At 69.4% G+C, this 57,671-nt stretch carries 47 protein-coding genes (2 of these 47 cut by a window edge); 24 read left to right on the top strand and 23 right to left on the bottom strand.

Annotation, left to right across the window (positions count from 1 at the left end; genetic code table 11):
• Both xdh and FN821_RS05210 read left to right on the top strand, forming a co-directional pair.
• Positions 1-2,270, top strand: the 3' portion of a protein-coding gene (gene xdh, locus FN821_RS05215) for a selenium-dependent xanthine dehydrogenase (protein ID WP_131171483.1). 385 nt of this gene lie to the left of the window's left edge; the window shows 2,270 of its 2,655 coding nt (coding positions 386-2,655); its start codon lies off the left edge, out of view; it ends in the stop codon at positions 2,268-2,270.
• Between the two features lie 31 nt (positions 2,271-2,301).
• On the top strand, positions 2,302-2,724 hold the full coding sequence (locus tag FN821_RS05210) for a winged helix-turn-helix domain-containing protein (RefSeq protein ID WP_131171482.1): 423 nt from the start codon (positions 2,302-2,304) through the stop codon (positions 2,722-2,724).
• Between the two features lie 308 nt (positions 2,725-3,032).
• Here the strand turns inward: FN821_RS05210 and FN821_RS05205 are convergent, their stop codons facing one another.
• Positions 3,033-4,160 (bottom strand): diaminopropionate ammonia-lyase, encoded by a 1,128-nt coding sequence (locus FN821_RS05205; protein WP_131171481.1) that lies wholly within the window; start codon positions 4,158-4,160, stop codon positions 3,033-3,035.
• Positions 4,161-4,596: 436 nt separating this feature from the next.
• Between FN821_RS05205 and FN821_RS05200 the strand changes: the two genes are divergently transcribed.
• The 3 genes from FN821_RS05200 (at position 4,597) to FN821_RS05190 (ending at position 9,288) form a co-directional block, all read left to right on the top strand.
• Complete coding sequence (locus tag FN821_RS05200) at positions 4,597-6,093, top strand: nucleobase:cation symporter-2 family protein (protein ID WP_131171480.1); 1,497 nt, start codon at positions 4,597-4,599, stop codon at positions 6,091-6,093.
• Positions 6,094-6,561: 468 nt separating this feature from the next.
• Complete coding sequence (locus tag FN821_RS05195; protein WP_206662003.1) at positions 6,562-8,046, top strand: nucleobase:cation symporter-2 family protein; 1,485 nt, start codon at positions 6,562-6,564, stop codon at positions 8,044-8,046.
• Positions 8,047-8,406: 360 nt separating this feature from the next.
• The gene (locus FN821_RS05190; protein WP_206662002.1) at positions 8,407-9,288 is read left to right on the top strand and encodes a mechanosensitive ion channel family protein; all 882 of its coding nucleotides are present in this window, start codon (positions 8,407-8,409) and stop codon (positions 9,286-9,288) included.
• Positions 9,289-9,411: 123 nt separating this feature from the next.
• Here FN821_RS05190 and FN821_RS05185 read toward each other — a convergent pair whose 3' ends face one another.
• Together FN821_RS05185 and FN821_RS05180 are read right to left on the bottom strand one after the other, a co-directional pair.
• Positions 9,412-10,242: an EamA family transporter gene (locus tag FN821_RS05185; protein WP_131171478.1), complete on the bottom strand. Its 831-nt coding sequence runs from the start codon at positions 10,240-10,242 to the stop codon at positions 9,412-9,414.
• Between the two features lie 75 nt (positions 10,243-10,317).
• Positions 10,318-11,760: a CCA tRNA nucleotidyltransferase gene (locus FN821_RS05180; protein ID WP_421958040.1), complete on the bottom strand. Its 1,443-nt coding sequence runs from the start codon at positions 11,758-11,760 to the stop codon at positions 10,318-10,320.
• Positions 11,761-11,878: 118 nt separating this feature from the next.
• Here FN821_RS05180 and murJ point away from each other — a divergent pair, with 118 nt between their 5' ends.
• The 3 genes from murJ to trxA all read left to right on the top strand — a co-directional run bounded on the left by murJ (position 11,879) and on the right by trxA (position 17,039).
• Positions 11,879-15,514 carry a murein biosynthesis integral membrane protein MurJ gene (gene murJ / locus FN821_RS05175; protein ID WP_131171476.1) on the top strand — a complete coding sequence of 1,212 codons (3,636 nt, stop codon included), beginning with the start codon at positions 11,879-11,881 and terminating at the stop codon, positions 15,512-15,514.
• 109 nt (positions 15,515-15,623) lie between these two features.
• Complete coding sequence (gene trxB, locus FN821_RS05170) at positions 15,624-16,556, top strand: thioredoxin-disulfide reductase (protein ID WP_131171475.1); 933 nt, start codon at positions 15,624-15,626, stop codon at positions 16,554-16,556.
• Positions 16,557-16,715: 159 nt separating this feature from the next.
• On the top strand, positions 16,716-17,039 hold the full coding sequence (gene trxA, locus FN821_RS05165; protein WP_131171474.1) for a thioredoxin: 324 nt from the start codon (positions 16,716-16,718) through the stop codon (positions 17,037-17,039).
• 321 nt (positions 17,040-17,360) lie between these two features.
• On the opposite strand, the gene FN821_RS05160 is transcribed toward trxA, so the two are convergent.
• The 4 genes from FN821_RS05160 to FN821_RS14620 all read right to left on the bottom strand — a co-directional run bounded on the left by FN821_RS05160 (position 17,361) and on the right by FN821_RS14620 (position 19,707).
• Positions 17,361-17,852 carry a phosphoribosyltransferase gene (locus FN821_RS05160; protein ID WP_131171473.1) on the bottom strand — a complete coding sequence of 164 codons (492 nt, stop codon included), beginning with the start codon at positions 17,850-17,852 and terminating at the stop codon, positions 17,361-17,363.
• Between the two features lie 8 nt (positions 17,853-17,860).
• Positions 17,861-18,292 (bottom strand): hypothetical protein, encoded by a 432-nt coding sequence (locus FN821_RS05155; RefSeq protein ID WP_131171472.1) that lies wholly within the window; start codon positions 18,290-18,292, stop codon positions 17,861-17,863.
• Between the two features lie 108 nt (positions 18,293-18,400).
• Positions 18,401-19,129, bottom strand: a complete 729-nt coding sequence (locus FN821_RS05150) for an FAD:protein FMN transferase (protein WP_206662001.1) — start codon at positions 19,127-19,129, stop codon at positions 18,401-18,403.
• Positions 19,130-19,131: 2 nt separating this feature from the next.
• Complete coding sequence (locus FN821_RS14620; RefSeq protein WP_131171471.1) at positions 19,132-19,707, bottom strand: FMN-binding protein; 576 nt, start codon at positions 19,705-19,707, stop codon at positions 19,132-19,134.
• 274 nt (positions 19,708-19,981) lie between these two features.
• On the opposite strand from FN821_RS14620, the gene FN821_RS05140 reads away from it, so the two are divergent.
• Entirely contained in the window at positions 19,982-20,605 is a 624-nt protein-coding gene (locus FN821_RS05140) for an MOSC domain-containing protein (protein WP_206662000.1), read from the top strand.
• A 182-nt stretch (positions 20,606-20,787) separates the two neighbouring features.
• Positions 20,788-23,352 (top strand): PEP/pyruvate-binding domain-containing protein, encoded by a 2,565-nt coding sequence (locus FN821_RS05135; protein WP_131171470.1) that lies wholly within the window; start codon positions 20,788-20,790, stop codon positions 23,350-23,352.
• A gap of 2 nt (positions 23,353-23,354) precedes the next feature.
• On the opposite strand, the gene FN821_RS05130 is transcribed toward FN821_RS05135, so the two are convergent.
• The 5 genes from FN821_RS05130 to FN821_RS05110 form a co-directional block, all read right to left on the bottom strand.
• Complete coding sequence (locus tag FN821_RS05130) at positions 23,355-23,861, bottom strand: hypothetical protein (RefSeq protein WP_131171469.1); 507 nt, start codon at positions 23,859-23,861, stop codon at positions 23,355-23,357.
• Positions 23,862-23,870: 9 nt separating this feature from the next.
• Positions 23,871-24,203 carry a hypothetical protein gene (locus FN821_RS05125; protein ID WP_131171468.1) on the bottom strand — a complete coding sequence of 111 codons (333 nt, stop codon included), beginning with the start codon at positions 24,201-24,203 and terminating at the stop codon, positions 23,871-23,873.
• A gap of 74 nt (positions 24,204-24,277) precedes the next feature.
• Positions 24,278-24,655, bottom strand: coding sequence for a YchJ family protein (locus FN821_RS05120; RefSeq protein ID WP_131171467.1), 378 nt, complete (start codon positions 24,653-24,655; stop codon positions 24,278-24,280).
• A gap of 2 nt (positions 24,656-24,657) precedes the next feature.
• A complete protein-coding gene (locus tag FN821_RS05115; protein WP_131171466.1) occupies positions 24,658-25,266 on the bottom strand; it encodes a hypothetical protein in 609 nt (202 codons plus the stop codon).
• Between the two features lie 156 nt (positions 25,267-25,422).
• Complete coding sequence (locus FN821_RS05110) at positions 25,423-28,806, bottom strand: pyruvate carboxylase (RefSeq protein ID WP_131171465.1); 3,384 nt, start codon at positions 28,804-28,806, stop codon at positions 25,423-25,425.
• 292 nt (positions 28,807-29,098) lie between these two features.
• On the opposite strand from FN821_RS05110, the gene FN821_RS05105 reads away from it, so the two are divergent.
• The 3 genes from FN821_RS05105 to FN821_RS05095 all read left to right on the top strand — a co-directional run bounded on the left by FN821_RS05105 (position 29,099) and on the right by FN821_RS05095 (position 32,254).
• A complete protein-coding gene (locus FN821_RS05105) occupies positions 29,099-29,971 on the top strand; it encodes a phosphatase PAP2 family protein (RefSeq protein ID WP_131171464.1) in 873 nt (290 codons plus the stop codon).
• A 9-nt stretch (positions 29,972-29,980) separates the two neighbouring features.
• The gene (locus tag FN821_RS05100; RefSeq protein WP_206661999.1) at positions 29,981-30,841 is read left to right on the top strand and encodes a DNA-methyltransferase; all 861 of its coding nucleotides are present in this window, start codon (positions 29,981-29,983) and stop codon (positions 30,839-30,841) included.
• 99 nt (positions 30,842-30,940) lie between these two features.
• The gene (locus FN821_RS05095) at positions 30,941-32,254 is read left to right on the top strand and encodes an MFS transporter (protein WP_131171463.1); all 1,314 of its coding nucleotides are present in this window, start codon (positions 30,941-30,943) and stop codon (positions 32,252-32,254) included.
• Positions 32,255-32,291: 37 nt separating this feature from the next.
• Here the strand turns inward: FN821_RS05095 and FN821_RS05090 are convergent, their stop codons facing one another.
• Together FN821_RS05090 and FN821_RS05085 are read right to left on the bottom strand one after the other, a co-directional pair.
• Positions 32,292-33,479, bottom strand: coding sequence for a TIGR04053 family radical SAM/SPASM domain-containing protein (locus FN821_RS05090; RefSeq protein WP_241660104.1), 1,188 nt, complete (start codon positions 33,477-33,479; stop codon positions 32,292-32,294).
• Positions 33,480-33,775: 296 nt separating this feature from the next.
• Entirely contained in the window at positions 33,776-34,105 is a 330-nt protein-coding gene (locus tag FN821_RS05085; protein WP_131171461.1) for a M15 family metallopeptidase, read from the bottom strand.
• A gap of 30 nt (positions 34,106-34,135) precedes the next feature.
• On the opposite strand from FN821_RS05085, the gene FN821_RS05080 reads away from it, so the two are divergent.
• The gene (locus FN821_RS05080; RefSeq protein WP_131171460.1) at positions 34,136-35,368 is read left to right on the top strand and encodes a multidrug effflux MFS transporter; all 1,233 of its coding nucleotides are present in this window, start codon (positions 34,136-34,138) and stop codon (positions 35,366-35,368) included.
• Positions 35,369-35,481: 113 nt separating this feature from the next.
• Here FN821_RS05080 and FN821_RS14195 read toward each other — a convergent pair whose 3' ends face one another.
• Positions 35,482-37,374: a PRC-barrel domain-containing protein gene (locus tag FN821_RS14195; RefSeq protein ID WP_165489249.1), complete on the bottom strand. Its 1,893-nt coding sequence runs from the start codon at positions 37,372-37,374 to the stop codon at positions 35,482-35,484.
• Between the two features lie 194 nt (positions 37,375-37,568).
• Positions 37,569-38,432: an ROK family protein gene (locus FN821_RS05060; RefSeq protein ID WP_131171459.1), complete on the bottom strand. Its 864-nt coding sequence runs from the start codon at positions 38,430-38,432 to the stop codon at positions 37,569-37,571.
• A gap of 222 nt (positions 38,433-38,654) precedes the next feature.
• On the opposite strand from FN821_RS05060, the gene FN821_RS05055 reads away from it, so the two are divergent.
• A complete protein-coding gene (locus FN821_RS05055) occupies positions 38,655-39,440 on the top strand; it encodes a DeoR/GlpR family DNA-binding transcription regulator (RefSeq protein ID WP_131171458.1) in 786 nt (261 codons plus the stop codon).
• Here the strand turns inward: FN821_RS05055 and FN821_RS05050 are convergent.
• From FN821_RS05050 to FN821_RS05040, 3 genes are all read right to left on the bottom strand, one after another.
• The gene (locus FN821_RS05050) at positions 39,437-40,654 is read right to left on the bottom strand and encodes a galactokinase family protein (RefSeq protein WP_131171457.1); all 1,218 of its coding nucleotides are present in this window, start codon (positions 40,652-40,654) and stop codon (positions 39,437-39,439) included. The genes FN821_RS05055 and FN821_RS05050 overlap by 4 nt on opposite strands.
• 168 nt (positions 40,655-40,822) lie before the next feature.
• Positions 40,823-41,632 carry a nucleotidyltransferase family protein gene (locus FN821_RS05045; protein ID WP_241660103.1) on the bottom strand — a complete coding sequence of 270 codons (810 nt, stop codon included), beginning with the start codon at positions 41,630-41,632 and terminating at the stop codon, positions 40,823-40,825.
• Positions 41,629-43,047 carry a phosphoglucomutase/phosphomannomutase family protein gene (locus tag FN821_RS05040; protein ID WP_131171456.1) on the bottom strand — a complete coding sequence of 473 codons (1,419 nt, stop codon included), beginning with the start codon at positions 43,045-43,047 and terminating at the stop codon, positions 41,629-41,631. Before FN821_RS05040 ends, FN821_RS05045 begins: the two co-directional genes overlap by 4 nt.
• Positions 43,048-43,162: 115 nt before the next feature.
• Here FN821_RS05040 and galE point away from each other — a divergent pair, with 115 nt between their 5' ends.
• Positions 43,163-44,182 (top strand): UDP-glucose 4-epimerase GalE, encoded by a 1,020-nt coding sequence (gene galE / locus FN821_RS05035; RefSeq protein ID WP_131171455.1) that lies wholly within the window; start codon positions 43,163-43,165, stop codon positions 44,180-44,182.
• An 83-nt stretch (positions 44,183-44,265) separates the two neighbouring features.
• On the opposite strand, the gene FN821_RS05030 is transcribed toward galE, so the two are convergent.
• Positions 44,266-45,459: an amino acid aminotransferase gene (locus FN821_RS05030; protein WP_131171454.1), complete on the bottom strand. Its 1,194-nt coding sequence runs from the start codon at positions 45,457-45,459 to the stop codon at positions 44,266-44,268.
• Positions 45,460-45,801: 342 nt separating this feature from the next.
• Here FN821_RS05030 and FN821_RS05025 point away from each other — a divergent pair, with 342 nt between their 5' ends.
• From FN821_RS05025 to FN821_RS05015, 3 genes are all read left to right on the top strand, one after another.
• Positions 45,802-47,085, top strand: a complete 1,284-nt coding sequence (locus FN821_RS05025; RefSeq protein ID WP_131171453.1) for an ABC transporter substrate-binding protein — start codon at positions 45,802-45,804, stop codon at positions 47,083-47,085.
• A 278-nt stretch (positions 47,086-47,363) separates the two neighbouring features.
• Positions 47,364-48,329, top strand: coding sequence for a carbohydrate ABC transporter permease (locus FN821_RS05020; RefSeq protein ID WP_131171452.1), 966 nt, complete (start codon positions 47,364-47,366; stop codon positions 48,327-48,329).
• Positions 48,326-49,207: a carbohydrate ABC transporter permease gene (locus FN821_RS05015; RefSeq protein ID WP_338324571.1), complete on the top strand. Its 882-nt coding sequence runs from the start codon at positions 48,326-48,328 to the stop codon at positions 49,205-49,207. The genes FN821_RS05020 and FN821_RS05015 overlap by 4 nt, the downstream gene beginning before the upstream one ends.
• Positions 49,208-49,357: 150 nt before the next feature.
• Here the strand turns inward: FN821_RS05015 and FN821_RS05010 are convergent, their stop codons facing one another.
• Positions 49,358-50,398, bottom strand: a complete 1,041-nt coding sequence (locus FN821_RS05010) for a zinc-binding dehydrogenase (protein WP_131171451.1) — start codon at positions 50,396-50,398, stop codon at positions 49,358-49,360.
• A 224-nt stretch (positions 50,399-50,622) separates the two neighbouring features.
• On the opposite strand from FN821_RS05010, the gene FN821_RS05005 reads away from it, so the two are divergent.
• From FN821_RS05005 to rocD, 3 genes are all read left to right on the top strand, one after another.
• Positions 50,623-51,537: an ABC transporter ATP-binding protein gene (locus tag FN821_RS05005; protein ID WP_206661998.1), complete on the top strand. Its 915-nt coding sequence runs from the start codon at positions 50,623-50,625 to the stop codon at positions 51,535-51,537.
• Position 51,538: 1 nt separating this feature from the next.
• A complete protein-coding gene (locus FN821_RS05000; protein WP_131171450.1) occupies positions 51,539-52,825 on the top strand; it encodes an ABC transporter permease in 1,287 nt (428 codons plus the stop codon).
• Positions 52,826-52,904: 79 nt separating this feature from the next.
• The gene (gene rocD / locus FN821_RS04995) at positions 52,905-54,152 is read left to right on the top strand and encodes an ornithine--oxo-acid transaminase (protein WP_131171449.1); all 1,248 of its coding nucleotides are present in this window, start codon (positions 52,905-52,907) and stop codon (positions 54,150-54,152) included.
• A 97-nt stretch (positions 54,153-54,249) separates the two neighbouring features.
• Here the strand turns inward: rocD and FN821_RS04990 are convergent, their stop codons facing one another.
• Entirely contained in the window at positions 54,250-54,798 is a 549-nt protein-coding gene (locus FN821_RS04990; RefSeq protein ID WP_131171448.1) for a YceI family protein, read from the bottom strand.
• Between the two features lie 284 nt (positions 54,799-55,082).
• On the opposite strand from FN821_RS04990, the gene FN821_RS04985 reads away from it, so the two are divergent.
• Positions 55,083-56,372 carry a citrate synthase gene (locus tag FN821_RS04985; protein ID WP_131171447.1) on the top strand — a complete coding sequence of 430 codons (1,290 nt, stop codon included), beginning with the start codon at positions 55,083-55,085 and terminating at the stop codon, positions 56,370-56,372.
• 51 nt (positions 56,373-56,423) lie between these two features.
• Here the strand turns inward: FN821_RS04985 and FN821_RS14190 are convergent, their stop codons facing one another.
• Complete coding sequence (locus tag FN821_RS14190) at positions 56,424-56,939, bottom strand: GNAT family N-acetyltransferase (protein ID WP_165489248.1); 516 nt, start codon at positions 56,937-56,939, stop codon at positions 56,424-56,426.
• Between the two features lie 40 nt (positions 56,940-56,979).
• On the opposite strand from FN821_RS14190, the gene FN821_RS04975 reads away from it, so the two are divergent.
• A protein-coding gene (locus FN821_RS04975; RefSeq protein WP_131171446.1) for an SURF1 family protein crosses the window boundary here: on the top strand, positions 56,980-57,671 show its 5' portion. Its footprint extends 130 nt past the window's final position; only the first 692 of its 822 coding nucleotides appear in the window; it begins with the start codon at positions 56,980-56,982; its stop codon lies off the right edge, out of view.

Raw genomic sequence — 57,671 nt, 5'->3', positions numbered from 1 at the left:
AGGTCAAGTTCGCGATCCGCACCAACATCTGCCGCTGCACCGGCTACCAGCAGATCGAGGACGCCATCCTCGACTACGCCGAGATGAAGCGCACGGGCGCCCCGATCCCCGCCCCGACCACCGCGGGCGGCATCGGCACGAACCTGCACCGCGTCGACTCCTACGCCAAGACCCTCGGCACCGCCGAGTACGTCGACGACATCGAGGTCGAGGGCCTGATCCATGGCCGCAACGTCTTCAGCCCCTGCGCCCGCGCGCTGATCAAGGGCATCGACACGTCCGAGGCCGAGAAGATGCCCGGCGTCGTACGCATCCTCACGGCGTCCGATATCCCCGGCTCCCGCTACATCGGCCACCTCGCGAAGGACTGGCCCGGCATGATCGCCGTCGGCGAGGAGACCAAGATGAAGGGCGACTCGGTCGCCCTCGTGATCGCCGAGACCCTCGACCAGGCCCTCGCGGCCGCGGACGCCGTCAAGATCGACTACGACGAGCTGCCCCCGCTGAACACGCCCGAAGAGGCGCTCGCGGAGGGCGCGCACCTGATCCACGGCGAGGGCTACAAGCAGTTCGGACGCTGGATCGAGCCGACGTCCAACGTCTTCGACCACGAGGTCGTCAAGCGTGGCGACGTCGAGGCCGGCTTCGCCAAGTGCGTCCACTTCGCGGAGGCGTCCTGGGATCTTCCGCCGCAGGAGCACGCGTTCATGGAGACCGAGGCCGCGATCGGCATTCCGCAGGGCGACGACGGGATCATGGTGATCTCCGGCGGCCAGGGCATCTACGACGAGTACCACGAGGTCAGCGACTACCTGGGCATCCCGATGGACAAGGTGCGCATCCGGTCCGCGTGGGTCGGCGGCGGCTTCGGCGGCAAGGAGGACATGTCGGTCCAGCACCAGGCTGCGCTCGCCGCTTTCCTGGTGAAGCGTCCGGTCAAGGTCAAGTTCGACCGCACCGACTCGCTGAACTACCACCCCAAGCGCCACGCGATGAAGATCGACATCAAGCTCGGCTGCGACGCGGACGGCATCCTGCACGCCATGCAGGCCAAGGTCGTCTCCGACACGGGCGCGTACGGCTCCCTCGGCGGACCCGTCCTGCAGCGCGCCTGCACCCACCTCGGTGGCCCCTACAACTACACGAACGTCGACATCGTCGGCGACGCGGTCTACACCAACAACCCGCCCGCCGGCGCGTTCCGCGGCTTCGGAGTCACCCAGTCGGCCGCCGCGATCGAGCCGCTGCTGAACGAGCTGGCCCGCAAGGTCGGGATCGACGCCTTCGAGATCCGCTACCGCAACGCGATCCGTCCGGGGCTCGAGCTGCCCAACGGCCAGATCGTCGGCGACGACGCCGCGCTCGTCGAGACCCTGGACGCCGTCAAGGACGCCTACTACGCGTACGCGGCCGACCCGTCCGTCCACGTGGGCATCGCCTGCGGGCTCAAGAACGCCGGCGTCGGCGTCGGCCTGAAGGATCCGGGCCGCTGTGACCTGGCCGTCGTGGACGGCAAGGTTGAGGTCCGGTCGTCCGCGGCCGGCATCGGCCAGGGCGTCGCGACGGTGGTCGTCCAGATGGCCGCTGAGTCCACCGGACTGTCCGTTGACAAGCTCGTTTACACCATGCCCGATACGACCTACTCGCCGAACGCGGGCACGACCACGGCGTCCAGGCAGACGGTGTTCACCGGCCAGGCGGCCCGCATCGCAGGCCTGCAGCTCAAGGCGGACTTGGACGCCGGGGCGTCCCTCGACGATCTGAACGGCAAGATCTACCACGGCGAGTTCGACGCCGAGACCGACCCGATCACGTCCGACAAGCCGAACCCGGTGAGCCACATCAGCTATGCCTACGGCACCCAGCTGGTCGTGATCAGCGCCGAGACGGGCGAGATGCTCAAGATCATTGCGGCCCACGACTCGGGCACGATCATCAACCCGCCCGCAGCCGAGGGCCAGGTCGTCGGCGGCATCGCGATGGGTATCGGCTACGCGCTCACCGAGAACTTCACCTACACCAACGGCGTCCCGGATCAGAAGCTCGCCCAGCTCGGACTGGTCAAGGCCAATCAGATGCCGCCGGTCGAGACGATCTTCGTCAACCGCGGCACGTACGACGACCCGGCCTACGGCGCCAAGGGCATCGGCGAGATCGTCTGCTGCCTGGTCGCGCCGGCCGCGCAGGAGGCCTACTACCTGTTCGACGGCGAGTGGCGCACGAAGCTGCCGCTGGAGGGCACCTTCTACCGTCCGAAGAAGAACCGCTAGTCCGGACGCCACGGGGCTTAGGCTCTGCGGTATGGCTGAGTTCGACGTCGAGGGCGAGGCTGTTGCCTCGCCCTTTGGCGTTTCGTCGGACGCCGGCGCGCGCGTGGTCCGGGCGCAGGCGAAGACCGTGCTGCTCGGGTCGGCGTCCCGCTTCTTGGGGCCCGGGGTCGTGCAACTGCTCCACGCCGTGGACGCGTCCGGCTCGGTCAAGAGCGCCTGCGCCACGATCGGGCTGTCGTACACGAAGGGCTGGCGGCTCATCCACACGCTCGAGAACGAGCTGGGCTTCGTCTGCGTCACCCGCCAGCAGGGCGGCGTGGGCGGCGGCCGCGCGTCCCTGACCCCCGAGTGCCGGACGCTCCTGCACCGCTTCGCCCGCTTCAGCCACGAGGTGGACGCCGCGGTCGACGTCCTGTTCGCCGAGCACTTCCCGGAGTTCGGGTCACCCAGTTAGTCGCCGGGATGGGCGGTCAAACCGCGTGACAGGTGACTCAAGCGACGACGCCGGTCGGACGCCTACGCGGAAGGTGCCGTAGCGGTCCAGGACCCAAGCCCGCAGGGTAGGGCGAGCGCGCCTCCGGAGAGTCCGAGCTTCAGCCCGAGGACGACGGTTGCCGGAACCATCGTGGACGCCGCCGCCGCGTACACGACCGAAGGGGCAAAGACCGTCCAGACGAGCGGCCGCAGCGGAGAACTTACGGCGACAGACGAGATCCGCACTATCTCGATATCACGTATCTTGATATCGAGTTCTCTTCCCTTTCAGTCAGCCGACTCCGGGCCGATGATGCGGGCGAAGTTGATCGGATCGGTGACGCCCTCGGTGACGAAGACCAGCACATCGTCGTCGGCGCGCAGCCCGAGGTCCTTGCCCCAGCGCAGCAGGGCGGCTAGGCCGGCGGCGCCGGACTCGCCGGACTCGATCCAGTCCTCGTGCAGGACGCGCGTCGCCTCTTCGGCGTCGGCGTCTTCGACGGTGGCGAAGGCGTTGAACGCGGACCGGTTGGTCATCCAGGCCAGGTCGGACGGCGTCCCGCAGTTGAGGCCGGCCATCGACGTGTACGGGGTCTCGTCGATGACGGTCAGCTGGCCGCCGTTCTCGATGCTGGTGGTGAGGCAGTCGGCGACGGTCGGCTCGGCGCCGACCAGCAGCCGCGCCGGGCGGTGGGCGAACGCCGCCGCGACCGCGGCACTGAAGGCGCCGACGCCCATCTGCGCCACCACGACGGACGGCTCGGGCGTGAGTTCCTCGTCGATGAGGTCGATGACCTCTTTCATCATCGTCTGGTAGCCGTCGATGATCCAGTCGGGGACCTCGGTGTAGCCCTCCCAGGACGTGTCCTGGATCACGACGGTCGTATCGTCCGCCAGGGCGGCGGCGCGCTCGATGGCCTCGTCGTAGTTGCCGTCAGCGACGATCACCTCGCAGCCGTTGCGCGCGATCGCCTTGATGCGGCTCTTCACCGTGCCTTGGGGCACGAAGATCGTGCACGGTAGCCCCATGTCGCGGGCCATGCGGGCGACGGCGCGTCCGTGGTTGCCGTCCGTGGCGGCGACCAGCGCGAGCTCGCGTCCGGACTCGGCGACCGCCTTCTTCAGCTTCGCCATCGTGGGCTTCTTGTGCTCGGGCAGCCCGAGGTGCTTCATCAGCGCGCGGTACGTCGCCCAGGACGCCCCGAGGATCTTGAAGGCCGGCATTCCGAGGCGCGTCGACTCGTCCTTCACCCACACCGACCGGACGCCGAGGATCTTCGCCGCCTCCTCCGCCTCGCGCAGGGGCGTGGGCACGAAGCCCGGGATCGACTTGTGGAAGCTGGCGCTGGTGAAGACCGGGGCCTTCACATGGTCGCGGTCGACGTAGGGGTTGAGGACGAGGCGTGCGGTTCCCATGATGACCCTTCATGCACTGGTTATCGGCGTCACTAGCCTATCGGCCTGGCGTCACCAGTTGGCAGAGTTGCCAATAAAGTTCCGATTGTTTCGGCCCAGGTGGCGAACGAGTTCGGACGCCGCCGGCCCGGCTCGCTGCCCCGAAGCCGGGCCCTCCGCGGGCATCCCCGTGCAACAAGTGGCACCAACCGGAAGCCGACTCCACCAGTGGGCACAGGCGTCCGGTTTCGGCTTTCTGCTGTTGACAAGGGCTTTCAAGATCGTTCCGGACGTCACGCGTCCGGGAAGCCCCTCAATCCGTTCTTTCCTCGACGTCGAGGCAATCTGGCGAAAGCCCAGCGAGCACGCGGCGTCCGACCTATCCTCAAACTGAGGTTATAGTTATCGATACTTTTGCCGAAGTTGGAACCAGCGGCTGGTGATCAAAGGAGACTCGATGTCCGCTCGTGGACGCAGCAAGCAAGAACCCACCCCGGTTGGCACGACACGACCCGAGGACGAGCGCCTGAGCGTGGGCGACAGCATCGTCTACGGCCTCCAGCACATCCTGTCGATGTTCGGCGGCGTCATCGCCGTGCCCCTGATCGTGGGCGGCGCGGCCGGCCTGAGCCCGGCCGAGAACGCGCTGCTCGTGTCGTCGGCGATCCTGTTCAGCGGGCTGGCGACGATCCTGCAGACGGTCGGCGTCTTCACGAAGACCCCCGTCGGCTTCGGCTCGCAGCTCCCGCTCGTCCAGGGCATCTCGTTCGCGTCCGTGTCGACGCTGACGGCGATCATCGCCAAGGGTGGCGGCGTCACTGGGCTGCGGATGGCGTTCGGCTCGGTGATCGTCGCCGGCCTGGTCGCCCTGGTCATCGTGCCGTTCTTCGCGCAGGTGATCCGGTTCTTCCCGCCTGTGGTCACCGGCTCGATCATCGCCGTCATCGGCCTGTCGCTCGTGCCCGCCGCCGGCAAGTGGATCGTCGGCTCCATGCCCGCGCAGGTCGTCGTGGACGGCAAGCTCGTCAGCAATCCCGCCTTCGGCAACCCCAACAACATCGTCCTCGCGCTGCTGACCCTCGCGATCACCCTCGGCCTGTCGATGATCAAGCGGCTGGCCCGGATGGCGATCCTGCTGGGCCTCGTCGCGGGCACCCTGCTCGCCGTCATCTGGAACTTCATATCACCGACGTCCGGGATGATCAAGGCGCCGTCCTTCGCGGGCAAGCTGCCGGTTGACGTGCCGCGTCCGTTCGCGTTCGGACTGCCGATCTTCGAGGTGGGCGCGATCGTCTCGATGGTCATCGTCCTGATCGTGATCATGGTCGAGACGACCGCCGACATCCTCGCCGTGGGCACCGTGGTGGGCACCGAGGTGGACTCCAAGCGCGTCGCCAACGGCCTGCGCGCCGACATGCTCTCCTGCGTCCTCGCGCCGGTCATGAATACCTTCCCCGCCACCGCGTTCGCCCAGAACGTCGGCCTGGTCGCCCTGTCCGGCATCAAGAGCCGCTGGGTCGTCGCGGTCGGCGGCGGCATCCTCGCCGTGCTCGGCCTGTCGCCCTGGCTCGCCGCCATCATCGGCGCGCTGCCCACCCCGGTCCTCGGCGGCGTCGGGATCGTCCTGTTCGGCACCGTCGCCGCGTCCGGCATCCGCAGCCTCGGCAAGGTCAATTACGACGGCAACAACAACCTGCTGATCGTGGCGGCGTCCCTCGGGTTCGGCCTGCTGCCGGTGGTCCTGCCCGGCTTCTGGCATCGGCTACCGGACGCCCTTTCGACCGTCCTCGACTCCGGCATCAGCTCGGCCGCCCTCGTGGCCTTCGTGCTGAACCTGGCGTTCAACGTGTGGGGCAAGTCGGACACGTCCGGCGTCCACGTCACGGACGCCCACGCGCCGGCCCGCGCCGTCACCGAGGACCAGCTCAAGACCCTGGTGGACGCCGACCACTAGGCCGAGACGGGGAGGCCCGACCCGCGCCGAGCACGGGACGGTCCAGAGCCCGAGGTCACGCCGGCCCGGATCAACAAGGCCCCAGGTTGCCGCGCGGACGCTCCTCGAACGGGGGGCGTCCGCGCAACCTTGGGCAAGGTAGACGCACTGTCGCCAAACCTTTTGCGGGAATTTGGACGCCGCGAGGCGTCCCGAGGCCGCCAACTGAGCCACCGACGACAAGTGCTGATCCGGGTCTGACTTGGGGTGATTCCTGGCTGTGTCACGTTGAATTGATGAGTTATTCGGTTCGCCTGACAGCGTGAATCCTCACTCCTAGGATGACGACTACCCGGGGTAGTCACCATGTCTCAAGGCAACGTTGTTGAGAAGGCCAACTCGGGAACTCGACAAAGCCTGTGGCGTCAGCTGCCCCAACGTGTTGGACGATCAGCTGCCTGCCCACACCAGCAAAGATGGAGAATGCAGGTGTCTACCGTTGAAGCACCGGTCTCGAAGCAGGTCGAACCTGTCGACGAGATCCTTCCAGTACCCCGACTCATCACCCTTGGCCTTCAGCACGTTCTCGTCATGTACGCCGGCGCCGTGGCCGTGCCGTTCATCGTCGGAAACGCGCTCAAGCTGAGCCCCCAGGACATCGCATTCCTGGTCTCCGCCGACCTGTTCGCCTGTGGCATCGTCACGATCATTCAGTCGCTCGGCGCCTCGCAGTGGTTCGGCATCAAGCTGCCCGTCATGATGGGCGTCACGTTCGCCTCCGTCAGCCCGATGCTGGCCATCACCGCCGCCAACCCGGGCGCCCAGGGCGCACGGCTCCTGTTCGGCACGATCATCGGCGCCGGCGTCATCGCGATGATCATCGCCCCGTTGGTCAGCCGCCTGATCCGGTTCTTCCCGCCGGTCGTGACCGGCACGATCATCCTCGTCATCGGCGTCTCGCTGATGAAGATCGGCATCGGCTGGATCTTCGCTCCGTCGTCCGCCGTCACGTCCAAGATGGTCAACCCCGACTGGGCCAAGTGGGTCGAGGCTGCCAAGGCCACCCCCGGCATCCCCGAGCTGCCCAAGGGCTTCGCCCCGGCAGCCACCATGATGAACCCGGCCTACGCCTCTGCCGCCGGCATCGGCATGTCAGCCCTCGTCCTGGCGATCATCCTGATCATCTCGCGCTTCGGTAAGGGCTTCCTGGCCAACGTCGCCGTCCTCATCGGCATCGTGATCGGCGCCATCGTGGCCGCTGCCACGGGCATGATGAAGTTCGACAACGTCATGAAGGCCGACTGGTTCGCCCTGATCATGCCGTTCCACTTCGGGGTGCCGGTCTTCGACATCGTCATGATCCTCACGATGACCATCGTCATGATCGTCGTCATGATCGAGTCCACGGGCATGTTCCTCGCCCTGGGCGAGATGACCGGACGCAAGGTCACCCAGCCGATGCTGTCCGCCGGTCTGCGCACCGACGGCCTCGGCACCCTCATCGGTGGCATCTTCAACACGTTCCCCTACACGTCGTTCTCCCAGAACGTCGGCCTGGTGGGCGTGACCGGCATCAAGTCCCGTTGGGTCACCATCACCGGCGGCATCATCCTGCTGATCCTCGGGCTCGTGCCGAAGATGGGCGCCATCGTCGCCGCGCTGCCCACCGCCGTCCTCGGTGGCGCCGGCCTGGTCATGTTCGGCATGGTCGCGGCGACCGGTATCCGCATCCTCGCGGGCGTCGACTTCAAGAACCGGTTCAACCCGTTCATCGTCGCCGTCTCCGTCGGCTTCGGCATGATTCCGCTCATCGCCCCCGACTTCAAGCAGTGGATGCCCGCCCAGATCCACCCGATGGTCGACTCCGGCATCCTGCTGGCTTCGATCGTGGCCGTCGGCCTGAACTTCTTCTTCAACGGCGCTCACAACACCGAGGCCGAGATGATCGAGGCTGCCAAGCAGTCCGAGGCCTGATAGGTCAGAAGAACCCAACACCCGAGGCCGGACGACGCGAGTCGTCCGGCCTCGTGCCATTAACGCGGTCTGTCAGCCTCGGGACCACCACCCGGATTCGGTCACACTCACGGTTGAACTGAGCACGTTTGTCACCGCACGAGACGGTGAGAGCCACGAGATTCGGGTCGTCCAGGGTCCATCCGTGACCACGGATGTCGTCGCACTCAACCTCGCACCTGGCGCCTCTCGGATCAGCAGCCGGGTTGAGCGTGCCGGATTCCGGGTTGCCGTGAAGTCGGACGGGCGCGTCGGCGTCCGGCCTCATCAGCGGACAGACCGGCGCTTCCCGCGGACGTGCCGACCGGGAAGAATGGACGGGTGCTGCCGCTACTGACCTGGACCTGGCCCGAGACCCCCATCGTCGTGGGGCTGGTGGTCGTGCTTGGCATCGCCGTCCGCTGGATCATCGTGCGCGCCGTCAAGGCCGGCGTGGACGCCTCGCTGAAGCGGGCCCGCGACCGCAACGCCGGGCACGGGTCGAGGGCCGACCGGATCCTGGCCGCGGCGACCGGCGTGAACGGCGCCCGCCACGAGGCCCGGACGCGCACGATCGGCTCGATCCTGCGCAGCATGACCACGGCCGTCATCGCCACGATCGCGGTGCTCACGATTCTGGACGCCCTCGGCGTCCCCCTCGGACCCATCGTCGCCTCCGCCGGCATCGGCGGCGTCGCCCTCGGCTTCGGCGCTCAGAGCCTGGTGAAGGACTTCCTGTCCGGGATGTTCATGATCATGGAGGACCAGTTCGGCGTCGGCGACCTCATCGACACCGGCGACGTCACCGGCACCGTCGAGGACGTGGGCCTGCGCACCACGCGCCTGCGGGACGCGTCCGGCCAGGTCTGGTACGTCCGCAACGGCGAGATCGCCCGCATCGGCAACCGGTCGCAGGGCTGGTCCACGGCGACCGTCGACATCCCCGTCGCCTACGACGAGGACGCCCCGCGCGTCGTCGGCATCTTGAACAAGACGATGGACGCCGTGTACGCCGATCCCAAGTGGGAGACGGTGTTGCTGCAGCGTCCGGAGGTGGCCGGCGTCGAGAAGGTCGTCGGGGCCGCGATGACGATCCGCATCTTCGCCAAGTGCGCGCCAAACCAGAACTGGGGCGTCCAGCGTGACATCCTCGAGCGGTCGCAGGAAGCGTTGCGCGCGGCCGGGGTGCGGGGTCCTTCGATCATCGGGCCGGCGCCGGAGTAGAGCTCGGACTGGCGCCAGCGGCGCGTCCGAACAGTCCTCAGGTGGGTTCCGGCCGGGCGCTCGCTCCGATGCTCGGACCAAGACGTTGGACGCCGACGCGACGGATCGGCGTCCGAGCAGCCCTCAGGGGTGGCGAGTGGAGCGGGTCGCCCCCACGCTCGCGACGATGACGCAGGCCATCGCGGCCAACTCGATCGGGCGCAGCTGCTCGTGCAGCAGCGCGAACGCGAACAGTGCGGCGGCGGCCGGTTCGAGGCTCATCAGGATGCCGAAGGCCCCGCGGTCGATGGTGCGCAAGGCGATCATCTCGAGGCCGTAGGGCACCACGGACGACAGCAGCCCGACGACGGCGCCGAGAAGCCACACCTTCGGGTTGGTCACCCACTGCGGCGCGGACGCCAGCGCGGGAGCGGCGAGCGCGAACGTCCCGACCCAGCAGGCGACTGTGACACCCGTCACGCCGGACCAGCTGCGTCCGGTCGGCCCCGCCAGCACGATGTAGCCCGCCCACAACGCGCCAGCGAGCAGGGCCAGGACGATGCCGAGCGGATCGAGGTCTCCCGGGGTGAAGCCCAGCATCGCCACCCCGACGAACGCCAGCCCGGCCCACAGGTAATCGCGGACGCGGCGGGAGCCGATGATGGCGACGACCAGGGGTCCGAGGAACTCGAGCGTGACCGCCATCCCGATCGGGATTCGCTGGATGGCTAGGTAGAACACCAGGTTCATCACCGCCATCGCGAGGCCGTAGGCGAAGACGATGCCCCAGTGGCCGCGGGTGCGTCCGGCCAGCCGCGGACGCGCGATCACCGTCAGGATCAGCGCCCCGAACGCGAGCCGGAGCCACGCCACGGTTTGGGGCGGGGCGGACGAGAACAGGTCCTTCGCGAACGACGACCCCAGCTGCACCGACGCGATCGACACCAGGACCAACAACACCGGTGGGACGCGCATCCCGTCAGCCTAAGCCAGGTCCGGACGCCGCCCTTCGACAGGCTCAGGGAACGGCCGTCGACGGGCTCAGGGAACCTAGCTTGGCCGGGACGCCCACCAGGCGAGCAACTCTTCGCGCGCTCGTTCTTCGCCCAGCGGACCCTCGTCCAGCCGACGCTCCAGCAAGAACCGGTAGGCCTCCCCGACCACCGGACCTGGCCCGATCCCGAGCAGGCCCATGATCGCCACCCCATCGAGATCCGGACGCATGGCGTCCAACTCCTCGGCCTCGGCCAGCGCGTCGATGCGGAACTCCAACTGCTCGTACGCCGTCCGCAGCCGGTGGGCCTTGCGGACGTTCCGCGTGGTGCAGTCGGCGCGGGTCAGGATGTGCAGCCGCTCGAGTTCGGGCCCCGCGTCGCGCACGTACCGCCGCACCGCCGAGTCGGACCAGTCCGCCTCCGCGTACCCGTGGAACCGCAGGTGCAGCTCGATGAGCAGGCAGATCGACTTGATCTCGTCGGACGAGAACCGCAGTTCCGTCAGCCGCTTCTTCGCCATCTTGGCGCCGACCACGTCGTGGTGGTGGAAGGTGACCCCGCCGGCTTCGAACCGCTTCGTCCGGGGCTTGCCGATGTCGTGCAGCAGGGCCGCCATCCGAACGATCAGATCGGGCCCGTGCCCCCGCTCCCGCTCCAACGTGATGACGTTGTCGAGCACGGTGAGAGTGTGCAGGTAGATGTTCTTGTGGCGCTTGTGCTCGTCCACCTCGGCGCGCAGCGCAGCGACCTCGGGCAGCACCAGCTCAGCGAGTCCGGTGTCGACCAAGAGGTCCAGTCCCGGCCAGGGGGACGCCGACAGCATCAACTTCGACAGTTCGTCGCGCACCCGCTCAGCCGAGATGATCGACAGCCGCCTGGCCATCTCGCGCATCGCCGTCACCACCGCCGGATCAGCCACGAAGCCCAACTGCGACACGAACCGGGCCGCCCGCATCATCCGCAGCGGGTCGTCTCCGAACGACAGCTCCGCGGACGCCGGCGTCCGGATCACCCGGTTCTCGAGGTCCGCGAGCCCGTCGAACGGATCGGTGAACGCCCCAGTCACGACCGACAACGCCATCGCATTGACCCGGAAGTCGCGCCGCTTCAGGTCGTCGACCAGCACGTCCCCGAAGGCCACCAGGGGCTTCCGTGAGGCGGGGTCGTAGGCGTCCGCACGATAGGTGGTGATCTCGACGATCCATTCGCGGCCGTCGGCCTCCCGGACGCGTCCGCCGATGGTGCCGAACTCCCGTCCCATGTCCCACGTCGCCCGGGTCACCGTCCGCAGCAGCCGCTCGATGGCGTCCGGACGCGCGTCCGTCGTGAAGTCCAAGTCGTTGCCGAGGCGACCGATCAGGGCATCGCGCACCGAGCCCCCCACGAGGTGCAACTCGTGCCCAGCCGCGGCGAAAGCGGACGCCAGAGAGCCGATCGCGGGGGCGTCCAGCACGACGCGCTCCAGCGACTGACGCTGCGACGGGCTCAGAGATGACACGGTCGGCCAGCTTACCGGGCCTACGATGGGCGGGTGAGCGAGCCGTCCCGCCGCCGCCCGCGCTGGGTCGGCACGACCGTGGCACGGCTGGCGACGGTCCACACCCCGGGCGGACGCCGTGACTGACGCCGCATCGGGTTCGAGCAAGCGGCTGCTCAGCGCGACCGCCGTGATGGCGTCCGGGACGATGGTCTCGCGCATCCTGGGCTTCGTCCGGACCATGCTCGTCGCGTTCGCCCTCGGCAACGTGACCACCCAAGGCGACACCTTCACCCTCGCGACGGTCGTCCCCAACAACCTCTACATGATCTTCGCCGGCGGGGCCCTCAACACCGTGCTGGTGCCGCAGATCGTCCGGCATATTCGTTCGGACGCCGACGGCGGGGTCGCCTTCATCAACCGCATCATGACCGCCTTCTTGGTGGCGCTGGCGGTGGTGACGGCGTTCGCCCTCGTCTTCACGCCGCAGCTGATGAGCCTGTGGATGGGCGACGCCTGGACTGCTGGACGCCTCGCCGGCCACCGCGACGCCCTGTTCTTCCTCGCCTACCTGACGATGCCGCAGCTGTTCTTCTACGGCGCGTTCTTCCTGATCGGGCAGGTGCTCAACGCGCGCGACAAGTTCGGCCCGATGATGTGGGCGCCGATCGTGAACAACCTCGTCCAGATCGTGGTGCTGGGCGGGTACGCGATCGCGTGGGCATCCCAGTCCGATCACTCGGTGCCCTTCACCCGCGAGCAGGTGCTGGTGCTCGGCGTCGGGTCAACGGTCGGCATCATCGCGCAGACGCTGGTCCTGATCCCGGCGATGCGGGCGCTAGGGCTCCGCTACCGTCCGCGCTTCGACCTGCGCGGCTCGGGACTCGGCGCGACGTTCCACCTGGCCAAGTGGGCGATCGGCTACGTCGTCTTGACCCAGCTGGCCGCCGTCGTCGTCACACGCCTGGCCAGCGCGGCGACCATCGTCGACCCCGCAAAACCCGGCCCCGGACTGCTGGCCTACAACGAGGCCTACCTGACCTGGATCCTCCCCCACTCGCTGCTCACCGTGAGCCTCGCGACGGCGCTGCTGCCGTCGGCGTCCAGGCTCGCCGCCGCCGGCGACCTGCCGGGGGTCGCCGGCGAGACCAGCCGGACGCTCCGCCTGGCGAACACCTTCATCGTCCCCGCGGCCGTCGGGCTCGGCGTGCTCGCGAACCCCTTCGCCAACCTGGTGTTCGGCAACGGCGCGGGGGCGTCCGACTGGCACGCCGTCGCGCTGACGCTGATGTGCTTCGCGGTCGGGCTGGTGCCGTACACGATCCAGTACGTCTACCTGCGCGGCTTCTACGCGCTCGAGAACATGCGGACCGTCTTCGGCCTCCAGATCTGGATCTCGGGCGCGAACGCGCTGCTGGCCTGGGGCTGGGTCCAGCTCGACCCGAACCCGCTCACGGTCGCCCCGCGCCTCGCGCTGGCGTACTCGATCTCGTACCTGCTCGGCGCCTTCATCACCTTCCGCTCGCTCGCCCGGCGACTGCCCGATCTGGGCGGCGGCACGATGCTCGGCCACGTGGTCCGCGTGCTCGCCGCCACCCTGCCCGGGGCGGCGCTCGCCTGGGGCATCACGGCGTTCGCGGCCGACCGCGGCAAGCCGATCGTGGCGGCCGGGTTCGTCGTCGCCGGACTGGTCTTCGGCGGCCTGTTCATCCCCTTGGCCCGTCTGCTCGGCCTCAGCGAAGTCGCCGTCATCCTGGACGCCGTGGCGCGCCGCCTCGGCCTGCGGCGAGGCCGCGGCGGCGTCCGAGCAGACGACTGGGCACCCGGCACCGACGAAGGCGACGTCGTGGCGTCCGAGCTGACCGAGGCGGACGCCATCCGGCTCACGCCGCTGCTCAACTACCCCGACCCGGACGCCCCCATCTCGGCGCCCGAGGTGGACGCCGACGCGTTCGTCCAGCCCGGCGACGTGCTCGACCGGCGCTACCGCCTCGACCGGCTGCTGGTGCGCCGCGGCCAGGCGCTGACCTGGCTGGCGCGCGACCAGACGCTGTCGCGTCCGGTGCTGCTGCACGTGCTGCCCGCCGGGGCGCCGCGGGCGCTCGACGTGCTGGACGCGGCACGCGAGTCCGGACGCGTCCTCGACTCGCGGTTCCTGCGCGTGTGGGACGCGGTGCTCGTCGAGGGCCAGACGTACGGGGCGATGGTGCCCTGCGAGTACGCGCCTGGGCAGTCGCTGGAGCTGGCCCTGCGCCGCGGGGCGATGAGCGAGATCGAGGCCTGCTGGATCGTCCGGCAGCTGGCCGAGGGCCTGATCGCGCTGCACGCCGACGGCCTCTACCACCGGCACCTCAACCCGGACACGGTCGTCATCACGGCGTCCGGCAACGTCAAGATCGTCGGCTTCCTGCTCGAAGAGGCGCTCGCCCCCAGCCCGGACGGCGGCGTCAGCGGCGAGCGCGCGGACGTCCGCGGGCTCGGGCTCGTGCTCTTCGCGTCGCTGCTGGGCTGCTGGCCTGACGGTCCGGCCTACGGCCTGCCCGAGTCGCCCCGGGACGCCCGCGGTCGCGTCCTCGCGCCCGGCGAGCTGCGTCCGGAACTGTCGGACGCCGTGGCCGACGTCATCGACCGCATCCTGACCCCCATCGCCAGCCCCCAGCCGCCGCTGCAGACGGCGTCCGCGGTGGCGTCCGCGCTGGCCGACATCCTGCAGGGCGCGGACGCCTCGCGCCTGCTGGAGCAACGGCTGCAGTACCCGATCCCGCTGGTGGCGACGACGCGTCCGGCGCTGCCGCACGGGGCGACGCCGATCCCGCCGCCCGTGCCGGTGGTGCGTCCGCAGCGGGCCGTGTTGGCGTCCACGTTGGACGAGACCGCCGCCTGGGCGCCCACGGACGAGGAGGAGGAGACCTGGACGCCGACCGCGGCGGCCCTACCCCAGGTGTCGACCCCCGCCCCGCCCGCCCCGGTGCTGCCGGCCGGGCAGCGGCGACCGCTGCGCGTGGACGCCGTCGTCGACGCCGACGCCTCGGACGACCCGGGGCTGCCGGCCCTGGACGCCACCGCCCCGATCCCCTTCCCGTTCGAGGGCGCCCCGTCGTCCTCGACGCCGAGCGAGCACGACGAGCTGTCGACGCCCATCCCGGCCCCGACGCCGGAGCGCGACCTCGTCGCCATCACCCAGCCGCGCAAGCACTTCTGGTTCCGACTGCTGATCGTCTGCTTCCTGGTGGCGCTGGTCGCCGGCATGGCGGGGGTCTTCGTGAACCAGTACCGGGCGTCCAGGCCGGTCGCGCCGGTCCACACGCCGATCGCGATCGTCGGCGTCCGCGATTTCGACCCGAAGGCGGACGGCGGCGACGACTCCGAGAACGGCACGCAGGCGGCGCTGGCGACCGACGGCCAGGCCGGCACGCTGTGGAAGACCGAGAAGTACGGCAAGTCGGCTGCGTTCAACGGACGCAAGCCCGGCGTCGGGCTGCTGCTCGACCTGGGGGCCGTGCAGACGGTGACGTCGGTCCGGGTGACGGTGGCGACTGGTCCGACCGACCTCGAGATCAGGGTGCCCGCCGGCGACCCAGGGGCGGCGTCCATGGCGACGCAGAAGGACTGGCGCGTGGTGGCGTCCGGGCCGGGCAGCCTCGGGGAGAGCACGCTCACGCCGACGAAGCCCGTCCAGACGCGGTACGTGCTGGTCTACATCACCAAGCTGCCGGACCTCGGCTCGGGGGCCGGCTTCCAGGCAGCGATCGCCGACATCTCAGTGTCGTCGTAGGCGCTCGGGCGCGGCGAAAGTGATCGGAATAGGCGCGTCCGGTTGGGGCGTTCCAGGCTCGTGGGACGCCGATAGGCTGTCCCGCAGTGCCACCGTCCAGCGAGGAATCATGAGCGACGTCCGCGAAGTCATCATCATCGGATCCGGCCCGACCGGCTACACCTCGGCGATCTACGCCGCCCGAGCGGCGCTGAAGCCGCTGGTGTTCGAGGGGGCCCTGGAGGCCGGCGGCGCGCTGATGAACACCACCGAGGTCGAGAACTTCCCGGGCTTCCCCGAGGGCGTCATGGGTCCGGACCTGATGATGAACATGAAGGCCCAGGCGGAGCGGTTCGGCGCCGAGCTGATCGCCGACGACGTGGTCGAGGTCGACCTGACGGGTCCGATCAAGCGGGTGCGCGACTCGGAGGGGACCTGGTACGAGGCCAAGACGGTGATCCTGGCGATGGGGTCCGGCTACCGGCGGCTCGGGCTCGCCGACGAGGATCGTCTGTCCGGCAAGGGCGTCTCGTGGTGCGCGACGTGCGACGGGTTCTTCTTCCGGAACAAGGCGATCGCCGTCATCGGCGGCGGCGACTCGGCGGTCGAGGAGGCGACGTTCCTGTCGCGCTTCGGCACCGTCGTGTACCTGGTGCACCGCCGCGACGAGCTGAGGGCGTCCAAGATCATGGTCGACCGGGTGGAGAACGACCCCAAGGTTCAGTTGGTGTTCAACTCAACCGTCGAGGCCATCAAGGGCGAGAACTCGGTTGAGGCGCTCGTCCTGCGCGACACGGTCACCGGCGAGACACGCGAACTGGCCGTCCAGGGCGTGTTCATCGCGATCGGTCACGACCCGCGCTCGGCGCTGGTCAAGGGCCAGGTCGAGTTGGACGACGCCGGCTACGTGAAGGTCGCGTCCGGGTCGACGGCGACGAACCTGCCGGGCGTCTTCGCCGCGGGCGACCTCGTCGACCACACCTACCGCCAGGCGATCACCGCCGCCGGCACCGGCTGCGCGGCCGCGCTGGACGCCGAGCGTTACCTGTTGGCCCAGTCGTAGTCGATCGGACGCCGCGGGCGCCGGTCCGGTGAACAGCGGGCGGAGTTGCTGTTGTCCAGCAACAACAACTCCGCCAACAAATCAGGCCCCCAAGAGTCGGCCGTCCGACATGTCGGAGCGGCCTATTACAGTGGCGTCGTCGCCGCAGAGGAGGAACCCATGTCAGACGTTGCAGAGGTCACGGACACCACGTTCGAGCAGCTGGTGCTCAAGTCGACCAAGCCCGTGATGGTGGACTACTGGGCCGACTGGTGCTCGCCCTGCAAGCAGCTGTCGCCGATCATCGACGAGCTCGCCCGCGAGCACGGCGACAAGGTGAGGTTCCTCAAGCTCGACACCAACGAGAACACCGACGTCCCGACCCGCTACGGCGTCATGGGCCTGCCGACGCTGCAGATCTGGAGCAACGGCGAGCTGGTGCACTCGATGACCGGCGGGAAGACCAAGGCCGCCCTGATCAAGGCGCTCGCCGACTTCATCTGACGTCGATGGCCGGGGGATTCGGTACCCGCCACCACGCCGACGGCGTGAGCCCTTAGTGCTGCGGAACTGGCTTGATGCCATGCCAGGTGGCACGACCACGGTCGCGTTCATCGTCGGCGACGCGGTGCTGCTGGTGGCGGGTGCTACCTCTGTGGTCCTGGTGGTCACGACACGCGTGCGATGGGGAGCGGCAGGCGTCTTGGGCTTCCTCCTGGTGTTCACATGGCTGCTGCTAGCGGCGGCGCGCGAGGATCAAGGTGGTGTTAGAGCCCTTCCGAGGGCCCAAATACCACCAAGAACACGTCTTGCGGGTTGGCTTGGTTAGTTGTCGACCCGGGTGGACGCCGTCATCGGGGGCAGCGCGGACCAGGGGAACGTGATCCACTGATCGGTGCGCTTCCAGACGTAGTCGCACTTGATCACCGAGCGCGACTTCTCGTACAGCACGGCCACGCGCGACTCCACGGCGTGCTTGTCGCAGAATTCCCGGACCAGCTTCAGCGTCTCGCCGGTGTCGGCGACGTCGTCAACGATGAGCACTGTGGCGCCGTCCAGGTACGTGGTCGCCGGCAGCGGCGGCAAGAAGACGGGCTCGGGCAGCCGTTGGTCGACGCCGGTGTAGAACTCGACGTTGATGATGTGGATGTTCTTGTTGTCGAGGGCATAGGCGATCGCACCCGCGGGCAGCAGGCCGCCGCGCGTGATGGACAACACGATCTCGGGCTCGAATCCCGAGTCCAGGACCATCTGCGTGAGCTCACGCGTTGCCGATCCGAACCGCTCCCACGTCAACACTTCCCGCTCATCCGCCATGGGCGACATCATTTCAGCCCGGCAGGCACCTCAGGTTCGCTTGCGGCGATTCGGACGCCGACGCGGGCCACCCGCCATGAAATCCCAACCTGGGCCGCGGTCGCGACGGCTAGCGAGCCGACGCTCACGGCGTCCAACCTCGAGGACGCCGTCAGCACGAACACGACGAGACCCACGAAGCTGACCGCGAGTAGGACGCGAGCCACGGCGTCCGGCTGGGCCACCGCAACCCGCCCGACGATCAGGCTCAGGTAGAGCCAGGCCGCGATGATCAAGGCGACCGCGAGGAGGTTGGCGGCGGTGGGGCCGGATCGGCCGGGGAGCCGCCACAGTGGAGCCGGACCCAGGACGGACGCCGGCACGACGGCCAACACCAGCAAGCCGAGCCCAGTCACGACGAAGTAGCGCACCGTCGCATCCAGCGTTCCCGGTAGCCGCATGGCCCCAGTTTAGAAATGGCTGCACAGGCAGGCATCAGCGTCAGCACGCAGCCCGGAGGCCGCTTTGCAGTGCCTTTGCGATCGCGTTCTCGGGAGCCCCCGGACGCCTCAGGCGCGAAAGACGGGGGACGCCCAGAGGCGTCCGTCGACGGCGCAGGCGAGGACCTCGATGGACCAGCGGTCCTGGCAGCGTTCGAGGGCATCCGGGCCGCCCGCGAGGATCGCAGTCGCCAGCACGTCCGCGGTCACGATGTCGTCGGCGGCCACCGTGACCTGGCCGAAGGTCGCGTCCGCGCCCGTGCGCCAGACGTGCTCGCCGCGCTCGGCGACGCCGGAGGTAGCGACCGCGTGGCGTCCGCCGCGGCTGGTGAACTGGCTCAGCAGGGCTGTCCGGTCGTCGGGGTCGACGATCCCAACGACCCACGGACGCCCGTCCACCTGGACGCCGCTCACCAGCACGTCTCCGCCGGCGTTGATGCACCAGTCGGGGCCGTCGGCGTCCAGGATGTCGGCCGCTTCTGCAATGGCTAGGGCTTTCACGATGCCGGACAGGTCGATGACCCCGTCCGGACGCATCGGCGTGAAGCTGCCCTCCGTGGCCTCACGCCAGTCGAACGCTTGGTCGAACACCGCCCGAAACTCCGGGCTGGCATGCGGCACCAGCACCTCGCGGCGCGCGACGCGCGCGCCCTCGGCGTCCGGACGCCAGAGGCTGAACCGGTCCTCGAGGGCCTCGAAGGCGTCCGTCAGGCGGGTCCGGGTTTCGGGTCGGACGCCGTCGGCGGCGGTGACGCTGACGACGGTCCCCATGGCCTCGAAGACGAACGGCTCGGTCATGGTCAGGCCTTGGCCTGGTCCAGCGCCGACTGCAGGGAGGTCTGGTAGCTGACCGAGGTGTACGTGGCGCCGCTCACCGTCGAGATGTTGCCGCTCTGCGCCGACAACGTCGCGGACTTCAGCGTCGGCAGCGCACGGCTGTTGATCTGGGCCGAGTGGCCGTCGTTCGCGTTCGCCGTGGCGTTGACCGCCGTGATCTTGCCGCCCGCGACCGTAATCGTCACCTGGACGCTGCCATATCGGTTCGACGAGGACGCCCCCGCGAAGGTGCCGTCTTTGAGGCTCGAGGTCGACGTGGCCGTGGTGGTCGTCGTGGTTTTGGCCGCCGTCGACGTGGTGCCGGACGCGGTGGAAGTCGTTGATGTGCCGGACGCGGTGGAAGTCGTTGATGTGCCGGACGCGGTGGAAGTCGTTGATGTGCCGGACGCGGTGGAAGTCGTTGATGTGCCGGACGTGCCGGAGGTCGTCGTGGTGGTGGTCGCCGCGACGGTCTGCCCATTCGCCGTCCCGACCTGCCAACCCAGCGTCAGGACGCCGATGGAGGCCAGGGCCGATGCGACCTGTGCGCGAGTGCTCATGGTGTGGATCCTTCTGGGGCTGCAATGGCTACGTGTCCACGGTGCGCCGCGGTCCTGTGGGTTTGATGTGAGGGCGCCGTGGGGGCCCTGCGACTGTGTGGGATGTGCCAACCGCAGACCGGGCCGCGCGTCGGCGTCCGGAAACGAGATCGTTACAGGACGCAATCTGCGCGTATCGGCGAAAACATCCGCGCAACACACTGGCGCCAAGGCGTCGCGGTGTTGGTCGTGGGGCTGTTCTCGCACGCCGGACGCATCGTGTTGAATCTCACCCATGACCGACCTGCCCCAGACCACCGAGCCCTGCCGGACCCCCGACGAGATGCTCGGGCACTTGCCGGTCATCGAGGCCAGCCCGAAGGACGTCGGCACGCTCACGATGGTCGTCCGGCGTCCGAAGACCGAGCGGCGCGAGGTGCTGGACGTCGGCGTCCTGTCTCTCGAAACGGGCCTGGTCGGCGACAACTGGATCGAGCGTGGCAGCAGCCGGACGCCGGACGGGTCCAGCCACCCGGACATGCAGCTCAACGTCATCAACCACCGGCTGATCGAGTTCCTGTCGTACTCGGACGCCGCCCGCCAGGCCCTCGCCGGCGACCAGGTGCACCTCGACCTGGACCTGTCGCACGAGAACCTGCCCGCCGGGACGCGCCTGACGTTCGGTGACCCGGCCCGCCCGGACGCCCCCGCCATCGAGGTCACCGCCCAGCCCCACACGGGCTGCAAGAAGTTCGTCGCCCGCTTCGGGCCCGAGGCCATGAAGTTCGTCAACGGCGAGCACGGACGCCCCCTGCGCCTGCGAGGTCTCAACGCGAAGGTCGTCGTGCCGGGCGAGATCCGTCCGGGTGATCAGGTGACGGTGACGCGTCCGCCGAGCCTGTTGGACGCCGACGCCTGACCTTGGCATCGGGACGTGGCCCTCACCCGGAGGAACGACCACGTCCGCTGACGTCCCAGCGCTCGTCCGACCCAGCCGACCTCCGGCCTTGTCCTCGACCACCTCAACGGCCGAGCCTCGCACCCAGGCCCCAACCACCCGACCCCTACCCCGCGCCCCCGATCAGGAGAAGAATCGCGAGGGTGAGCATCGAATCCCTGGGCGGCAAGGGCGCCAACCTGATCACCCTGCGCGACGCGGGCTTCCCGGTGCCGCCGTTCGTCATCCTGGGCACCGACGAGTACCGCGCGTTCGTCGCCCAGCACCACCTGGACGCCGTCATCGCCGAGGCCGTCCGGACCTGCGAACCGCGCGAGGCGTCCGAGCTGATCAGGGCGGCGTTCCGGCGTCCGATCGACGCCGACCAGCGCCGACGCATCGCCGCAACCGTCGCTGACCTCGCCGACCGCCCGGTCGCCGTCCGCTCCTCGGCCACCGCCGAGGACCTGCCCGAGGCGTCCTTCGCCGGCCAGCAGGACACGTTCCTCGACGTCCGCGGCCTCGACGCCATCTGCGACGCCACGGTTGAATGCTGGTCCAGCCTCTGGACTGAGCGCGCCATCACCTACCGCGCCCGCAACGACGTGCCCGCCGGCTCCGTTGCCCTCGCGGTCGTCGTTCAGGAACTGGTGGACGCCGACGCGTCCGGCGTCCTGTTCACCGCCGATCCCCTCACCGGACGCCGCGACCGCACCGTCGTGGACGCCGTCTTCGGGCTCGGCGAGAAGCTCGTCTCCGGCCAGGTCACCCCGGACCATTTCGAGGTGGACGCCGACGGCTCGACCATCGAGCGCACCGTCCAGGGCGATCACAGCACCTTGTCAGACGCGCAACTCGCCAGCCTGGTCGCCCTGGGCCGCCGGGTCGCCGACCACTACGGCAGTCCCCAGGACATCGAGTGGACCCGCGTCGGCGGCACCATCAACCTCGTCCAGAGCCGCGCGATCACCAGCCTCTACCCCCTGCCCGCCGGCCCGGACGAGGCCCTGTGGTTCAGCTTCGGCGCCTTCCAGGGCATGTTGGAGCCGATCACGCCCCTCGGCCAGGACGCCCTGCGCCTCATGCTGACCGGCGCCGCGAGCCTGTTCGGCGCGACCCTCGACTACCGGACGATCCCGTTCCTCGTGCCGGCCGGCGAGCGCCTCTGGATCCGCGTCGACCGCATGCTGCGCAACGGCATCGGCCACCGGGTCCTCCCCGCGATCGCGCACGGCCTCGACCCCAACGCCGCGGCGATCGTCAAGCGGTTCGCCGACGACCCCGCCTACGCGCCGATCAAGGGCACGAGCCCGCGCGCGGCGGCCACCCTCGCCCGCACCCTCGCTCCGGTCCTCCCGCGCCTGCGGCACACGCTGTTCGCCCCCACGAACGCCCGGCTGCGCCTCGAGCGCGACGTCGACGCCTACCTCGCCGACCTTCGCGTCCGACTGGACGCCGCCGCGAACGTCACCTTCCCGCACCTGCGCCTGGCCGCCCGGCTCCGGACGCTGGAGAGCGCCGCCCCGGGCGCCTTCCGGGTGTTGCTGCCGGACTTCTTCCCCATCATGGGCCCGTCGGTCGGCATGATGCAGCGGCTCCGCACGCTGGCGTCCGAGGCGGGACTTCCGGACGCCGACGCCGCGGCCTTCACCGTGCTGCGATCGCTGCCCGGCAACGTCACGGCCGAGATGGACCTCGAGCTCTGGGCCACCTCCCGGGCCATCGCTGCCGACCCGGCCGCGCGGGCGGCCGTCTCCACCTACGACGCGGCCGACCTGGCCGCCGACTACCTCGCCGGAACCCTGGCGCCCGCTGCCCAGCAGGCCGTGGCGTCCTTCCTGGATCGGTACGGAATGCGCGGTGTCGCCGAAATCGACCTCGGGACGCCCCGCTGGCGGGAGGGTCCCGAGGGGCTGTTCCGCACGCTGGCGTCCTACCTCACGATTGATCCGGACCGCGCCCCCGACGTCACCTACGCCGCCGGACGCCGCGAGGCCGAAGAGGCCATCGAGCGGATCGCGGCGGCGTCCACGCCCGCGAAGGCGCGGCAGGTGCGGTTCATCGGCAGCCGCATCCGGGCCATGTTCGGCGCCCGCGAGACGCCCAAGTTCACGCTGGTTCGGGCGCTGGGCATGATCCGGCTGGCGCTGCAGGCGTCCGGCCGCGACCTGGTGGCGGCGGGCGTGCTGGACGATCCCGACGACGTCTTCTTCCTGCGCGTCGAGGAGTTGCACGGCGCGTTCGGACGCCGCGACCTGCGTCCGCTGGTGGCCGAGCGCCGCGCGATTCGGGCGCGGGAGCAGCGCCGGACGCGCATCCCGATCGTGCTGGTCGGCGACGGACGCACGTTCTTCGACGCCGGCATCGCGACGGACGCCGACCTGGCCGGCCTGGGCGTGTCGCCCGGCGTGGTCGAGGGGCGCGCCCGCGTCGTCGACGACCCGCGCTCGTCCGAGCTGCAGCCGGGCGAGATCATGGTCTGCCGCGGCACCGACCCGGCCTGGACGCCGCTGTTCCTCACGGCGTCCGGCCTGGTCACGGAGGTGGGCGGGCTGATGACGCACGGCTCGGTCGTGGCCCGCGAGTACGGCCTGCCGGCCGTCGTCGGGGTCGGCGGCGCGACGGAGATCCTGCGCGACGGACGCCGCATCCGCCTGGACGGGACGTCCGGGACGATCACGTTCCTATCGCTCGACGACGCCGATGCGGCAGCTCCTTCTGACGGCTGACCTCAGAGCCCTTCGGCGGCCCCGGGCCTGAAAGCGGATCGCCGGGCTTGCAGGTCGCCGCCGGTCCGCTGGTTGCGAATGTGCAGCTCGTCGCCCCTCCGCTGCACCATGAAAACGCCGTAGAAGTGGACCGCTCGGGGGTCGCCGCCATCGCTTTCAACGGTGTAGCGCTGGAAAAGGGAGTAGAGGTCGGCGCCATCCCTCGAGATCACGAACCCATCGTGGGTCAGGGCGCCCTGCATGTAGGAGTAGGTGCCCCGGTAGTAGTCGCCCGCAGGCTCGTTGCGGTCACGCAGCCACGTGAACTCGGACTCGGTGAACACCAGCACGCCAGGGTCGTCGACCAGCAGCCACGTGCCTGCCACGGGGCTGCCCGTGGCGACGGGCTGGACGCGCCGGTCCATCAACCACAACGCCAGTCGCATGCCGTAGGCGTCGAAGGCCTCCTTGTTGGCCTGCTCCTCGTCCGAGAGCGGCGGTTCCGGCTGGATCGGCCTAACCTCACTCATGCGTTTCTCCTAGCCATGGACCTTGCCCGCAATCTCGTTGAGGCTGTGCAGGCAGGATCGAGCGTCGCTCGTCCACGTGTTCATCTCGGACGCGAACGTTCGGTCCGCCGCGCTGACGTCGGAGAAGATGCGCTCGATTTGAGCTCGCGACGTCCCGTTCATATCGATCATCTTGCGGTAGTACTCGCGCCGCTCGCCCTCATCGGCGGCGAAATCCACGCCGCCGAGGACGTACGCCTGCGCGAAGCCCAGGAAATCGTCCACGCCGCCCATCAACTCCGACGGGGAGCTCTTGGCGTCCGACATGTCCAGGAACAGGCCCGCGCCAGCGGCGGTGAACATCGTGCCCGGCGAGTGGTGGACACGCCCCGAATCTAGCCCACGACCCGCGGCACGCCCATGGGTTGGCCAACCCGTCAGGCCTGGGCGTCCAGGTAGAACCAGCGTCCGCCGCGACGCTCGAACCGCGACCGCTCCGTCTGGACGCCGCCGCGGCGGCCCCGCCGCCAGTGGGCTGTGAACTCGACCACACCGTCGCGATCGTGGACGCCGCCGTCGACCACGTCGAGGATGTCGAGCTGCGTCCAGACGGTGTCGTCGAGGTCGATCGTCTCGGGACGCGTCCGCGGATGCCAGGTCCTGATCAGGTGCTCGGCGTCCCCGAGGGCGAACGCGCTGTAGCGCGAGCGCATCAACCGCTCGGCCGTCTCAGGCCAGCTCTGCGAGGCCAGGTAGGGACCGCAGCAGGCGTCCAGAAGTCCGCCGCCGCAAGGGCAGACACCTGTTTCGGGCAACGTCAGAGCCCGCGCCGAGCGAGGCTGCCGGCCTCGGCGTCCGACTTGCCCAACGCCGCCTGGACGCCGGACCAGACGTCCGGCTCGATGTCGCCCGTGACCACCAGGAACGCCTCGCGCACCTCGCCGCCGACGGGGAAGCGGCTGACGGTCACGTCGAAGGGCAGCTCGTCGGCGTGGTCGGACGCGACGTTGGCGATGATGTCGCGGACCAGCGCGAGCAGGTCGGTGTCGAGCCGCAGCGGCTGCGCGGCGTGGACGCCGTACGCCGTCATGTCGAGCAGGAAGCAGCCCTGGGCGGCGTCCACGAGGATGGTCCGGCCGACGGGGGTGTCGTCGTGGCGCAGCACCAGCCGCAGGATGTCGTCGGCGGTCGAGACGATCGTCCCGATGGCGGTCGCGGCCCCCTCGGCGACGATCAGCCCCTCGTCGAGCCCGGCCAGGTCGCGCACCAGCAAGCTCGTGAGCCCGGCGCGCTGGGCCGTCGGGTCGTCGATCAACTCGGCGATGCCGACGGCCTCGGCGACGCGGCGTCCGGACGCGGTGTCGTTGCCGCAGATCAGCGCCGCCAGCTCGTAGTCGGTGACACCGATCGCTCCAGACTCACTCATCGCGTTCCCTTCTCTGATCCTGCGGCCCAGAACTCGACCACCCATGGTGGCTTGTCTGAGTGCTCAACCTGTCGGAATTCCGAAAGGTTCAGCACTCAGACCAGCGTCGTGGAGACCGGGCGGCCGGACGCGTCGGTGTTGGTCCCGGCCGGACGCCTACTCGACGACCAGCAGCAGGTCGCCGCCTTCGACGGCCTGCGCGTGGCCGATGGCCAGGCGCTTCACCTCGCCGCTGATCGGCGACGTGATGGACGCCTCCATCTTCATGGCCTCGATCGTCGCGACCGGCTGGCCCTCGCCGACCCGCTGGCCGACCTCGACCGTCAGGGTGACGACGCCAGCGAACGGCGCCGCGACCTGGCCGCGCTTGGTGGCGTCCGCCTTCTCGCGGGCGACGACGGTCGACTTGACCGAGTGGTCGCGGACCCAGACCTGGCGCATCTGGCCGTTGATCGTCGCCATGACCGGACGCATCCCGCGCTCGTCCGCCTCGCCGATCGCCTGCAGTGAGACCAGCAGCGTCTTGCCCTTCTCGATCGGCACCTGGTGCTCGACGCCGAGGCTCAGCCCGTGCAGGAACTGCCGCGTGGTCAGCACCGACAGGTCGGAGTAGTCCTCGCAGGCGTCCTCGTAGTCCTTGGTCGGGCCGGGGAACAGCAGCCGGTTGAGCGTCCGCTTGGGGTCGGACGCCAGCGCCGCGGCGTCGGCGTCCGACAGCTCGGTCTCGACGGGCTTGGTGCGGCGTCCGGCGAGGGCCTTGGTGCGGAAGGGCTCCGGCCAGCCGCCCGCGGGGTCGCCGAGGTCGCCGTTGAGGAAGCCGATCACGGAGTCGGGGATGTCGTACTTGCCCGGGTCCTTCTCGAAGGCATCCGGGTCGATGCCCTGGCCGACCAGGGCCAACGCCAGGTCGCCCACCACCTTGGACGACGGCGTCACCTTGATGATGTTGCCCAGGATCTTGTTCGCCGCGGCGTACATGTCCTCGATCTGCTCGAAGCGGTCGCCGAGGCCGAGCGCGATGGCCTGCTGGCGCAGGTTCGACAGCTGGCCGCCCGGGATCTCGTGGTGGTAGACGCGTCCGGTGGGGCCGGCCAGGCCGGACTCGAACGGCCCGTACAGCAGCCGGACGCCCTCGAAGTACGGCTCGAGCGCGGTCGCGGCGTCCAGGGACAGGCCGGTCTCGCGCTCGGTGCCGTCCGTGGCCGCGATGAGCGCCGACATCGAGACCTGCGAGGTCGTCCCGGCCCACGCCGCGGACGCGACGTCGACGGCGTCCACCCCGGCGTCGATGGCCGCGAGCAGGGTGGCCAGCTGGCCGCCCGCGGTGTCGTGCGTGTGCAGGTGAACCGGCAGGTCGAAGTTGCTGCGCAGCTCGCGGACGAGGCGCGCGGCGGCGGGGGCGCGGAGCAGCCCGGCCATGTCCTTGATCGCGAGGATGTGCGCGCCGGCGTCCACGAGTTGCTGGGCGAGGCGCAGATAGTAGTCCAGGGTGTACAGCTTCTCGCCGGGCGACAGCATGTTGCCCGTGTAGCACAGGGCCGCCTCGGCGACCGCGGTGTTGGTCTCCAACACCGCCTCGACCGCCGGACGGATCTGGTCGATGTTGTTGAGCGCGTCGAAGATCCGGAAGATGTCGAGGCCGGTGGACGCCGCCTCGTGCACGAACGTCTTCGTCACGGCTAGGGGATACGGCGTGTAGCCGACCGTGTTGCGGCCGCGCAGCAGCATCTGCAACGGGATGTTCGGCATGGCCTCGGACAGGGTCGCCAGGCGGTCCCAGGGGTCCTCCTTGAGGAACCGCAGCGCGACGTCGTAGGTGGCCCCGCCCCACGCCTCGGCGCTGAACAGCTGCGGCAGCATGGCCGACACGTGCGGCGCGACGTTCATCAGGTCGCGCGTCCGGACGCGGGTGGCCAGCAGGCTCTGGTGGGCGTCCCGGAAGGTGGTGTCGGTGACCGCGACGGCCGTCTGCTCGCGCAGAGCCTTCGCGAAGCCGGCCGGTCCCAGCTCGCGCAGCTTCTGACGCGAGCCGGACGCCGGGGCGTCCAGCTGCTTTCTGGTCAGCTTGGGCAGCTTCTCGCGCGCGACGATGGACGTGCGCGGCTCGCCGTGCGGCTTGTTGACCGTGACGCCGGCGAGGTAGGTGAGCAGCTTGGTCGCGCGGTCCGCGGACTCGTGCGGCGTCAGCAGCTGCGGACGCTCGTCGATGAACGACGTCGTCACGTTGCCGGCACGGAAGTCGGCGTCGGCCAGGACGCCGCGCAGGAACCCGATGTTGGTGTTCACGCCGCGGATGCGGAACTCGGCCAGGGCGCGCTGTGCCCGGCGGATCGCCGTCGGCAGGTCGCGTCCGCGGCAGGTCAGCTTGACCATCATCGAGTCGAAGTGGGCGCCGACCTGGGCGCCGGCGAACACCGTGCCGCCGTCGAGGCGGATGCCCGCGCCGCCCGGCGAGCGGTAGACCTGGACGGTGCCCGTGTCGGGACGGAAGCCGTTGGCCGGGTCCTCGGTGGTGATCCGGCACTGCAGCGCCGCGCCGCGGACATGGATGTCTTCTTGGCGCAGGCCGAGGTCGGCGAGGGTCTCGCCGGACGCGATGCGGAGTTGCGAGCTCACCAGGTCGACGTCGGTGACCTCCTCGGTCACCGTGTGCTCGACCTGGATGCGGGGGTTCATCTCCATGAACGTGAAGCGTCCGTCGGAGCCCACGAGGAACTCGACCGTGCCCGCGTTCTTGTAGTTGATGTGCCGCGCGAACTTCACCGCGGCCGCGCAGATCTCGTCGCGCAGGGCCGGGTCTAGGTTCGGCGCCGGGGCCAGCTCGACGACCTTCTGGTGACGCCGCTGCACGGAGCAGTCGCGCTCGAACAGGTGGATGACGTTGCCCTCGCCGTCCGCGAGGATCTGCACCTCGATGTGCCGCGGATTCACCACGGCCTGCTCGAGGTAGACGCGGGAGTCGCCGAACGCCGCGTCCGCCTCGCGCATCGCCTCGGCGACGGACGCCTCGAACTTGGCCGGGTCGTCCACCCGCCGCATGCCGCGTCCGCCGCCGCCGGAGACGGCCTTGACGAACACGGGGTAGCCGATCGCGTCGGCGTCCGACTTCAGTTGCTTGATGTCGGACGACGGCTCGGAGCCCTTGAGGACTGGCAGGCCCGCCTCGCGGGCGGCCGCGATCGCGCGGGCCTTGTTGCCGGTCAGCTCGAGCACCTCGTGGGACGGGCCGACGAAGGTGATGCCCTCCTCCTCGCAGCGGGTCGCCAGGTCGGGGTTCTCGCTGAGGAAGCCGTAGCCCGGGTAGATGGCGTCCGCGCCGGCGGCCTTCGCGGCGGCGACGATGCCCTCGACGTCGAGGTAGGCGCGGACCGCGTGGCCCTCGGTGCCGATCTGGTAGCTCTCGTCGGCCTTGAGGCGGTACTCGCTCAGGCGGTCCTCGTGCGGAAACACCGCGACCGTCGTGATGCCGAGCTCGGTGGCGGCGCGGAACGCGCGCACCGCGATCTCTCCGCGGTTGGCGACGAGCACCTTCTTGATCATTCCGACTCCCTGGGACGCCTCAGTTACGCAAGCTGACGTGGAAAGGCAAATCTACGGTGCCTCGCCGTCCTCCGCCCACCGGACCAGATCCCTGTCCCGTCGATCGGTCCGGGAGCTCATCGAAGGACGTGACGCTTTCCCGATCCCTGAGCTTGTCGAAGGGCCAGCTTCGACAAGCTCACCCAACTGGGCTTCCGCAGGCTCTTCCGCTACTCAGGGTGGGTGCTCGTCCGCGCCGAGATGGGGTCGTGCACCGGTTGGGACGCGCCAAAGCGGCTGCGAGACTTCCCCGGTGAGCTCAACCTCGACGCCGCACGGCGAGATCAGCCCCCGCGACATGGGGGGCCCGCCGGCGGCGTCCAACCCTGATCGTGCGGACGCCGCGATCGGCTCCGACGACCACGCCGTCTGGACCAGCCGCGCGGGCCGCGCGCTGGCGTCCGTCGTGCGTTCGACCCGGGGCTGGGTGGGCGCGAACGTGGCGCTGATCGCGATGCTGGTGGCGGCATCCGGACTGCTGGTCGGGGCTCAGTGGGCGGCCGAGGAGCTGTTCGAGTCCGTGCTCGACAACGTCGGGCTCGCGGCGCTGGACAGTCCCGTCCTGACCTGGGTCGAGGGCATTCGGACGCCGTCGCTCAACGCCGCCGTGGCGTTCTTCTCCAACACGGGCGGGCCGGTGCTGCAGCCGATCCTGACGGCGCTCGTCGTGCTGTTCCTCGGCTGGCGTTGGAAGTCGTGGACGCCGGTCGTCCTCGCCCTGGTGGCGGCCGGTGGTTCGCTCGCGATGACGACGCTGGGCAAGCAGTTCTACGGACGCGTCCGGCCGCCGCTGAGCGACGCGATCCCGCCGTACGAGTACTCGCCGAGCTTCCCCAGCGGGCACACCCTCAACGGCACAGTCATCGCCGGGATCCTCTGCTACCTCATGCTGCACTGGTTCCGGACGCGAGGCGTCCGGACGCTCTGGGTGATCGTCGCCGCGGTGTATGCCGTAGCCATGGGGCTGTCGCGGGTCTACCTCGGCCACCACTGGCTCACCGACGTCATCGCCGGCTGGGTGTTCGGGCTGGCGTGGCTCGGCGTCGTCATGACCCTGCACCGCCTCTGGCTCACCGCCCGCGCGCGGTTCGGTCCGCAGCGCTGGACCGCGATGCTCGCACGATAGATTCGCGCCGTGACCTGGACGCCAGACGGACCCAACCTGGTCATGGGTGGCGACAACTTGGACGTCTGTCGCGACCTGCCGGACGCCTCGTTCCAGGTCATCTACCTGGACCCCCCCTTCAACACCGGACGCCGCCAGACCCGTTCGACGTTGACGACGAGACGATCGGACGCCGGCGGTCGCGTCGGCTTCAAGGGGCAGACGTACGAGACCGTTCGCGGCCGGGTGACGTCGTATGACGACGAGTTCGCCGACTACTGGGGCTTTCTGGAGCCCCGACTCGAGGAAGCCTGGCGACTGCTCACGGCGTCCGGCACGTTGTATCTTCACCTGGACTACCGCGAGGTGCACTACGCGAAGGTGCTGCTGGACGCGCTGTTCGGCCGCGAGTGCTTCCTCAACGAGATCATCTGGGCCTACGACTACGGCGCCCGGACGACCAAGCGCTGGCCGGCGAAGCACGACACGATCCTGGTGTACGTGAAGTCCCCGGACGCCTACTACTTCGACTCGGCCGAGGTCGACCGCGAGCCGTACATGGCACCCGGCCTTGTCACGCCCGAGAAGGCCGCCCGCGGCAAGCTGCCGACCGACGTCTGGTGGCACACCATCGTGTCGCCGACGGGGCGCGAGAAGACGGGCTACCCGACGCAGAAGCCGCTCGGGGTCTTGCGCCGGATCATCGCCGCGTCGTCGCGTCCGGGCGACTGGGTGCTCGACTTCTTCGCCGGGTCCGGGACGACGGGCGCGGCGGCGTCCGAGCTGGGTCGTCGGTTCGTCCTCGTGGACGCCAACCCCGAGGCGATCGAGGTCATGCGGCGACGGTTCGAGGGAATCGACGTCGAGTACTCGTCACATTCCCGGCTTTGACATGGTGGACCAAGCAAAAGTTGGGATTCAAAGCGCCAGACGGCCCGTCAGCGGCTCGCCTACGCTGCACACGACCGCCACACCATCGCGAAGGCTCCCATGACTGGACCACTCACCCGCTCCGAGCGGCTGGACCGCCTGCCCTTCACCCGCGCCCACGCGAAGGTGCTGGTCGGGTCCGGGGTGGGCTGGGCGCTGGACGCCATGGACGTCGGCCTCATCTCGTTCGTCATGGCCGCCCTCGCGGTGCAGTGGAAGCTGGACGCCACGACCCTGTCCTGGATCGGCTCGATCGGGTTCGTGGGCATGGCGCTGGGGGCGTCCCTGGGCGGACTGCTCGCTGACAAGCTCGGACGCCGCAACGTCTTCGCCCTGACCCTCCTGGTGTACGGCCTGGCGACGGGGGCGTCCGCGCTGGTCGGGAGCGTCGCGGCCCTGATGATCCTGCGGTTCCTGGTCGGGCTGGGGCTCGGCGCCGAACTGCCCGTGGCGTCCACGCTGATCAGCGAGTTCGCGCCGCGGCACATCCGCGGCCGGATGGTCGTCGCGCTCGAAGCCTTCTGGGCGGTGGGCTGGATCCTGGCCGCGCTCATCGGCTACCTCATCATCCCGACGCAGCCCGACGGCTGGCGCTGGGCGCTCGCGGTCGGGCTGGTGCCGACGGTGTACGCGCTGGTGGTCCGGTTCGGCATCCCCGAGTCGGTGCGCTGGCTCGAAAACCACGATCGGGACGCCGAGGCCGAGCGGTCCGTCCGCGTCTTCGAGGACGCCGCCGGCGTCGCGCCGGTTGAGACCCGTGAGTGGACGCCGTCGCCTGCGGTCGCGGGCGAGGGCATCTGGTCGGCTGTCTACCGGCGGCGGACGGCGGCCCTGTGGGTGGTGTGGTTCTGCATCAACCTGTCGTACTACGGCGCGTTCATCTGGCTACCATCGTTGCTGGTCAAGTCGGGTTTCACGCTCGTGAAGAGCTTCGAGTACACCCTCATCATCACGCTGGCTCAGCTGCCCGGCTACGCCGCGGCCGCGTACCTGATCGAGCGCTGGGGGAGGCGTCCGACGTTGGCGACGTTCCTGGTCGGCTCGGCCGTGGCGGCGGCGCTGCTCGGGTTCGCGACAACACCCGAAACGATCATCGCCGCGGGCTGCGCGCTGTCGTTCTTCAACCTCGGCGCGTGGGGGGCGTTGTACGCCGTCGGACCCGAGCTCTACCCCACCGGACTGCGCGGCACCGGCACCGGCGCGGCGGCAGCCTTCGGTCGGATCGCCTCGATCCTGGCGCCCTTGGTGGTGCCGGTGCTGCTGGTCGCTGGCGGGCATCCCGCGGTGTTCGGCGTGTTCGCGGCGGCGTTTGTGGTGGCGGCGATCGGCGCCTTGGCGCTCCCCGAGCTACGCGGACGCGCCCTCGACAACTAACCCGGCGAGGCGTCCGACGGGTTCGACAGACCCGACCTCAGCCGTGCTCGTGGTAGACGCAGAACGGCTCGGCGGCGAGGTAGTCGCCGGTCATCGCGTAAGCCCGCGCGCGGGAGCCGCCGCACGAGCCGCGGTAGCCGCAGGTGCCGCACTTGCCCTTGAGGAGCGTCCGGTCGCGGAGTTGTTTGAAGACCGGCGAGTTGCGGTAGATGTCGATGATGTCGGCGTCGCGGATGTTGCCGCACTTGAGCGGCAGGAAGCCCGACGGCATCACGTCGCCGGTGTGGCTGATGAACACGAACCCGTCGCCGTCGTTGACGTTGCGGGCGCGTCCGATGCCGTCGAGCTGGCTGTAGTGCATGCCGCGGGTCATGACCTCGGTGACGTCCTCGTCGGACTCGGCCCGCTTGCGCTGCATCACGACGCGCGAGTACTGCGGCGCGGCCGTCGCCTTGATGTCGAACGGCGCCGTCTTGGACAGGTCGTAGAGCTGGTTGAAGACGGCTTCGAATTCCTCAGCGGACGCCACATCGTCGGCCTTGGCGCGTCCCATGGGGACGAGGAAGAAGACCTCCCAGAACACGACCCCGAGGGTCGTCATCAGTGTGGTCATGGCGTCCATGTCGTCGATGTTCGCCTTGCGGATCACCGTGTTGACCTGGGTCGTCAGGCCCACCTCCTGCGCCTCGCGGAGGATGCGGAGCCCGTGATCGAAGCTGCCCTGCACCTGGCGGAACTCGTCGTGAATCGCGGCGTTCGAGCCGTCCAGGGAAATCGCCAGCCGGGTCAGCCCGACGCGCTTCAGCTCGATCATCAGCTCCTTCGTGGCCAGCGACGTGGTCGCCGGGGTGATGCCCATGCGCAGGCCGAGGTTCGCGCCGTGCCCGACCAGCTCGACGATGTCGGGACGCTTGAAGCAGTCGCCACCCGAGAACACGAACACGATGGGTCCGAACTCGCGCAGCCGGTTCATGAGGGCCTTGGCCTCGGCGGTCGTCAGCTCGCCGGAGTCGCGCTCCGGCTGCGCGCAGGCGCGGCAGTGCTTGCAGGACAGATCACAGGCCTGCGTCGTCTCCCAGATCGCGATGAACGGCGCCGAGTCGAAGTCGAGTCCCGATCTGGACGCCCCGTGCGGGTGCCCGCCCGGGTGGCCTCCTGGGTGCCCGCCGGGGTGTCCGCCGGGATGGCCTGTCGGGTGTCCGGGACGCGTCTGAGGCTGAGTCACGGGCCGTAACCTACCCGGCGGATCGCGCGGAGGCGTCCGGTTCGCAGGATCACGCCGGTCGCACATCACGGAGTTCCGTCGTACGACCAGACCGCTCAGGTGTCGCTAACCCGGAGGCCGCACGTGCCATCCAGCTCCGTGACCGAGCGTGCCCAGCCCAGGCTCCGTGGCAGCCGCGCCTAACGATCGGAACAGGAAACGTCACGCGCGAGAGCAAGGACGTCGAAAGGCCACCCACGTGCGCCCATCATCGGCGTCCCGAACATGAAGGCTGGTCCAACCAGCACGATGGGGAATTAGGCGACGCCCAGATACTGCTCGAATGTCAACCCCGGACGCCTCTCGAACTCCGCCGCCACGGCCTTGCCGACGTAGCGCACGTGCCAGGGTTCCCTCTCGTAGCCGGTGATCGCCTTCGCACCCTTCGGGTACCGGACGATGAACCCGTACTCGGTCGCGTTGCGCCCCAGGAGGCCGCCTCGGGGGGTGTGGTTGAAGGCCGTGCCGTGCGCGCCGGACGCGTTGGTCAGGTCGGCCGCGAGTCCGGTCTGGTGCTCGGACGCTGCGGGTACCGACCCGGCAACCGCTTGATCCGGGTCATCCCAGCAACCGACCGCGAAGGGCATCGACAACAGAGCAGGGCCAGACTGACGACCATGCGCAGGCGTCCCCCGGATTCGATCATCGTGACGGTCCTGGCCGGGCTGGGCATGTTCGGACCCTTCTCGACCGACACGATCTTCCCGGCCTTCGCCCAGATGGGGACGGACCTCGCGGCGTCCCCGGTGGCGCTGCAACAGCTCGTCAGCGTCTACCTCATCGTCTACGCGGCCTTCAGTCTCTTCCACGGACCCCTCTCGGACGCGCGCGGACGGCGTCCGGTCATCCTCGTCGGACTGGTCGTCTACCTGCTCGCGTCCGTGGGCTGCGCCCTGGCGCCGAACCTGGGGTTCCTGCTTGTCATGCGGGGATTGCAGGGAGCCGGAGCCGGGGCGTCCCAGATCATCGGACGCGCCCTCGTCCGCGACTACTTCGAGGGTGAGAAGGCACAGAAGATGATGGCGAGCATCGCGATGATCTTCGGGCTGGCGCCGGCGGTGGCGCCGATCGTGGGCGGCTGGATCCTCGGCTGGACCAACTGGCGCGGCATCTTCTGGTTCCTCGTCATCTGGGCGGCGCTGATGATCGCCGCGACGTTCCTGCTGCCCGAGCCGATCGGGCCGGAGCGGCGGCGTCCATTCTCACCGGGACCGGTCCTGGCCGGCCTGGGCCGCGTCTGGCGGAACGCAGACGGACGCCGCCTCGCCCTGATCGGCGCCGTGCATTTCGCCGCGCTGTTCCTGTACATCAGCGGGGCGCCGCTGGTGATGGGCCTGCTGGGCGGCGGCGAGCAGGACTACTGGAAGCTGTTCGTGCCCATCGTCGTCGGCATGATCGCCGGCTCCTGGGTCTCCGGACGCCTCGCGCATCTGCCCGGACGCCGCCTCGCGTTCGTCGGCTACCTGGTCGGCACGATCGGCCTGCTCATCAACCTGGGTCTGGCGCTGATCCCCGCGACGCGCGGACTCCCCTACTCGGTGCTGGCCATTCCGCTGCTGGCGTTCGGCATGTCGGTGGTCTTCCCGATCCTGACGCTCGCCATGCTCGACCTCTTCCCGACCGACCGAGGCGCGGCGGCGTCCGTTCAGGGGTTCGCGAGCCTGCTGGTGAACGCCGTCATCGCGGGCGTCGTGGCGCCGCTGCTGGGCGGCTCCCTGGTCACGCTGGCCGTCGGCTCGCTGGTGCTGTTCACCACGGCCTGGCTGATCTGGACGCGTCACGTCCGCCGCACCCGCCTCGCTCCCACCACCCCGGACGCCCCCGGCTACGAGCCGCTCGACGAGATGTAGAGCGTTACAGGGGGCCACGCCGCGCAGCGGCGTCCATGATCACGCGCAGCTCGGGCCAGACGCAGGACGACCCCGGGAGTCAGCGCTCCCGGGGTCGTGCGTGTCGCTGTCGCTCAGTCCTTCTTGCCGAAGATGTCCTCGAACGTGTGGATGATCGAGTACAGGATGTTGCCTTCGGAGTCGCGGTAGATCGTCTCGCGGGTGTGCGACGGGTGCATGCGGAACGACCCGCTGTGGGCTTCCTGCGCCGCCGTGTCACCCTCGACCGGGGCGCTCAGCACGCCGGACGCCGGGAGGTGGTGATCCGCCTCGGCCTCGACGGGCTCCGCGCCCCACTCCCCTTCGACGGTCGCATCGGACGCCTCGGGTGCGGCGTCCTCGACGGCGACCTCGGACGCCGCGGCGTCCCAGCTGTCCTCGCCCTGCCAGCCCGGCTGGGCCAGGTCGGTGACCTCGTCCGCGGATGCCTCGACGTCCTCGGGAGCGATCGCGGTGGCGTCGACCACGAGGGGACCGTCGGTGGCGGACGGGATGATGCCGGCCTTGGCCTCCTCGTAGAGGACGCCTTCCTCGGTGAGCCCACCGTAGGGGGTAGCCACCGGGATGACGTCCTCCTCGGTGACGGCTGCCTCGGCATCGAACGCGTTCGCGAACACCGGCGCAGCGGACGCCTCGGCGACGGCGTCCGCACCCTCGACCGCCTCGGCGGCGGGGGCGTCCACGACCTCGGCGACGGGCTCGGCCACCGGCTCAGCGGCAGCCTCGTCATCGTGGCCGTGGAGGTGCGCCATGGCGCCTTCGAGACCGTCGCGGAGGGCGTCCGTGACGCCGGCCAGCTGCGAGGACGCCTTGTCGAGGCCCTCGCGCAGCAGCGCAGTGAGTCCGGCGGCGGCGACCGGGGCGGCCGCGCCGGCGGCGGCGACGGCAGCGGCGTTCGGGGCACCGGCCGCGGCTGCGGCGGCAGCACCGACGCCCGCCACGCCAGCGGCACCGGCGGCGACGGCGTCCGAGGCGCCATCGAGAGCGGAGCTACGGATCGGCGCGGGGGCGTCCCAGGAGGTGGCCTCGCGCAGCTCCCAGGACTCCTGCTTGGCAGGGGCGGCGTACGGGGCGTCGAACGGGCCGACCTCGACCGCCGGCTCGGCAGCGGCGGGCTCGTAGCTGGCCCGGTAGGTGTCGACGAGCGACTCGGGCAGCGCGATCGCGGGGGCATCCGGATCGGCGACCGGGACCTCGACCACGGCAGACGGGTCGATCGCGGGCGCGGCTTGGTACATGGGGGCGTGCGCGTCCACGCCGACCTCGGGGACGACGACCTCGGCCTCGGGAGCGATCATCGCGGCATCCGCGGCCTCGACGACGGGCGCCTCCACGGCGTCCACGACGTCGGCGACCGGGGACCGGTAGGTGTCCACCAGGTTCTCGGGGACCTCCACCACGGAGGCGTGCGCGTGGTCGCTGACCGGAACCTCGACCACGGCGGACGGGTCGACGGCCGGCGGGGCCTGGTACATCGGGGCGTGGGCGTCCACGCCGACCTCGGGCACGACGACCTCGGCCTCGGGGGCGATCATGGCCGCGTCAGCAGCGGCGACCAGCGGCGCCTCGCCCTCGTAGGCGGGAGCGGTGGCGTCCATCACCACGGTGTCAGCCGCCTCGGCGACCACGGGAGCCGCGGCGGCCGCGACGACCGGGGCGTGCCGGGTGAAGTACTCGATGAGGGCCTGCTGCTCGGCCTCGCTGATGTGGCCGCTGTCAGCGATCGCGGGGGCGCCGTTGATGACGTCCTTGCCGTAGGCCAGGACGAGGCGGTCACCGTCCAGCCGGGAGCCGGCCAGCGGCGCGAACAGAGTCTTGGTGCCGAAGAGTCCGGCGGTGAGGGTCACCCACGCCGGCTCGTTGGATAGGTCGTCAACGTAGACGTCGCCGACGCGTCCAACCTTGTTTCCGTCCTTGCAGTACGCAGTAGCCGCACGCACAACGGCGATGTCATTGATGGAGACCACAGCCCCGTCCCTTCTTAGGTTCGACGTCATCCGACGCCCGTCTTCGCGCCGCCGCAGCCGTTCGCAGGCCGACAAGGGCAGGCGCTGCGAGCGACGGGACGGTTCGCTACACCAGTATGGCGGTGTCGCCCATGATCGGGCAGCCCCATCGGTCAAGCTCTCGGCACATCGAGCGCCCGGGTCGGCGCGGCCCCTCAGTCGGCGCTCAGCGCCAACGCGGCCGCCCCCATCGCCTCGGCGTCCGGGCCAAGACGGCTGACCACCAGCCTGGGCCGCGGCAGGATGCCCAGCAGGGACTCGAGGCGTCCAGACAACGGCTCGACGAGCGCCGAGCCGGCCTGCGCCATGCCTCCGGCTAGCACGATCACCTCCGGCGCGGTGGCGGCGACGGTGAACGCCAGGCACTGGGCCAGCGCGGAGACGGCCTCGTTTACGACGGCCGCCGCGACCGGGTCGCCCTGCGCGAGGCGTCCGAAGACGACGTCGGCTCCGGCCGACGGGAGGCCTCCGCTGCGGTCGGCGTACCGGCGGGTCACCGCCTCGGCCGAGGCGAGGCGCTCGATGCTTACCAGCGATGTCGGATCGGCCGGGTCCGGCACCAACGGCTGGCCGATCTCGCCGTGCCAGGGTCCGGACGCGGGCTCGCCGTCGGTCACCGTGACGGCCGACACGCCCGTGCCCAGGTTCACGTACAAGAATCGGACGCCGCCGTGCCCGCCCCAGCGCGCCTCGGCACGCGCACCGCAGCGGACGTCGTGACCGAGGGCGACGGGGGCTCCGATGGCGTCCGACAGCCTTTCCCGCAGCGGGGAGTCCCGCCAGGGCAGGTTGCTGCCGCTCAGCGCGACGCCCCTGGTCTCGTCCACGATGCCGGCGACGCAGACGCCCACCCGCGGCTCGCCGAGCTCGCGCGCCAAGGCCGCGACGGCGTCCACGAGCGCGGCCTCGTCGGTCGGGGTCGGCACCGGCACCGGGCCTGGGAAGCGGCGGCCGGAGGCGTCCAGGCGCAGGCCTTTGATCGTGGTGCCGCCCACGTCGATGCCCGCTGCCCGTCTCATCGCGTCCAGCGTTGGCCCGGACGCCTCACGCGTCAAGCCGGACGCCGCCGCGCAACCCGATTTTGGTCACTCTCACCGGGCTCTGGTGGTCGAAAGCGCCGCCGAACCGTCACTGAGAGTGCGCAAAACCGGGTTGCGCATCGGTGCGGCGTGCCGGAGGCGTCCGTTTGGGCAAGAATCGACAGCGACGCCGGTGAACCCGGCAGCGACCAGGAGGCAGCCATGGCCCGGCAGGACCGGCTTTCCACGCTCGTCGACTACGTGGTCGAGCGCGGCTCGGTGCACGTTGACGACATCGTGGCCGACCTGGGGGTGTCGCCGGCGACGGTCCGCCGCGACCTGGACGCCTTGGCCGCGCAGCAGTTGATCATCCGGACGCGCGGCGGTGCGACCGCCAACCACACGTCCGGGGAGGTGCCGCTGCGCTACCGGACCGCTCGTCAGCCCCGCGAGAAGGAGGCCATCGCGCGAGCGGCGGCGGCCATGGTGCGTCCGGGCGAGATCGTCGGCTTCAACGGGGGCACGACGACGACGGCGGCGGCGCATGAGTTGGGCGTCCGGATCGCCGGCGAGCCCGAGTTCGCGGGTCACTACATCACCGTCGTCACGAACGCGGTGAACATCGCCAACGACCTGACGATCCGCGAGCAGGCGCGCGTCGTTGTCACGGGCGGCGTCGCCCGGACGCGCTCGTACGAGCTGGTCGGCCCCCTGGCCGAGCTGATTTTGCCGTCGATCACGATCGAGACGCTGTTCCTCGGCGTCAACGCGGTCGACTTCGACGGCGGCTTCTACACCCACACCGAGGACGAGGCGTCCATCAACGCGGCTCTGGTCCGGGCGGCGCGGCGCACAGTCGTCCTCGCCGACTCGTCCAAGCTGGGTGGGACCGCCTTCGCCCGGATCTGCGGGCTCGCTGACGTCCAGACCCTGATCACGGACGCCGGCGCGTCCGATTCGGCGTTGGCCCAGTTGGACGCCGCCGGCGTCCAGGTGATCGTGGTCTAGATCCGCTCGGCCGCCGATCCCGGACGCGTCACGAGCACGGACGCCCCGGTCTCGTCCGGGAATTCTGAGCGGTAGCGCGCCAGCCAGTCGTGGGCGAAGGCGTCCGCGTCTTGCGCGTCGACGAGCGCCCAGACCGAGCCGCCGAAGCCGGCCCCGAACGCCGAGGACGCGTGCGCGCCCAGCTCGCGCGCGGACGCCGCCAGCGCGATCGTCTGCGGCACCTGGTTGCCCAGCAGGGTCTCGGCCAGCCGCTGCGATTCGGCGCTGACACGGCCGAACGTCGCCCAGTCGCCGGACGCCAGCGCACGGGTCGCGCCGGGCACCAGCCCGTAGGACTCCTGCAGGAAGTGCTCGAGCCGCGCCGACAGCCAGGCGTCGCCCCCGGTCACCCGGCGCAGCACCCCGAGCGTCGGGTCGGCGGGGTCGGGCGCATCACCGGCGAGCGTGCGCACGACGGCGGCGAGTGTCGCGGCACGGCGTCCGGACCGCTCGTTCCACAGGTCCAAGATGGACGCCGTCGCTAGCGATGCCCGGTTGTAGGCGTCGCGCGCCGGCCCCGTCTTCTCGGCGAGGACGCCGCTCACGGCGACCACGAACGCGACGTCTTCACTCAGCGGCACCGACTCGATCACCCGCAGCGGATCGAACTCGACCTGCAACAGCTCGCCGACCGAGCCGCAGAGCATCGCCGTGTGGTCCTCGGAGCCGCCGAACGTGCCCACCCCGCGCGAGCCGGCGAGGCCGCGCCAGGTGCGTCCGTTCTCGATGCAGGCCAGGTAGCCGGCCAGGGACAGCCGATCGGGGCAGGCGTCCTGCCAGGCCGGCGTCGACGAGAAGCCGTTCAGGTCGGCCAGCGCCAGCGCCACCCCACACAGCAGCGCCGACGACGAGCTCATCCCGGACGCCGGCGGCAGGTCTGACGTGATCGTGAGTTCACAAGGGGCGATGGTGCCGAAGTTGGCGGTCAGCCGGTCGATCGCCGTCTGGACGTAGCGCGCCCAGTGCCCGTCCGGCAGCCCCGGATCAACCCCAGCGGCCAGCCGCACCCGGTCGCCGAAGGCGTCCGTGGACGCCACCACGCCCTCTCCCCCGAGCGTCGCACGCACCGTGATGCCGTGGTCGATCGCCCCGACCAGGACGCGTCCGCCCGCGTAGTCGGTGTGCTTGCCCAGCACCTCAATGCGTCCGGGGACCCGCCACGTCAGGCTGCTCATGCCCCCACTCCCTCCCGCACACCCCACGAACGTGTTTGCTCGGTTTCGGGAAGAAATCCCGCCTTTGCCGCACGGCAAACCCGGGAAACTGGCCGAAACCGAGCAAACTCGATGGAGGTCTGCCGAGCCCGCGGACGCCGACCTCGGTCCCGCTGTCAGGCGACGCGCTCACAGCCGGACCTCCCGTCCGGCGACCCGGGCGGCCACCCCGGCGATGTCTGCGCGACTGGACAGGTCCAGCACGCCGGACGCCACCGGCACGACCCGCACCTGGTGCCCCGCTCTACCCAGCGCCGACACGGCGTCCGCGATCTCGTACTCCCCCCGCGCGGACGGCCCGATCGCTCGGCAGGCGTCAAACACAGCCGGCGTAAACGCCCAACAGTTCATGCTGATCAACGCGCGCGGCCCGGCCGCCTCAACCTCGGACGCCGACGGCTTCTCGGTGATTCCAGTGAGCACCCGGCCCGCCGACCGCAGGATCGCGTACGCCGCCACCCGCTCAGCCGGGATGTTCCCCAGCGCCACCAACGCTTCCCGCTCGTACCCGAGCGTCGCGTTCCCCGCCACCGAGCCAAGCCGCGCGACGGCGTCCGGGGCGTAGTAGTTGTCGCCGTTGACGACGACGAACCGCCGCGACCCGACCCACGATTCGGCCGCCGCGACGGCGTCCGCCGTGCCCAACGGACGCTCCTGGATCGCGTACCCGATCGACAACCGCCCCGCCGGACGCGCGTCGTAGTACTCGCGCACCGCGCCATGCTCGGGCCCGATGACGAGGCACACGTCCCGGACGCCGGCGTCCGCGAGCGCCGAGAGGACGTAGTCCAGGAACGGACGCCCGCCCAGCGGCATCATCGCCTTCGCTCCGCCGTCGGCGGCGCGCTCCTGGTCGGCGTCCAAGACCACATCGGACGCCGCCCGCATGCGGCTGCCCAGCCCGCGGGCCAGCACCACCGCCGTGGTCAACGAACTCACTCCCCCACCCCCAAATGCCGTGCGACAAGGTCTGACACCTCGGACGCCGCGGCGAGCGTCTCCTGCTCGCAGAAGACCCGCAGCACCGGCTCGGTGCCCGAGAACCGGATGGTGACCCAGCCGCCGTCGGCGAAGTAGACCTTGCAGCCATCCTCCCAGGCGACGCGCTCCACCGCCTGCTCGAACGCGGGCAGGTCGTGGTCGACGAACAGACGGCGCTGCAGTTCCGCTCGCCGCTCGGGCGTGAAGGTGAACGACCGCTCGACCATCTCGAGGCTTCCGTAGGTGGCGACGAGATCGGCGTAGATCTCGGACAGCTTCTTGCCCGACTTCGCCACCATCTCGACGAGTAGCGAGCCGGCGTAGATGCCGTCCTTGCCAGCAATGTGCCCGCGGACCGTCAAGCCGCCTGACGACTCGCCGCCGATCACGGCGTCCGTCTCGGTCATCTTCGCCGAGATCCACTTGAAGCCGACGGGCACCTCGTGGCACTCCTGGCCGTGCGCGGCGGCGACCCGGTCGAGCAGGTGCGTGGTCGACATGTTGCGCACAGCCGGACCCGTCCAGCCCTTGCCGGTCAGTAGGTAGTGGTACAGCAGCACCAGCACCTGGTTCGGGCTCAGGTACTCGCCGCGGTCGTCGACGATGCCGAGCCGGTCGGCGTCCCCGTCGGTGGCGATGCCGAGGTCGGCGTGCTTGTCGAGGACCGCGCGACGCAGCGTCTCCATGGACGCCTCGGTCGGCGACGGCATCCGTCCGCCGAAGAGCGCGTCGTGACGCTCGTTGATGACCTCGACCTGGCAGCGGGCGGTCAGTAGCACCGTCTGCAGGCAGGTCTGCGCAACGCCGAACATGGGGTCGAGGACGACGCTCAGGTGCCCGTGCCGGATGGCGTCAACGTCGAGCTGGTCCAGGATCGCGTCGATGTACCAGTTCAGGCTCGTTTGCACGGTGACAAGGCCGGACGCCCTCGTCGCCTCCGGGGACGCCCACCTCACGTCGGCGTCCGACAGACTGTTGACATGCGCTGCGAGTTCGTCGGTGATCTCGAGTTCGGCGTCCCGGCCGCCCTCGGTGAAGAGCTTGATGCCGTTGTAGAGGGCGGGGTTGTGGGACGCCGTGACGGCGATCCCGTACGCGCAGCCGAGGTTGCGGACCGTCCACATGAACATCGGCGTCGGCGCCGGGCGACCGATCAGCGTCACCGGGACGCCGTTGCCCACGAACACCTCGGTCGCCCACCAGGCGGCGACGTCGGAGAGGAAGCGCCGGTCGTAGCCGATGACGACGCCGCGCTCGGCGACGCCCTCTGCGGCCATCCGGTCACAGAGGCCCTGGACCAGCAGGCGCACGTTCGCGCGCGTGAAGCCGTCGCCGATGATGTCGCGCCAGCCGCCGGTTCCGAACGAGATCATGGTGGCCCCCCTGTCGTTGACTGATCGTATCTGATTCTAAATGGCACCGAACATGCAGTTTTGATCAGTCTGCGAGCGGTGTAGCGTTGGCTGGGGTCCACAAGGAAGGCGTCCCATGAAGCTTCTGGTCACCGGCGGAGCGGGCTACATCGGCTCCCACACCACGTTGGCGCTCCTGCGGTCCGGGCACGACGTCGTCATCGTGGACGACCTGTCGAACTCGTCGCGCGAGGCCGTCGTCCGCGTCGGCGAGTTGGCCGGACGCGAGCCCGTCTTCATCGAGGCCAACATCGGGGACGCCGCGCGGCTGGCGTCCGTTTTCGCCGAGCACCGTCCGGACGCCGTCATCCACTTCGCCGGACGCAAGGCCGTCGGCGAGTCGACCCAGCTGCCGCTGCTCTACTACCGCGAGAACGTCGCGGCGACGGTGACGCTGCTCGAGACGATGGCCGAGTTCGGCTGCAAGCGGATCGTGTTCAGCTCGTCGGCGACCGTCTACGGCGCGTCCGAGCCGCCGTTCACCGAGGACTCGCCCACCGGCGCCACCAACCCGTACGGGCGCACCAAGCACATGATCGAGCAGATCTTGTCGGACGCCGCGGCCGCCGACGATGAGTTGGCGGTCGGCGTCCTGCGGTACTTCAACCCCATCGGGGCGGACGCGTCCGGTCGGATCGGCGAGGACCCCCAGGGCATCCCCAACAACCTGGTGCCGTTCATCGCGCAGGTGGCCGCGGGGCGGCGTCCGGAGTTGGTCGTCTTCGGCAACGACTACGACACGGTGGACGGCACCGGAGTGCGCGATTACGTGCACGTCGTCGACCTAGCCGCCGGGCACCTGGCGGCGCTCGAGTACCTCAGCGGACGCCCCGGCTTCCACGTCTGGAACCTCGGCACCGGACGCGGCACGTCCGTCCTGGAGCTGGTCGCGGCGTACGAGGCGGCGTCCGGGATCGCGATTCCCTATCGCATCGCGCCGAGGCGTCCGGGTGACGTGGCGGTGAACTACGCCGACCCGGCGAAGGCCCAGCGCGAGCTGGGCTGGACAGCCGTCAAGGGCATCGACGAGATGTGCGCCGACACGCACCGCTGGCAGTCCGCGAACCCGAACGGCTACGCGCGCAGCGCTGGCTGAGCCGCCGGTGTGCTTCCACAGGTGACTTTGTTGGCGTCTACCCCGACAACGTCACCCGTGGGAGCGATGGACTTGCCCCGCGACTACAGAACCGCCGCGATCGCCTTGGAGACGTACTCGACGTTGCCCGCGTTGAGGGCGGCGACGCAGATGCGGCCGGCGTCCGTGCCGTAGACGTGATGCTCCTCGCGGAGCTTGATCATCTGGTCCTTGGTGAGGCCCGAGTAGCTGAACATGCCGACCTGCTCGGCGATGAAGCCGAAGTCCGTGACCCCCTCGGCCTCGAGCCCAGCGACCAGCGCCTGGCGCATCTCCTTGATCCGGTCGCGCATGGCGGCCAGCTCGTCGACCCACAGGGCCCGCAGGTCGGCGTCCTTCAGGACGGTCTCGACGAGCGCGGCGCCGTGGGTGGGCGGGTTGGAGTAATTCGTCCGGACCACGATCTTCACCTGCGACAGGACGCGCTTGGCCTCGTCGGCGTCCGCGCAGACGATCGACAGCGCGCCGACGCGCTCGCCGTACAGCGAGAACGACTTCGAAAACGACGTCGAGCAGAAGAACGACAGTCCGGCGTCCACGAACTTGCGGACGACCGCGCCGTCCTCCTCGAGGCTCTTGGCGAAGCCCTGGTAGGCCATGTCGAGGAACGGCACGAGCCCGCCGGCCTTCACGACGGCGATGACCTCGTCCCACTGCGCGGGGGTCAGGTCGTAACCGGTCGGGTTATGGCAGCAGGCGTGCAACAGGACGATCGTGCCGGACGCCGCCGCGCGCAGGTCCGCGAGCATGCCGTCGACGTCGATGCCGCGGCGCGCCGGGTCGTAGTAGCGGTACTCCCCCACCTCGATGCCGGCGCGGGTGAACAGCGCGCGGTGGTTCTCCCACGACGGCGTCGAGATCAGGACGCGGGCGTCCGGGTTGAGGAACTTGAGGAAGTCGGCGCCGATCTTCAGCGCGCCCGTGCCACCGAGGGCTTGGATCGTGATGGTGCGTCCGGAGGTGACGGCGTCCGAGCCCTCGCCGAACACCAGCGCCTTGACGTCGTCGTCGTAGAGCTTCATGCCGTCGATCGGCAGGTAACCGCGTGGCTTGGGCTCGGCGGCGAGGCGCTCTTCGGCGGCCCGAACGGCCGCCAGCAGCGGCAGCTTGCCCGTCTCGTCCTGGTAGACGCCGACGCCGAGGTTCACCTTGCGCGGATCCGTGTCGGCGTTGAACTTCTCGGTCAGCCCCAGAATCGGGTCGGCCGGGGCAGCGGTGACGTCAGTGAACAGCGACATGGAAACACCTTTGATCTAGCGCGGCGCGCGGTGGAGTGGCGTCGCCATCCTAAAGGTTCGTCCGTTTTCACAGTCCGGACGCCCACGCGCCGGTCCGCCGCGAGCCCCACGTACCGGCAACCCATCGGCGCAAAGCTCTCCGTTGGCTGAGCTTGTCGAAGCCGGCTGACCCGGGCGCTCCAGGGACCCACCAACCGGCCTAGCCCTTCGTCAGGTGTAACGCTCCGTCGGCTGCGGCGTCCGTTGGCTGAGCTTCTGTCGAAGCCCGCTGATCCGGTCGACCCACCGACTCCGCGGAAACCCGGTGTCGATATCAAAGAAATTTCAACTACGCTTCGGCGCATGAGCCTCTCTCGTCGTCACCTCTTCACCCTGTCGGGCGGCATCGCCGCCACCGCCGGACTCGCCGCGTGCGGGTCCAACACCGGACGCACCGACACCGCCGCCCCGGCTGCGAGTTCGGCCGCTGCCGCGCTGCCGAGCGTCTCCGTCTGGTACCACAAGTACGGCGAAGACGGCGTCGAGCAGGCCCTCAAGAAGTGGGCCGCCGAGTACACCAAGGCCAAGGTCAGCGTGAACTGGGTCGCCGCCGACTACGAGAAGACGGCAGCCGCGGCGCTCCTCACCTCCAGCGGACCCGACGTCTTCGAGTGGGGCACCGGACCGTCACTGGACATGATCCAGGCCAAGCAGGTCGTCGACGTCACCGACATCGTCGGCGCCGCAAAGGCCGACTTCACGCCCACGGTCATGAAGCGCCTCACCTTCCAGGACAAGATCTGGGCCGTCCCGCAGACCGTCGACATGCACCTGCTCTACTACCGCAAGTCGCTGCTGACCAAGGCCGGCCTGCAACCCCCGAAGACGATCGACGAGCTCATCGCGGCCGCGAACGCCCTCAAGACCAAGGACATGGGCGGCTTCTTCGCCGGCAACGACGGCGGCCTCGGCGTCCTCGGCTCCTTCATCATCTGGGCGGCCGGCCTCGAGCAGATCTCGGCCGACGGCAAGTCCGCCGGCTTCAACACGGGCGCCCTCTACGACGCCGTCGCCAAGTTCAAGACGCTCTTCGACGCCCCCGGCATGCTCAAGTCCGCCTCGACCGACTGGTACGACGCCACCCCGTTCATCAACGGCGAGACCGCGATGCAGTGGGCCGGCCTCTGGGACATGACGAAGGTCCAGGCCGCCCATCAGGACGATTTCGGGGTCATCCCGTTCCCGGCGATCGGCTCCGGCGGACGCCAGGTCGTCCCGTTCGGCGCCTACAGCGCCTGCGTCTCGGCCAAGGCCAAGGACGTGGACGCCGCCAAGGCCTACGTCAAGGCCATCTGGGTGGACGACGACGCCAAGCAGATCGAGTTCAGCAATGCGTTCGGGACGCACATCCCGGCGAAGCCGAAGCTGTTCGCGCAGGCGTCCAAGGTCGCGTCCGGCGCCGGCGCGGACGCCGCCAAGTTCGTCACGGACTTCGGCCACATCGACGACATCCTGTGGACGCCGGCGTCCGGCACCGCCTACTCGACGGCCTTGTCGAACGTGGTCAAGAGCGGCAAGGACGCGCAGACCGAGTTCACCGCCGCCGCCGACAAGGTCGCCGCCGAGCTCAAGCGCGTCACCGGCTGATCGGACGAAACAGTGGGCGGGTTTGGTACTCGTACTCCGGTACCAAACCCGCCACCAAGTCCAGGGTTCTTGGCTAAGTCCGGGCGCTGGTTCAGTCCGACTCGTCAGCGCATTGTCTCGACCGCTGTTGTGACCGTCAGCGCAATGTCAAGAACACCCTGGCGACCAGTTCGTTGCGCTGACCCCCACCATTCGCCCAGCGCACAACTCATTGCGCTGACCGATTCCGGGCAACGATCCTTTGCCCACCACTTCCCGTTCGCTCGACAGGACCGCCCATGACCACAGCGCAGGCCGCGCCAACGGCGTCCGGACGCCTCAGGCGGACCCCGACGCGTCCCGGGAACGCCCTCGCGCGCAGCCGAAACCGCTGGTTCTGGGCCTTCGTGACGCCGTTCCTGGCGGGCCTGATGGTGTTCGTCTACATCCCGATCGCGTGGAGCCTGTACCTGTCGTTCTTCGACGCCCGCAACACGGTCACCCCGACGAAGTTCGTCGGCTTGGGCAACTACGCCTACCTGCTGAGTGATCAGCTGTTCTTGAACTCGATGGGCACGTTCATCGTGTTCGCCCTTGTCATCGTGCCGTTGACGTTCGCATGTTCGCTGGGGCTGGCGTTGCTGCTGCACAAGATCCCGGTCATGCAGGCGTTCTTCCGGTCGGCGTTCTTCCTGCCGACGGCGTGCTCGTACGTGGTGGCGTCCATGGTGTGGCGGATGTCGTTCTTCAACGGCGCGCGCTTCGGCATGTTCAACACGGGCCTGCGCGGGCTCGGCCTCGACCCAGTCAACTGGCTCGAGGGCGGCTCCAACTACTGGTACTGGGTCGTGCTGGTCAGCCTGCGGCTGTGGCTGCAGGTCGGGTTCTACATGGTGCTGTTCATCGCCGGGCTGAACGCGATCGACCCGCAGGTCTACGAGGCCGCCGCGATCGACGGTGCGCGCGGCTTCAACGTGTTCCGCTCCATCACGCTGCCGCTGCTGCGGGCCACCTCGATCGCGGTGGCGATGCTGCTGCTGATCAACGCGTTCCAGGCGTTCGACGAGTTCTACAACACGCTCAACACGGTCCGCGGCTACCCGCCGTACGCGCGTCCGCCGCTGGTTTACGTCTACCTCATCTCGTTCGGCGAAGGCTCCCAGGACCTCGGCATCGGCAGCGCCGGCACCATGATCCTGACGATGGTGATCTTGGTGTTCAGCCTGGTCCAGAGCCGGATCCTCTCGATCGGGGCCGACAAGTGACCGCCCAGCAGGCCGGCGCCCGCGGCGTCCGGCTGTCGGGTTCGTCCGGACGCCGCACCCGCGGCCTGGGTCTGTGGTTGCGCTATCTGACGTTGACGGTGCTGGCCGTGGCGTTCTTGATGCCCTTCTACGTGATCGCGCGCAATGCGTTCTCGACGCAGTCCTGGATCACGGCGGCGTCCTGGAACTGGCTGCCGAACGCGTTCGGGGTCGACAACGTGGCGCGCGTCCTGGCGGACCCGGGCATCGGCGTCCTGGCGGCGCTTGGCACGTCCGCAGTCGTGGCGGTGCTGCAGACCGTCGGCACCGTCGTGATCGCGATGATGGCCGGCTACGGGCTGGCGCGCTGGACGACCCGGGCCGCGCGGTGGGCGACAGGGCTGACGGTGTTCACGCTCATGGTGCCCACGACCGTGACGTTCGTGCCCATGTTCGTGATGGTCAGCACGCTCGGGTGGATCTCGACGTTCCGGGGCCTGATCATCCCGGGGCTGTTCTCGGCGTTCGCGGCCTACCTGTTTAGGTCGTCGTTCGTCGACTTCCCGCGCGAACTGGAAGAGGCGGCGGCGATCGACGGGGCTGGTCCGTGGCGGGCGTTTTGGCGGATCGTCGTCCCGAACAGCATGGGCATGGTGGCGGCCGTTGGCACGATCACGTTCATCGGGACGTGGAACGCCTTCCTCTGGCCGTTGCTCATCGCGCAGGACCCCGGCATGCGGACGGTTCAGGTGGCGTTGAGCCAATACATGACCTCGCAGGGGATTCGGTATCCCGAGATGTTCATGGGGGCCCTGATCGCCATCGCGCCGGCCCTGGTGGTGTTCGTGTTCCTGCAACGCTGGCTCGTCCAGGGCGTTACGCAGTCAGGCCTTAAGTAGGCGCACGCCCTGAGCCGTTAGCCGGCCTTGATGACCTCATCCGCCAGCGGCGCGGTGAAGGGCTGTACCGCGTTCCACTCGCTGAACGTCACGGCGGGCGCACCCCCCGCCTGAGACTCAGCGCCGCCCTTCCGCCCGAGCTTCCGCGATCTAGCCTGCCAGAGACGTCCCAGCTCTAGCCGCAGCGAACCCCGCGACGGCGTCCATCTCGGACGCGAGCGGCAGGCGCACCACGATCTTGCCCAGGTGCTCACCGGACGCGAGCGCTTCGAAACCGTCGCGAATTTCCTCCAGCGGCACGACGCGATCAATGAGCTCCTCCGGCAGGGGACCCTTCTCGTCGATCAACGCCAGCAACCCCTTGAGCTCGTCGAGGGTGCACATGGTCGACCCGACGATCTTGAGCTGCAGGTAGAAGACCCGCTGCAACTCGGGGTCCGGCGAGCCGCCGGTGGTCGCGCCGCACAGCACGACCGTCCCACCCGGACGCAGCGCCCGCAGCGAGTGCGACCACGTCGCCTCGCCCACCGTGTCGACCACGACGTCGACTCGTTCGGGCAGCCGGGCCCCCGTCTCGAACGCCGCATCGGCGCCCATCGCCAGCGCGTAGGCGCGCTTCTCGGGCGTCCGCGCCGTGGCGTACACCCGAGCCCCGAGCGCCTTCGCGATCCAGATGGACGCCGCCGACACTCCCCCGGACGCCCCCTGCACCAGCACCGCCTGGCCCGCGCTCACTCCGGCCCGCGTCGTCAGCATCCGGTAGGCCGTGCCCCACGCCACGGGCAGGCAGGCGGCCTCGTCGAACGACAGCCCGTCGGGCAGGTCAACGACATTGCGCCGAGGCACGGCGATGTACTCCGCGAACGTCCCGGGGTGGATCTCCGACAGGATCTCGCGCCGCGGGTCCAGGGTCTCGTCGCCGCCGCCGGCGTCCGGATCACCGATCACGCCGTGCAGCAGCACCCGTCGCCCGTCCAGTTCACCGACCCCATCGCAGCCCAGGATCATCGGGATGCGCTCAGCCGGATGCCCGACCCCGCGCAGCGTCCACAGGTCGTGCGGGTTGAGTGACGCCGCCCGGACCCGCACCTTCACCCAGCCCTCGGGCACCTCGGGCTCGGGCACGTCCTGGACCACCAGCCCCGCGATCGGATCCGTCGCCGACTGGGCTACCGCCACCGCTGCTCTCATGAACGCCTCCTGCTCTCTACCCGGATTCTGTCCCTCTCAACCGACAGAATCGCGCACGTCGGCCACCGGCGACACCGTGAGAGTGACGAGATTTGGGTTTGAGGCGTTCGGCACGGGTGGTCGGCTCTCCACCACCGCCCACGACACCCGATTCGACCATCGGCTAACAGCGCCTCGCCCTGGGTCGCTCGGGAACTGTCTGCCACGCCTGATAGGCATGACCCATGCAACCCACCCCGGTGATCGAGGTCGACGACTTCACGATGACCTTCGGCGACAAGACGGTCATCGACGGCCTCACGTTCGACGTTCGCCCAGGCGAGACGTTCGGCCTGCTCGGCTCGAACGGCTCGGGCAAGACGACGACGATCCGCGCGCTGCTCGGCATCTACACCCCGACGGCCGGACGCCTCCTCGTCCAGGGACGCCCCTACGACCCGGCCGTCCACGGAGGCCTGTCCTACCTCCCAGAAGAGCGCGGCCTCTACAAGAAGGAGACGGTCATCGACGTGATGACCTACTTCGGCCAACTCAAAGGACTCCCCCGCGCGCAGGCGTCCGCCTGGTCGTTGCACTTTCTCGAGCGTGTCGACCTGGCCTCCCACGCCCGGACGCGCCTCGACAAGCTGTCGGGCGGCCAGCAGCAGAAGGTGCAGCTGGGCGTCACCGTGATGGCGAACCCGGAGATTCTGATCCTGGACGAGCCCACGAAGGGCTTCGACCCCGTGAACCGCCGACTGCTGCTCGACATCATCGAAGACCACCAGCGCGCCGGCGCGACCGTCGTCATGGTCACCCACCAGATGGAGGAGGTCGAGCGCCTCTGCGACCGCGTCCTGCTGCTCAAGGACGGCCGCGCCGAGGCGTACGGCACAGTCACGGAGGTCCAGGAGCACTACGGCGGGCGCATGATCCGGCTCACCTATGCCGGCGTCCTGCCGACCTCGAGCGCGTACGTCATCGAGACCAACGAGAAGAACTACGCCGAGTTGTCCCTGACATCGGACGCCGACGCGCAAGTCGTCCTGCGGCAGCTGCTGGACGCCGGCGTGACCGTCCGCTCGTTCGAGGCTGGGCTCGCCAGCATGGAAGAGGTGTTCCTGCGCATCTACGGCGCGGACGCCGCGAAGGAGGCCTGACATGGCTGATACCACACGCCGTCCGGGCGCCTGGCACAACCTCGGCACCGTCATCGCGTTCGAGGTCCGCCGCACGCTCAAGCGCCGCTCGTTCTGGGCGATGACCCTGGCCGTGCCGGCGCTGATGCTGGCGATCAGCGCCCTGGTCATCTTCAGTAACGGCTCGGCGATGAAGAGCGTGGACGCCTCCCAGCGTCAGCAGGTCCCCTTCACCTACACGGACGCGTCCGGGCTCATCGACCCGACCATCGCTGCCAAGAGTGGCGGAACTCCGACCTCGGACGCCGACGCCGCCCGCGCCGCCGTGGTCGCGGGCAAGGCCGACCTGTTCATCGCGTATCCGGCCGATCCGACCAAGCAGACGATCGAAGTTGCCGGGCGCGACAAGGGCATCGCGCAACCGACGGACTACGCCGGGATCGCCCGCTCCGTCCTGCTGGCTTCGGCGAAGGAGAAGGTCTCGGACGCCAAGCTGGCCGGCGTCCTGACCGGCACGCCGCGCGTCCACGAGCTGACGTACGCGGACGGCAGGGTCGCGCCGGGCGTGGCGTCGGTCATCCTGCCGGGGGCGTTCCTGGTGCTGTTCTACCTAGCCATCATCATGTTGGGCAATCAGATGCTGAACATCACGGTGGAAGAGAAGGAGAACCGCGTCACCGAGATGATCTTGACGACGATCCAGCCGACGACGCTCATCCTCGGCAAGCTGCTGGCCCTCGTGGCGGTCGGCTTGGTGCAGACGCTCGTCCTGATCGGGCCGATGTTGGTGCTGCCCGGGCTGATCATGACGCTCCTGGGCGCCAACCTGCCGAGTTCGGCTGATCTGCCCCCGGACGCCCTCCCGTCCATGGCGGACCTGGCGTCGGCGATCAATCCGCCGGCCATCGCCGTCGGCGCCCTGTTGTTCCTCGGCGCCTTCTTGATGTTCACCGGGCTGCTGGTGTCGATCGGCGCGATCATGCCGACGGCCAAAGACGCTGGCTCCGCGTTCGGCACCATCGTCATCGCCCTGTTCCTGCCGTTCTATGCGATGGGCATCTTGATGGCCGATCCGCACGGGGTGGCCTCGCAGGTGCTGACGTTCTTCCCGCTGACCTCGCCGGTGACGGCGATGGTCCGCAACGCGACCGGCACGCTCTACCCGTGGGAGACGGCCGTGACCCTGGTCCTGATCTACGGGTTCGCGGCGCTCTTCCTGGCCCTCGGCGTCCGGCTGTTCCGGACGGGCTCGATCAGCTACAACGCCAAGCTCGACATTCGGAAAGTTTTCAGTTCTCGACGCTGTTGACAGTGAATATTGCTTGCAACGTCACCGTTTGACGCTAGGATCGCCCGGACTCACCCAGATTCACGAAGGGGCACCCATCATGGCGGCTAGCGCGCGGTCGGCACGGCAGCAGCAGGCGATCGATCAGGTCGAGACGTTCAGCGCTCACAACTATTCACCCCTCCCCGTGGTGATCGCCGAGGCGGACGGCGCGACCGTCGTCGACCTCGACGGCAACACCTACCTCGACTGCCTTGCGGCCTACTCCGCGGTGAATTTCGGCCACCAGAACCCCCGCCTGCTCGCCGTCGCCGAGAAGCAGCTGCGCACGCTGACGCTGACGTCGCGCGCCTTCTACAGCGCCCCCTTCGGCCCGTTCGTCGAGGCCCTCGCGAAGATGTGCAACAAGGACATGGTCCTGCCCATGAACTCCGGCGCCGAGGCCGTCGAGACCGCCATCAAGACGGCCCGCAAGTGGGCGTACGAGGTCAAGGGCATCCCGGACGGCCGCGCCGAGATCATCGTCATGGACGGCAACTTCCACGGCCGCACGACCACGATCATCTCCTTCAGCGATGACCCGGACGCCCGCGACAACTTCGCGCCCTTCACCAGCGGCTTCGTCTCGGTGCCCTATGGGGACGCCGTCGCCGTCGAGGCCGCCATCAACGAGAACACCGCCGCCGTGCTGATCGAGCCCATCCAGGGCGAGGCCGGCGTCGGCATCCCGACCGAGGGCTTCTTGAAGGCCGTCCGCGAGATCACCGCGCGCCGCGGCGTCCTGATGATGGCCGACGAGATCCAGTCCGGTCTCGGTCGCGCCGGCGAGACGTTCGCCTGCGACCGCGAGGGCGTCGTCCCGGACGTCTACATCCTCGGCAAGGCGCTGGGGGGCGGCATCATGCCGCTGTCGGCCGTCGTGGCGGACGCCGACATCCTCGGCGTCTTCCAGCCCGGGCAGCACGGCTCCACGTTCGGCGGCAACCCGCTGGCCTGCGCGATCGGCTCCGAGGTCATCGACATGCTGGCGACCGGCGAGTTCCAGGAGGCCTCCCGCGTCCAGGGCAAGAAGCTCGGCGACGCCTTCCGCGCGCTGATGGCCAAGGGCTACCTGACCGAGGTCCGCCAGGCCGGCCTCTGGCTCGGACTCGACGTCGAGCCCTCGCTCGGCACCGCCCGCGAGCTCTGCTACCGCCTGCTGGCCAAGGGCATCCTCGCCAAGGACACCCACACCAAGACGATCCGGTTCGCTCCCCCGCTCGTCATCACGGACGCCCAGGTCGACGAGATCATCGCCAAGACGACCGAGGCCTTCGAGGAGGCCGCGGCCCAGCGCGACGCCAAGTAGCCCACGAAGCAAGCAGGACGCCCCCGCAACCATCACAGGTTGCGGGGGCGTCTGCCGTCTGGCAACGGACGCCGACGGCGTCCGAAGTCCTAGCGGATCAGGCCTGCTTGATCGCGGAGACGTCGAACTCGAGCACGATCTTGTCGCTCACGAGGACGCCGCCGGTCTCGAGGACGGCGTTCCAGGTGAGGCCGAAGTCCTTGCGGCTGACGTCGACGCGGCCCTCGAAGCCGATGCGGGTGTTGCCGAAGGGGTCCTTGGCCTCGCCGGTGAACTCGAACGGGATGGCCACCGAGCGGGTGACGTCCTTGATCGTGAGGTCGCCGGTCACCTCGACCGTGGAGTCGTCCACGATGTCGAAGCCGGTGCCCACGAAGGTGATCGTCGGGTAGGTCTCGACGTCGAAGAAGTCGGCGGACTTCAGGTGCCCGTCGCGGCCAGCGTCGTTGGTGTTGACGCTCGCAACGTCGACGACGACCTTCAGGCTGGACGCCGCGGGCTCGGCCCCGTTGATGGTCGCCTCGCCGGTGAACGCGCTGAAGCTGCCGCGGACCTTGGTCACCATCGCGTGACGCGCGATGAAGGCCAGGGACGAGTGCGAGGCGTCCAGGACGTAGGTGCCCTGCAGATCGCGGATGGTGCTCATGAAGTGCCTCCTGAAAAGAATCGGTTGAAGTCTCAACAACTCCGACTCTAGGCCCAGTTCATTGAAGTGTCAACTACCTGGGCTCAGGCTTCACTCAGGGCCGATCGTCGATCCAGGGGACGCGACGCGCGGCGTCCACAAGCCTTTCCATCTTGAGGTCAAGTATCTCGACGTAGGCACATCGCGATGCCATGATGGGAGAACTTCGCCGGGGGTGCTCCGGCGCCGCAGCCGCAGGTAGTCTGACCAGCGTAAGCAGGGCTGCTTCAATGAGGAGGAGAGCTATGACAACCCCCGCCACGATGAGCCACGGGGATAAGTCCCTCGAACTGCCGTTCGTAGAGGCGACCCAGGGCAACAACGGCTTCGACATCAGCAAGCTGATGGCGACCACCGGCGACACCACGTTCGACATCGGCTTCGCCAACACGGCAGTCTGCAAGTCGGCCATCACCTACATCGACGGGGACGCGGGCATCCTCCGCTACCGCGGCTACCCCATCGAGCAGCTGGCCGAGAAGTCGTCCTTCCTCGAGACCGCCTACCTGGTGCTCTACGGCGAGCTGCCGACCCAGGAGCAGCTGAGCACGTTCAACGACGACATCAGCCACCACATGGTGATTGACGAGCGCATCCGCGAGATGTTCCGCATCTTCCCGCGCCGCTCGCACCCGATGCCGGTCCTCAGCGTCGGTGTCACCGCCCTCGGCCTGTTCTCCGAGGACACCATTGGCTTCACCGAAGAGAAGCTGGACGCCGCCACCAAGCGCCTGATGGCCAAGCTGCCCACGCTGGCCGCCTACGGCTACAAGAACTCGATCGGCTCGCCGACCCTGTTCCCGGACTACTCCCTGAGCTACGTCGAGAACTTCCTGCGCATGTCGTTCGGCTCGGTGACGCGTCCGTACGAGTTCAGCGACGAGGTCACCAAGGCCCTGGACGTCCTGCTGATCCTGCACGCCGACCACGAGCAGAACTGCTCGACGTCGACGGTGCGCCTGGTCGGCTCGGCGCAGACGAACCTGTACCAGTCCATCGCGTCCGGCATCAACGCCCTGCACGGCCCGCTGCACGGCGGCGCCAACCAGGCCGTCCTCGAGATGCTCGACGACATCGCCGACCGCGGCATCTCCGTCCAGGAGTACGTCAACCGCGTCAAGGACAAGAACAGCAACGAGCGCCTGATGGGCTTCGGCCACCGGGTCTACAAGAACTACGACCCGCGCGCCGCGATCATCAAGAAGCACGCCGACGCCATCCTCCGCGGCCACGACGGCAACGACAAACTGCTGGACATCGCCCTGCAGCTCGAAGAGGCCGCCCTGAACGACGACTACTTCATCCAGCGCAAGCTGTACCCGAACGTCGACTTCTACACGGGCCTCATCTACCGCGCGATGGGCTTCCCGACCGACATGTTCACGGTCCTGTTCGCGATCGGACGCCTCCCCGGCTGGATCGCCCAGTACCGCGAGATGCAGGCCGACCCGACGAACAAGATCGGACGCCCGCGTCAGATCTACGTCGGCGAGAAGGAGCGCAACTACGTCGCCATGGGCGAGCGCAGCAACTGAGCAACGCCGAAACAGGACGCCCGCCGGCACCCCGGCGGGCGTTCTGCCTTGTCAGGGGGATGTTCGCTGGACGCGTCCGGCTGGCTGCGGGCGCTGCCCCGGACGCAACAGCTGCCCAAGCCGCGCGACGGCGTCCGCTAGCAACTCGGCGACGGGGACGGTTCGGCGCAGCTCGATGCGCCACTGGACGCCGCCCACGTGCTCTTTGAAGCCGACCCGCTCCAGCCAGCCGGCTGGCAGGTGGGCGCAGTCGGGGCGTCCGAGCGTGCCGTAGGCGATCAGGCAGCGCCCCCCCTCGGCGACGAGCAGGGCGCAGGCGCGCTGCACGAGCTGGGTGCCGATGTGCTCGCCGACGTCGTCCGGGCTGACCCAAAGGCGTTCGATCACGGACGCCCCCGCCGGGCAGAGGTCGCGTTCGGCGTCCGCGGCCCCGAGGACGAGGACGCCGACGGTGCGGCCGTCCCGGACCACGGCGAGGCCGCGCTGGGCCGCGTCCGGGCAACGCCCACACCAGGGGCAGGTGAGCGCGGCGACGTCGGAGGGCGCCAGGGTGACCAGCGTTCGCATCGCGCTCCGTTCGACAGTCCGTCAATGGGACTATAGGCGGGTGACCGCACGCCCACGACTGACCCGACGAGGCGTCCTGGTGCGCCAGGCGCTGTGGGTCGGCGTCGGCTTGGCCGTCGCCGGCGTCATGCTGCTGCTGGGCGTCTGGCAGATGCAGCGCTCGATGGACAGCGGCGCGGCGGCCATCGCCGCGCGCGCCGCGGAGCCGCCGTCGCCGCTGCTGAACCACATCCATACCGACGGCACGTTCGACGACATCTACGGCAAGCCGGTGACCGTCACCGGCGAGTACCTACCCGGCCAGCAGCTGCTCGTCGTCGCCAAGGACGGCACGGTGCGCGTCCTCACGGCCTTCAAGGTGGCCGACGGCCGGGTCGTCCCGATCGTCCGCGGTGCGGTGTCGAGCCGGGACGCCGTCGCCGCCGCTCCCCCGCCGGCCGGCGTCCAGACCGCGACCGGGCTGTTCCTGCCCGGCGAGGGGGACGCGGAGTGGTCGGTCGCGTCCGGCGAGCTCGGCAGCGTCCGGATGCCGTTGTTGGCTCAGCGTTGGCCCCAGCAGGTCACGCCTGGGTTTGTGACCTTGGACGCCGCGGGCGCGGCCGCCCAAGGGCTGGCGGCGGCGTCCGTCACGCTGCCGCAGGGCGAAAAGTCGCTGCAGAACGGCTCGTATGCGCTGCAGTGGTGGCTGTTCGCGGCGTTCGCACTCGTTTTTGGGCTGAAGCTGGCGCACTC

This window comes from Propioniciclava tarda, from assembly GCF_900182665.1.
Lineage (GTDB): Bacteria > Actinomycetota > Actinomycetes > Propionibacteriales > Propionibacteriaceae > Propioniciclava > Propioniciclava tarda.
Note: the sequence above shows the minus strand (reverse complement) of the source record. Positions and strands in the feature narration are given on the sequence as shown.

What these genes read in the sequence shown, in the direction of transcription:
- FN821_RS05005 (WP_206661998.1), top strand. Translation starts at nt 50,623, where the DNA reads ATGCAACCCACCCCGGTGATCGAGGTCGACGACTTCACGATGACCTTC.
- FN821_RS05140 (WP_206662000.1), top strand. Translation starts at nt 19,982, where the DNA reads ATGACCGACCTGCCCCAGACCACCGAGCCCTGCCGGACCCCCGACGAG.
- FN821_RS05050 (WP_131171457.1), bottom strand. Translation starts at nt 40,654, where the DNA reads ATGAGCAGCCTGACGTGGCGGGTCCCCGGACGCATTGAGGTGCTGGGC.
- FN821_RS05000 (WP_131171450.1), top strand. Translation starts at nt 51,539, where the DNA reads ATGGCTGATACCACACGCCGTCCGGGCGCCTGGCACAACCTCGGCACC.
- FN821_RS05110 (WP_131171465.1), bottom strand. Translation starts at nt 28,806, where the DNA reads ATGATCAAGAAGGTGCTCGTCGCCAACCGCGGAGAGATCGCGGTGCGC.
- FN821_RS05160 (WP_131171473.1), bottom strand. Translation starts at nt 17,852, where the DNA reads ATGGCGGATGAGCGGGAAGTGTTGACGTGGGAGCGGTTCGGATCGGCA.
- FN821_RS04985 (WP_131171447.1), top strand. Translation starts at nt 55,083, where the DNA reads ATGACAACCCCCGCCACGATGAGCCACGGGGATAAGTCCCTCGAACTG.
- FN821_RS05095 (WP_131171463.1), top strand. Translation starts at nt 30,941, where the DNA reads ATGACTGGACCACTCACCCGCTCCGAGCGGCTGGACCGCCTGCCCTTC.
- FN821_RS05185 (WP_131171478.1), bottom strand. Translation starts at nt 10,242, where the DNA reads ATGCGCGTCCCACCGGTGTTGTTGGTCCTGGTGTCGATCGCGTCGGTG.
- FN821_RS05010 (WP_131171451.1), bottom strand. Translation starts at nt 50,398, where the DNA reads ATGAGAGCAGCGGTGGCGGTAGCCCAGTCGGCGACGGATCCGATCGCG.
- FN821_RS05080 (WP_131171460.1), top strand. Translation starts at nt 34,136, where the DNA reads ATGCGCAGGCGTCCCCCGGATTCGATCATCGTGACGGTCCTGGCCGGG.
- FN821_RS05020 (WP_131171452.1), top strand. Translation starts at nt 47,364, where the DNA reads ATGACCACAGCGCAGGCCGCGCCAACGGCGTCCGGACGCCTCAGGCGG.
- FN821_RS05085 (WP_131171461.1), bottom strand. Translation starts at nt 34,105, where the DNA reads ATGCCCTTCGCGGTCGGTTGCTGGGATGACCCGGATCAAGCGGTTGCC.
- trxA (WP_131171474.1), top strand. Translation starts at nt 16,716, where the DNA reads ATGTCAGACGTTGCAGAGGTCACGGACACCACGTTCGAGCAGCTGGTG.
- FN821_RS05060 (WP_131171459.1), bottom strand. Translation starts at nt 38,432, where the DNA reads ATGAGACGGGCAGCGGGCATCGACGTGGGCGGCACCACGATCAAAGGC.
- galE (WP_131171455.1), top strand. Translation starts at nt 43,163, where the DNA reads ATGAAGCTTCTGGTCACCGGCGGAGCGGGCTACATCGGCTCCCACACC.
- FN821_RS05150 (WP_206662001.1), bottom strand. Translation starts at nt 19,129, where the DNA reads ATGACCGAGCCGTTCGTCTTCGAGGCCATGGGGACCGTCGTCAGCGTC.
- FN821_RS05205 (WP_131171481.1), bottom strand. Translation starts at nt 4,160, where the DNA reads ATGGGAACCGCACGCCTCGTCCTCAACCCCTACGTCGACCGCGACCAT.
- FN821_RS04990 (WP_131171448.1), bottom strand. Translation starts at nt 54,798, where the DNA reads ATGAGCACCATCCGCGATCTGCAGGGCACCTACGTCCTGGACGCCTCG.
- FN821_RS05055 (WP_131171458.1), top strand. Translation starts at nt 38,655, where the DNA reads ATGGCCCGGCAGGACCGGCTTTCCACGCTCGTCGACTACGTGGTCGAG.
- FN821_RS05025 (WP_131171453.1), top strand. Translation starts at nt 45,802, where the DNA reads ATGAGCCTCTCTCGTCGTCACCTCTTCACCCTGTCGGGCGGCATCGCC.
- FN821_RS14190 (WP_165489248.1), bottom strand. Translation starts at nt 56,939, where the DNA reads ATGCGAACGCTGGTCACCCTGGCGCCCTCCGACGTCGCCGCGCTCACC.
- trxB (WP_131171475.1), top strand. Translation starts at nt 15,624, where the DNA reads ATGAGCGACGTCCGCGAAGTCATCATCATCGGATCCGGCCCGACCGGC.
- FN821_RS05115 (WP_131171466.1), bottom strand. Translation starts at nt 25,266, where the DNA reads ATGAGTGAGTCTGGAGCGATCGGTGTCACCGACTACGAGCTGGCGGCG.
- rocD (WP_131171449.1), top strand. Translation starts at nt 52,905, where the DNA reads ATGGCGGCTAGCGCGCGGTCGGCACGGCAGCAGCAGGCGATCGATCAG.
- FN821_RS05210 (WP_131171482.1), top strand. Translation starts at nt 2,302, where the DNA reads ATGGCTGAGTTCGACGTCGAGGGCGAGGCTGTTGCCTCGCCCTTTGGC.
- FN821_RS05155 (WP_131171472.1), bottom strand. Translation starts at nt 18,292, where the DNA reads ATGCGGCTACCGGGAACGCTGGATGCGACGGTGCGCTACTTCGTCGTG.
- FN821_RS05125 (WP_131171468.1), bottom strand. Translation starts at nt 24,203, where the DNA reads ATGTTCACCGCCGCTGGCGCGGGCCTGTTCCTGGACATGTCGGACGCC.
- FN821_RS05030 (WP_131171454.1), bottom strand. Translation starts at nt 45,459, where the DNA reads ATGTCGCTGTTCACTGACGTCACCGCTGCCCCGGCCGACCCGATTCTG.
- FN821_RS14620 (WP_131171471.1), bottom strand. Translation starts at nt 19,707, where the DNA reads ATGAGCACTCGCGCACAGGTCGCATCGGCCCTGGCCTCCATCGGCGTC.
- FN821_RS05130 (WP_131171469.1), bottom strand. Translation starts at nt 23,861, where the DNA reads ATGAGTGAGGTTAGGCCGATCCAGCCGGAACCGCCGCTCTCGGACGAG.
- FN821_RS05200 (WP_131171480.1), top strand. Translation starts at nt 4,597, where the DNA reads ATGTCCGCTCGTGGACGCAGCAAGCAAGAACCCACCCCGGTTGGCACG.
- FN821_RS05040 (WP_131171456.1), bottom strand. Translation starts at nt 43,047, where the DNA reads ATGATCTCGTTCGGAACCGGCGGCTGGCGCGACATCATCGGCGACGGC.